General features: G+C 47.2%; 42 protein-coding genes (1 of these 42 running past the window's edge). 25 read left to right on the top strand and 17 right to left on the bottom strand.

Going from position 1 to position 57,671, the window contains the following annotated elements:
- Positions 1 to 875: the 3' portion of an oxidoreductase gene (locus tag DXN05_RS23400; RefSeq protein WP_116849739.1), read on the top strand. 40 nt of this gene lie to the left of the window's left edge; only the last 875 of its 915 coding nucleotides appear in the window; its start codon lies off the left edge, out of view; its stop codon occupies positions 873 to 875.
- An 83-nt stretch (positions 876 to 958) separates the two neighbouring features.
- A complete protein-coding gene (locus tag DXN05_RS23395; RefSeq protein WP_116849738.1) occupies positions 959 to 1,816 on the top strand; it encodes a helix-turn-helix domain-containing protein in 858 nt (285 codons plus the stop codon).
- A gap of 37 nt (positions 1,817 to 1,853) precedes the next feature.
- Here the strand turns inward: DXN05_RS23395 and DXN05_RS23390 are convergent, their stop codons facing one another.
- The gene (locus tag DXN05_RS23390) at positions 1,854 to 3,674 is read right to left on the bottom strand and encodes a sigma 54-interacting transcriptional regulator (RefSeq protein WP_245975289.1); all 1,821 of its coding nucleotides are present in this window, start codon (positions 3,672 to 3,674) and stop codon (positions 1,854 to 1,856) included.
- A 158-nt stretch (positions 3,675 to 3,832) separates the two neighbouring features.
- Here DXN05_RS23390 and DXN05_RS23385 point away from each other — a divergent pair, with 158 nt between their 5' ends.
- The 7 genes from DXN05_RS23385 (at position 3,833) to DXN05_RS23350 (ending at position 11,252) form a co-directional block, all read left to right on the top strand.
- A complete protein-coding gene (locus tag DXN05_RS23385) occupies positions 3,833 to 4,063 on the top strand; it encodes a hypothetical protein (RefSeq protein ID WP_116849736.1) in 231 nt (76 codons plus the stop codon).
- Positions 4,064 to 4,077: 14 nt separating this feature from the next.
- Positions 4,078 to 4,953, top strand: a complete 876-nt coding sequence (locus tag DXN05_RS23380; protein ID WP_116849735.1) for an oxidoreductase — start codon at positions 4,078 to 4,080, stop codon at positions 4,951 to 4,953.
- 380 nt (positions 4,954 to 5,333) lie between these two features.
- On the top strand, positions 5,334 to 6,320 hold the full coding sequence (locus DXN05_RS23370; RefSeq protein WP_158559421.1) for a helix-turn-helix transcriptional regulator: 987 nt from the start codon (positions 5,334 to 5,336) through the stop codon (positions 6,318 to 6,320).
- 33 nt (positions 6,321 to 6,353) lie between these two features.
- On the top strand, positions 6,354 to 6,770 hold the full coding sequence (locus DXN05_RS23365; RefSeq protein WP_116849733.1) for a YidH family protein: 417 nt from the start codon (positions 6,354 to 6,356) through the stop codon (positions 6,768 to 6,770).
- Positions 6,771 to 6,829: 59 nt separating this feature from the next.
- Entirely contained in the window at positions 6,830 to 8,275 is a 1,446-nt protein-coding gene (locus tag DXN05_RS23360; RefSeq protein WP_116849732.1) for a phytoene desaturase family protein, read from the top strand.
- Positions 8,276 to 8,278: 3 nt separating this feature from the next.
- The gene (locus tag DXN05_RS23355) at positions 8,279 to 9,541 is read left to right on the top strand and encodes a YeiH family protein (RefSeq protein ID WP_116849731.1); all 1,263 of its coding nucleotides are present in this window, start codon (positions 8,279 to 8,281) and stop codon (positions 9,539 to 9,541) included.
- Positions 9,542 to 9,698: 157 nt separating this feature from the next.
- Positions 9,699 to 11,252, top strand: a complete 1,554-nt coding sequence (locus tag DXN05_RS23350) for a glycoside hydrolase family 28 protein (protein ID WP_116849730.1) — start codon at positions 9,699 to 9,701, stop codon at positions 11,250 to 11,252.
- A gap of 56 nt (positions 11,253 to 11,308) precedes the next feature.
- Here DXN05_RS23350 and DXN05_RS23345 read toward each other — a convergent pair whose 3' ends face one another.
- From DXN05_RS23345 to DXN05_RS23325, 5 genes are all read right to left on the bottom strand, one after another.
- Positions 11,309 to 14,617, bottom strand: coding sequence for an efflux RND transporter permease subunit (locus tag DXN05_RS23345; RefSeq protein WP_116849729.1), 3,309 nt, complete (start codon positions 14,615 to 14,617; stop codon positions 11,309 to 11,311).
- Positions 14,614 to 17,901: an efflux RND transporter permease subunit gene (locus DXN05_RS23340; protein ID WP_116849728.1), complete on the bottom strand. Its 3,288-nt coding sequence runs from the start codon at positions 17,899 to 17,901 to the stop codon at positions 14,614 to 14,616. Before DXN05_RS23340 ends, DXN05_RS23345 begins: the two co-directional genes overlap by 4 nt.
- A 37-nt stretch (positions 17,902 to 17,938) precedes the next feature.
- A complete protein-coding gene (locus DXN05_RS23335; protein WP_116849727.1) occupies positions 17,939 to 19,180 on the bottom strand; it encodes an efflux RND transporter periplasmic adaptor subunit in 1,242 nt (413 codons plus the stop codon).
- Positions 19,181 to 19,191: 11 nt separating this feature from the next.
- On the bottom strand, positions 19,192 to 20,538 hold the full coding sequence (locus DXN05_RS23330; protein ID WP_116849726.1) for a TolC family protein: 1,347 nt from the start codon (positions 20,536 to 20,538) through the stop codon (positions 19,192 to 19,194).
- Between the two features lie 463 nt (positions 20,539 to 21,001).
- Positions 21,002 to 21,613 carry a DUF1349 domain-containing protein gene (locus DXN05_RS23325; RefSeq protein WP_245975288.1) on the bottom strand — a complete coding sequence of 204 codons (612 nt, stop codon included), beginning with the start codon at positions 21,611 to 21,613 and terminating at the stop codon, positions 21,002 to 21,004.
- 186 nt (positions 21,614 to 21,799) lie between these two features.
- On the opposite strand from DXN05_RS23325, the gene DXN05_RS23320 reads away from it, so the two are divergent.
- Both DXN05_RS23320 and DXN05_RS23315 read left to right on the top strand, forming a co-directional pair.
- Positions 21,800 to 23,320: a glycoside hydrolase family 10 protein gene (locus tag DXN05_RS23320; protein ID WP_116849725.1), complete on the top strand. Its 1,521-nt coding sequence runs from the start codon at positions 21,800 to 21,802 to the stop codon at positions 23,318 to 23,320.
- A gap of 236 nt (positions 23,321 to 23,556) precedes the next feature.
- Positions 23,557 to 24,504: a serine hydrolase gene (locus DXN05_RS23315; RefSeq protein WP_245975287.1), complete on the top strand. Its 948-nt coding sequence runs from the start codon at positions 23,557 to 23,559 to the stop codon at positions 24,502 to 24,504.
- Between the two features lie 130 nt (positions 24,505 to 24,634).
- On the opposite strand, the gene DXN05_RS23310 is transcribed toward DXN05_RS23315, so the two are convergent.
- Genes DXN05_RS23310 through DXN05_RS23300 form a run of 3 tightly spaced genes read right to left on the bottom strand, consistent with a single transcriptional unit; the run spans position 24,635 to position 28,631 of the window.
- A complete protein-coding gene (locus DXN05_RS23310) occupies positions 24,635 to 26,230 on the bottom strand; it encodes an MFS transporter (RefSeq protein ID WP_116849724.1) in 1,596 nt (531 codons plus the stop codon).
- Positions 26,227 to 27,291: an HlyD family secretion protein gene (locus tag DXN05_RS23305; protein WP_116849723.1), complete on the bottom strand. Its 1,065-nt coding sequence runs from the start codon at positions 27,289 to 27,291 to the stop codon at positions 26,227 to 26,229. The genes DXN05_RS23310 and DXN05_RS23305 overlap by 4 nt, the downstream gene beginning before the upstream one ends.
- Positions 27,292 to 27,293: 2 nt before the next feature.
- Positions 27,294 to 28,631 (bottom strand): TolC family protein, encoded by a 1,338-nt coding sequence (locus DXN05_RS23300; RefSeq protein ID WP_116849755.1) that lies wholly within the window; start codon positions 28,629 to 28,631, stop codon positions 27,294 to 27,296.
- Between the two features lie 127 nt (positions 28,632 to 28,758).
- On the opposite strand from DXN05_RS23300, the gene DXN05_RS23295 reads away from it, so the two are divergent.
- Positions 28,759 to 29,544: a helix-turn-helix domain-containing protein gene (locus DXN05_RS23295; protein ID WP_116849754.1), complete on the top strand. Its 786-nt coding sequence runs from the start codon at positions 28,759 to 28,761 to the stop codon at positions 29,542 to 29,544.
- An 83-nt stretch (positions 29,545 to 29,627) separates the two neighbouring features.
- On the opposite strand, the gene DXN05_RS23290 is transcribed toward DXN05_RS23295, so the two are convergent.
- Positions 29,628 to 31,856, bottom strand: coding sequence for a T9SS type A sorting domain-containing protein (locus tag DXN05_RS23290; protein WP_116849722.1), 2,229 nt, complete (start codon positions 31,854 to 31,856; stop codon positions 29,628 to 29,630).
- 264 nt (positions 31,857 to 32,120) lie between these two features.
- On the opposite strand from DXN05_RS23290, the gene DXN05_RS23285 reads away from it, so the two are divergent.
- Entirely contained in the window at positions 32,121 to 32,552 is a 432-nt protein-coding gene (locus tag DXN05_RS23285) for a GNAT family N-acetyltransferase (protein WP_116849721.1), read from the top strand.
- A gap of 14 nt (positions 32,553 to 32,566) precedes the next feature.
- On the opposite strand, the gene DXN05_RS23280 is transcribed toward DXN05_RS23285, so the two are convergent.
- Complete coding sequence (locus DXN05_RS23280; RefSeq protein WP_116849720.1) at positions 32,567 to 33,364, bottom strand: NIPSNAP family protein; 798 nt, start codon at positions 33,362 to 33,364, stop codon at positions 32,567 to 32,569.
- A gap of 298 nt (positions 33,365 to 33,662) precedes the next feature.
- Between DXN05_RS23280 and DXN05_RS23275 the strand changes: the two genes are divergently transcribed.
- The 9 genes from DXN05_RS23275 to DXN05_RS23235 all read left to right on the top strand — a co-directional run bounded on the left by DXN05_RS23275 (position 33,663) and on the right by DXN05_RS23235 (position 48,703).
- On the top strand, positions 33,663 to 34,613 hold the full coding sequence (locus tag DXN05_RS23275) for a family 43 glycosylhydrolase (protein ID WP_116849719.1): 951 nt from the start codon (positions 33,663 to 33,665) through the stop codon (positions 34,611 to 34,613).
- Positions 34,614 to 35,091: 478 nt separating this feature from the next.
- Positions 35,092 to 39,156 carry a DUF5977 domain-containing protein gene (locus tag DXN05_RS23270; RefSeq protein ID WP_147314070.1) on the top strand — a complete coding sequence of 1,355 codons (4,065 nt, stop codon included), beginning with the start codon at positions 35,092 to 35,094 and terminating at the stop codon, positions 39,154 to 39,156.
- Positions 39,157 to 39,204: 48 nt separating this feature from the next.
- Positions 39,205 to 43,785, top strand: coding sequence for a DUF6443 domain-containing protein (locus DXN05_RS23265; protein ID WP_211330130.1), 4,581 nt, complete (start codon positions 39,205 to 39,207; stop codon positions 43,783 to 43,785).
- Positions 43,786 to 43,797: 12 nt separating this feature from the next.
- A complete protein-coding gene (locus tag DXN05_RS23260) occupies positions 43,798 to 44,232 on the top strand; it encodes a hypothetical protein (RefSeq protein WP_116849717.1) in 435 nt (144 codons plus the stop codon).
- A 439-nt stretch (positions 44,233 to 44,671) separates the two neighbouring features.
- A complete protein-coding gene (locus tag DXN05_RS23255) occupies positions 44,672 to 45,004 on the top strand; it encodes a hypothetical protein (protein ID WP_116849716.1) in 333 nt (110 codons plus the stop codon).
- 103 nt (positions 45,005 to 45,107) lie between these two features.
- A complete protein-coding gene (locus DXN05_RS23250) occupies positions 45,108 to 46,163 on the top strand; it encodes a linear amide C-N hydrolase (RefSeq protein ID WP_116849715.1) in 1,056 nt (351 codons plus the stop codon).
- 783 nt (positions 46,164 to 46,946) lie between these two features.
- Entirely contained in the window at positions 46,947 to 47,240 is a 294-nt protein-coding gene (locus DXN05_RS23245) for a hypothetical protein (RefSeq protein ID WP_116849714.1), read from the top strand.
- 137 nt (positions 47,241 to 47,377) lie between these two features.
- Positions 47,378 to 47,611, top strand: coding sequence for a hypothetical protein (locus tag DXN05_RS23240; protein ID WP_147314068.1), 234 nt, complete (start codon positions 47,378 to 47,380; stop codon positions 47,609 to 47,611).
- Positions 47,612 to 47,686: 75 nt separating this feature from the next.
- Positions 47,687 to 48,703, top strand: coding sequence for a LacI family DNA-binding transcriptional regulator (locus tag DXN05_RS23235; protein WP_116849712.1), 1,017 nt, complete (start codon positions 47,687 to 47,689; stop codon positions 48,701 to 48,703).
- Positions 48,704 to 48,834: 131 nt separating this feature from the next.
- Here DXN05_RS23235 and DXN05_RS23230 read toward each other — a convergent pair whose 3' ends face one another.
- From DXN05_RS23230 to DXN05_RS23210, 6 genes are all read right to left on the bottom strand, one after another.
- Positions 48,835 to 49,800 (bottom strand): sulfotransferase, encoded by a 966-nt coding sequence (locus DXN05_RS23230; RefSeq protein ID WP_116849711.1) that lies wholly within the window; start codon positions 49,798 to 49,800, stop codon positions 48,835 to 48,837.
- 10 nt (positions 49,801 to 49,810) lie between these two features.
- A complete protein-coding gene (locus DXN05_RS23225; RefSeq protein ID WP_158559420.1) occupies positions 49,811 to 50,356 on the bottom strand; it encodes an aspartyl/asparaginyl beta-hydroxylase domain-containing protein in 546 nt (181 codons plus the stop codon).
- Positions 50,319 to 50,501: a hypothetical protein gene (locus DXN05_RS24795; protein WP_158559418.1), complete on the bottom strand. Its 183-nt coding sequence runs from the start codon at positions 50,499 to 50,501 to the stop codon at positions 50,319 to 50,321. The genes DXN05_RS23225 and DXN05_RS24795 overlap by 38 nt, the downstream gene beginning before the upstream one ends.
- Before the next feature lie 104 nt (positions 50,502 to 50,605).
- A complete protein-coding gene (locus tag DXN05_RS23220) occupies positions 50,606 to 51,295 on the bottom strand; it encodes a hypothetical protein (RefSeq protein WP_116849709.1) in 690 nt (229 codons plus the stop codon).
- A complete protein-coding gene (locus DXN05_RS23215; protein ID WP_116849708.1) occupies positions 51,282 to 51,806 on the bottom strand; it encodes an RNA polymerase sigma factor in 525 nt (174 codons plus the stop codon). The genes DXN05_RS23220 and DXN05_RS23215 overlap by 14 nt, the downstream gene beginning before the upstream one ends.
- A 79-nt stretch (positions 51,807 to 51,885) precedes the next feature.
- Positions 51,886 to 53,298, bottom strand: a complete 1,413-nt coding sequence (locus tag DXN05_RS23210) for a metallophosphoesterase family protein (protein WP_116849707.1) — start codon at positions 53,296 to 53,298, stop codon at positions 51,886 to 51,888.
- Positions 53,299 to 53,543: 245 nt separating this feature from the next.
- Between DXN05_RS23210 and DXN05_RS23205 the strand changes: the two genes are divergently transcribed.
- From DXN05_RS23205 to DXN05_RS23195, 3 genes are read left to right on the top strand one after another with little or no spacing between them, the layout of a single operon-like run.
- Positions 53,544 to 54,821 carry a hypothetical protein gene (locus DXN05_RS23205; RefSeq protein ID WP_116849706.1) on the top strand — a complete coding sequence of 426 codons (1,278 nt, stop codon included), beginning with the start codon at positions 53,544 to 53,546 and terminating at the stop codon, positions 54,819 to 54,821.
- Between the two features lie 9 nt (positions 54,822 to 54,830).
- Positions 54,831 to 56,252, top strand: coding sequence for a Dyp-type peroxidase (locus DXN05_RS23200; RefSeq protein ID WP_116849705.1), 1,422 nt, complete (start codon positions 54,831 to 54,833; stop codon positions 56,250 to 56,252).
- A gap of 12 nt (positions 56,253 to 56,264) precedes the next feature.
- A complete protein-coding gene (locus tag DXN05_RS23195) occupies positions 56,265 to 57,467 on the top strand; it encodes a cytochrome P450 (protein WP_116849704.1) in 1,203 nt (400 codons plus the stop codon).
- Positions 57,468 to 57,671 lie beyond the last annotated feature (204 nt).

Below are 57,671 nucleotides of genomic sequence, written 5' to 3'. Positions count from 1 at the left end.
CATTTCTGGTTACAGGTGCCAATGCCGGTATTGGTTACGAAACAGCGCTGGCGCTGTACCAAAAAGGCGGGCATGTAATTGTTGCCTGCCGCAGTAAGGAAAAGGCAGAAGAAACCATGCGCCGGATGATGGCTGACAAACAATACAGCGGCAGCCTTGAAGCAGGTGTGGTTGATTTAGCGAGTATGACAAGTGTGCGAAACTTTGCTGCTGCTGTTGTGCAGCAACATAACCGGCTGGATGTGCTGATCAATAACGCGGGTGTAATGGTGCCGCCTGCAAGTGTTACAGAAGAAGGGTTTGAACTGCAATACGGTGTTAATTTCCTGGGCCATTTTCTGCTAACGGCCAACCTGCTGCCTTTGCTGCGCAAGGCTTCTTCAGCAAGGGTAGTTACATTAACCAGTCTGGCCTACAATTACGGTACTATTGATTTTGATAACCTGCGCCTGGAAAAACCATACGAAGCCTTTGATGCTTATTGCAACAGCAAGCTGGCCTGTATGTTATTTACCACTGGCCTGCAGCAACGTTTTGCAAACGCAGGCCTGCCCATTTTATCCCTGGCTGCACACCCGGGAATAACAGCAACCAGCCTCGCACGTAACATGTCGGAAGAAGCGATTGCTGATGCTGTACAAAGACTGGGTGCCATGATGCCTGCAGCGCAGGGTGCACTGCCTGCCTTGTATGCAGCAGTAGCTGAAAATGTGCAGGGTGGCGGTTTATACGGGCCCGACCAGGATGGAGGTTTGCGTGGTTATCCTGCACAGGGCGTGATTGGTGCAAACGGTACAGACAGTGCTGTGGCAGATGCATTGTGGCAGGCTGCAGAGGCCAGCACCGGTGCGCATCCTTTTGCCTGGCCGTTTTAATGTTGCCCGCGGCACGGCGCTGCGGATGATGTATAGTTGTGTATTGCCTGCCTGTTTTACGGGCAGTTGAAAAGGGGAGTATCATGCAAGAGCGGATTACAGAAAACGGGCAGTGTTTATTCGGGTTACAAAAAATTAAAACCACCAGCCTTGGTATGCCTGTACAGTTCCCGGTATATTCAATTTTGTTTATTCCACAGGGCAGGGGATTTTACCAGGCAGATTTGACGAGGGTGCTGTTTAATGGCCCTGTTGTGTTGTTTGGTTCGCCCTTACAGGCTTTGCAAATGAGCAGTGATGCCCCGCAGGATGTTTATATGCTGCAATTCGACAGCGATTTTTACTGCATCGAAAATCACCGGGAAGAAGTTGCCTGCAACAGGTTATTGTTTAACAGTGCATACGTGCCGCCTGCAGTGCATTTATCTGCACGCGATGCGCAGGGATTTGCAGAACTGATGATGCAGATAGAAGCAGCTTTTGCTGTGGGAGAACCTGCTGATATTGTGTTAAGGGCTTACCTGCAACTGATACTTGCCAAAGCAAGTGCCATCCAGGCAACTGCCATATCAGGGGAAGAGCGGCAGGTGCAGAAAGATCACCGCATGGAGCAGTTCAGGCATTTGCTGGATAAGCATTATGTAACCCTGCATAAGCCGAATGAATATGCTCGGCTGCTGACCATGTCGCCCAATAATTTTACCCACTGCTGTAAACGTTATTTTAAGAAATCACCTACCGAGCTGATACAGGAACGGTTGATACTGGAAGCGAAGCGGCAGCTGCAGATGACCAGTAAAAGCATCAAGGAAATTGCATGGGCGCTGCAGTTCAGGGACGAGTTTTATTTCAGCCGCTTTTTCAAGAATTTCACGAATGTATCTCCTTCTGTTTTCAGGAAGATGGCAGGTGTTTCTGCAGTGGCCGGTTTGTGTGCGTAATAAGCTACGCATGCAAACAGGCTGTGCTTCTGCGCGGTTATTTACCTACCTGTATAATGTCGCGGCGGATACCCAGCTTTTTCATTTTTGAAAACAATGTACTGGAAGGGATGCCCAGTAAATCTGCTGCTCCTTTTTTACCGCCAACCCTGCCGTTGCAATATTTCAATACTTTAAAAATATGATCGCGCTCTGCATCACTGATGGTTTTTATTTCTTCAGGTGCAAAGTCTGCGCTGCCGGCTGCGACAGCCTGGGTAACGGGCAGGTAAACATTTTTCAGCATGGTGCCTTTGGTGAGTAATACGCTGCGTTCAATTAAATGCTCCAGTTCGCGGATATTGCCGGGCCAGCTATAATTGCATAAATCCTGCAGCACCTTGTTACTGAGACCGTCCATTTTTTTACCTGCTTCCCTGGCAAAACGGTTCACGAAATAAGCGGCAAGCAGGGGTATGTCTTCACTGCGTTCGCGCAGCGCCGGCAAACTGATGGGAAATATGTTGAGGCGGTAATACAAATCCCTCCTGAACCTGCCTGCTGCCACTTCTTCTTCCAGGTCGCGGTTGGTGGCTGCAATAATCCGCACGTTTACTTTAATGGTGCCTTTGCCGCCGATGCGTTCTATTTCGCGCTCCTGCAAAACGCGCAGCAGTTTTACCTGCATATCGGGTGGCATTTCACCAATTTCATCCAGAAATAACGTGCCTTCATTGGCCAGTTCAAATTTGCCTACACGCCGTTCGGTTGCGCCGGTGAAGCTGCCGCGTTCGTGCCCGAATAATTCGCTTTCAACCAGGTTTGCCGGCAGTGCGGCGCAGTTCACTTTCACCATCAGCTTGTTTTTGCGCGGTGAGTTGTTGTGAATGGCCCGTGCAATCAGTTCCTTGCCTGTACCGGTTTCGCCCAGTATCAGCACGGTGCTGTGCGAAGGGGCAACGGTTTCTATCAGGTGATAGATTCTTTTCATAGACATGCTGTCGCCCACAATTTCTGTGTAGTTATGATTGGTATCGATCTCCTGCTGCAGGTATAGCTTTTCATCTTCCAGCTGCTGTTTGTAGTTGTTGATTTCAATGAGCTGGTCGTTGATCTTATTATTGGCAACAATGTTGGATACGGCAATGGATAACTGGTTGGCTAGCCCTGCTATAAAATGCAGCGTGCTTTCGGGTATTTCCTGCTGCTGCTCAAAAAGCAACAGCCATATGCCGCATACCTGGCCGCCTTTGCAGAATTTTGCCATAACAGCCTGGCGTATGCCGGTTTCGTAATTCACACGCAGGTACAGGGGAAGCGGTATGGCTTTACTTAAAACATCCAGGTCAAACACTACGGGCATGGCTGAGGCAATAACATGTTCAATTACGCCATCTCCGGATGCATACTTAAAGGTAATGGCCTCTTTATACTCAGGGTGATTGAAGCTGCCTGTAGCGGGATCAAGCAAAAATGCGCTGATGGTATCATCATCGTTGGTGATGCCTATAACGGTATGATTGAAGCCTATAACAGTTTTGAGCATTTTGTTAATCTCGTGCAACAGTTCTTCCTGGTTGCGCACACTGCCTATGGCACTGCTGAAAGAAAGCAGCAATGAGGTCTGGTACTGCATCTGCAGCATTTCTTCACGCGCCAGGAAGACTGCTACCCGGGCATACAGCAAATACGCTGTATCGGGCGCACGCCCGTCAATGGCTATACCGTCAGGCAATGCAGCAACCGATACTGTATGTGCGCGGGTGCCGTTGGTACGTAGGGTGCTGTTGGGTACGTGCATGGCAGGTATGCCGGAACGTTTTTTTGTACATGGCATCAGCTGCCAGTCATAGTCATGATCCGGGTATCTTTTTTTCATAGAGTGATACCAGTTTTGCACCAATGTTTTTTCGTGTTCAGAAGCAGTTTTTTGGAGGAAGTGCCGGATGGCTTCAAACAATGGTTGATCAACGGACATATGCTGTTTTCGGATTGTTTGCCAATAGGTATGCCAGTTTTAATAGTTAATTGATAATCATGTTAGTATATGGTTTGTTGTGTTTTGTTTCAACCACGATATTTCCGGATATCCGGAAATATCCGGAAGGGAAAACCCACTTCGAAAAAGTCCTACGGACAAAGTTTACAAAGGAGCCCTATGCAGCAGGTTACCTTATACCTGCTGCTATCGTGCTGAGCTTTTGGGCAAACAAAAATGGAGCTTTCCAGCAAAGTGAAGAGGCTGCTGCTGTTGCGAACTTTGTGTAACAAAAACAAAGTATATGTCAAAAGTTTGGTTTGTAACAGGAAGTGCCCGCGGATTGGGCCGTAGTCTTACAGAAGCAGTACTGGCAGCAGGTGATAAAGTAGCAGCAGCAGCGCGCAATACACAGCAATTGCAATCATTGCTTAAACAATATCCCGACCAGTTATTAACGGTAGCGCTGGATGTAAATAACCAGCAGCAGATTAATGAAGCAGTAACTGCCACTATCGCACGTTTTGGCCGTATTGATGTGCTGGTAAACAATGCCGGTTTCGGTATCATTGGCGCAGCAGAAGCTTTTACCGAAGAGCAGGTGCGCAGTCAGCTGGAAACAAATTTATATGCACCCATTGCCATTACCCGTGCGGTATTGCCTTACATGCGTGAACAACGCTCCGGCAGGATATTGCAGATAAGCTCTATCGGCGGCCGCGTTGGTTTTGCTGCGCTGAGTATATACCATGCTGCAAAATTCGGCCTGAGTGGTTTTGCCGAATCCCTGGCGAAAGAAGTAGCGCCGCTCGGCATTTTTGTTACCAGTATTGAACCCGGTGGTTTTCGTACAGACTGGGCCGGCGCCTCTATGACCTATGCCCAGCAGGTAGAAGGGTATGAAACAACCGTAGATGCACGCAAGGCCTTTATGGAGAGCGGAAAATTTGTACCGGTAGGAGACCCGGAAAAAGCTGCCAAAGCCATGATAGAACTGGTAAAAGCGCCGCAGCAGCCATTACACCTGGTGCTGGGCAGTGAAGCCATCGGTATTTTAAAACAGAACAATACCAACCGTGATGCAGAAATAGCGCAGTGGGAAAAGGTTAGTCTGTCAACCGATCATAGCGAAGCAGAACCTTTTCTTACTTCTGTTGAAGGCAGGCAATACCTGAAATAAGGATCAGCAGGAAACCGCTTTCAGCAAAATTCCGGTGAATATTGCTTTGTGCTGATCGGAAGCTGCAACGCAAAGCGTGATGGCTGCATTGGGCGGCATACCTATGGGCAGGCCTGCTTATCCTGAAGAAGTTGCAGAGTTGATCGGGTTTCTTGTTTCTCCAGGGCTGCATATTTAAGCGGCACGGAATATGTAATTGATGGCGGAACCATTCCAACTATTTAAATAGCGGTGATTACAGCCGGCTGCAGGTAACGCAGCCGGTTGTTAATTCGCTGTTATACCGTTACGGGCCGCTGTGGTTTTAGTAATTTTGTATGCTTCGTATGCTTGTTCATTGAAATAGTCAGGATGGGATTAAAAATGATAGTATGGGTAATATGATAAGAGTACAAACGCTGCAGGATTTTTATTATGAGCATTTCAACGGCATTGCTGCCCCGGCTGCAGAAGTAGAACATTTCAGTGTATTTAAACGCAATGCAGAAGGTGGTCCTGTTGCCATAGATGTGGATTACAGCAGGAAAGGATTTTATAAAATCTGCTTACTGAAAGGCAAGTGCCGGATACGTTATGCCGACCAGGTGTATGATGTGGAGGGTAACACCTTGTTTTTTGTAAATCCATTGGTGCCTTACGGTCTTGAAGTGCTGGATGACGAACAGGGCGGATATTTTTGTGTTTTCTCCGATGTATTTATCAGTGGCTCCTGCCACCTGAGAACATATCCTTTGTTCAAGCCCGGTGAATATCCCGTATTCTCCCTAACCAACGAACAGGCTGCAGAAGCAAGCGCAATATTCGAACGCATGTTAACAGAAGTTGGTTCTACCTTTACCTACAAATATGATGCGTTGCGTAACATGGCGCAACAACTGATGCTGTTTGCGCTGAAGTTGTGTTTTGCTGCGTCACGGGATAATAATAATGAAGCCAGTGCCGGTGCGCGGCTCATGGTGTCTTTCAACGAGTTGCTTGAAGGGCAGTTCCCTGTGCGGTCGGTAACACACCCCATCAAATACCGGTACCCGCTGGATGTGGCCAATGCGCTGGGTGTTTCGGTGAATCACCTAAACTTCCTGGCCAAACAAATTACGGGCAATACCACTTCACAATTAATTGCCGGCCGTTTTGTGCAGGAAGCCAAAATATTACTGGCGCACACGCAATGGAGTGTATCTGATATCGGCCGCTCGCTGGGGTTTGAAGAGATGTCGCACTTTGCACGATTCTTTAAAAAATATGCAGGACTGTCGCCAAGAGATTTCCGCAATCTCGGTGCCGGTCAACACAACCTTAGCCCCCTGAATGGTGTTGCACAACAGGGCGAGCCGGCGCAACCGCAACGGGAGAAGGCCATGCTGTAACAGCCCCGCCATTTTTCAGCAAAAAAAGCGCGCATGCAAACAGAGGAAACACACAGGGAAAAGAAGGTGGCCGGGCCAACAGATTACCTGGCCAATGAACGTACTTTTCTTGCCTGGATACGAACCGGCATAGCATTAATGGGCTTTGGTTTTGTAATTGTAAAGTTTGCCCTGTTTGTGCTGCAGGTAACACTGGCGCTTACCAATGCGCCCGTAAAGGTAATGCCAGGTGTTAAAACGCATTCAGGTGCCGTGGGTATTGCAATGATTGCCATTGGTGCCGTTGTATCTATACTGGCATATGTACGTTATGTACACACCGAAAAACAACTCAAATCCGGTGAATATACCAGTTCCCGGTGGTTACCCGCATTAGTTACCGTTTGTATTATGGTAGTGGCGATACTGCTGCTGGTTTACCTGTTGCATGGTATTGCAGAAGAAAGATAGCCTTCTTTGGTTACTATTAAGTTGCTTTGGATATCTTTAGGCCAAAGCAGCACGGCTATATGAAAAACAAGGCGTTTGATGCAGTAATTGTTGGTGCAGGCCCTAATGGCTTGTCAGCCGCCATTGCATTACAGCAGGCCGGTTTAAACGTGCTGCTTGTTGAAGCCAAAAGCACTATCGGCGGCGGTTTACGCTCTGCCGCGTTAACCTTGCCTGGTTTTGTGCATGATGTGTGTTCTGCCATTCACCCCCTGGCCATGGCTTCCCCTTTTTTTAAAACATTGCCGCTGGCAGACTATGGATTGCAATACCTGCAACCGCCTGTTGCAGCAGCGCATCCGTTTGATGACGGTAGCGCAGCAGCTTTGTTTCCTTCGTTAAAAAATACCATTGATACTTTGGATGCAGCAGATGCGGGTGCTTACCGCCGTTTGCTGGAACCTGTGATAAAAGACTGGGATATGCTATTGCCCGAATTACTGGGGCCTTTACATATGCCAAAACATCCGCTTGCCATGGCGCGTTTCGGCTGGCCTGCGCTCAGGGCTGCTACTACAATTGCCAAACGTTTTAAAGAAAATAAGGCAAGGGGACTGTGGGCAGGCATGGCAGCGCACAGTATTCAGCCTTTAACCCATTTAACCACTTCTGCTGTAGGCCTGGTATTGCTGGCTGCAGGGCATACCGGCGGATGGCCTTTGCCAAAAGGCGGCTCACAGGCTATTGCGCAGGCATTGGTGCAGTATTTTATTGCACTGGGTGGAAAGGTAGAAACAGACTTCCCGGTACACTCGCTTAACCAGTTGCCTTCTTCACACGCAGTTGTATTTGATGTTACGCCCAGGCAGCTGCTGGCCATTACCGGCGATCGTTTCAGCGGCTTCTACAAACGGCAGCTGCAACATTTCCGTTATGGGCCCGGGGTGTTTAAAATTGACTGGGCTTTGCGTGAACCCATACCTTTTACCGCAGCGCATTGCCGTGCAGCCGGTACCGTACACCTGGGCAATACACTGGAAGAAATTACCGCCGGGGAGCAGCAGGTTTGGGAAGGGCGGCACCCGGATAAACCGTTTGTATTACTGGCACAGCAAAGCCTGTTTGATGCATCGCGTGTGCCACAGGGCAGGCAGGCTGCCTGGGCTTATTGTCATGTGCCGCATGGTTCGCAAAAAGATATGACTACGGCAATTGAAAACCAGGTAGAGCGGTTTGCGCCCGGTTTTAAAGATATTATCCTGGAACGGCATGTAATGCACACCACACAGCTCGAGGCGTATAACCCCAATTATATTGGCGGCGACATCAATGGCGGCATCCTGGATATACGCCAGCTGTACACGCGGCCCGCACTGCGTTTAACGCCTTATGCCACCCCGGCAAAAGGTATTTTTATCTGTTCCTCTTCCACACCGCCGGGTGGGGGCGTGCATGGCATGTGCGGGTATCATGCCGCACAGGCTGTATTAAAAGATGTATTTCACCTGTCTAAAAAATCCCTCTGACATATGACGATTGCTACCAGGAAATTTGTATTGCCCGAAGACTGGGTGGTTGTAGTGCTCGGCGCACTGATTATTGCACTGGCCGTTTCAGGATTGGTATTGCCGGTACCGGTGTTTGGCTGGCATAACACTGCTGATCTTGCTTCCCGTGTATTTACTGCTGCCAATTTCGCTGCTATTGCATGGCAGCTGTTATTCGTAACCGTGATAGCTGCTACCGGCGCCTGGTTAACGGGTAAGGCATTGCGCACTTATATTCCTGCTTTTATCATTGTGTATGTGCTTACCATTATTGCATTGATCATTGCCGGTAACAGCCAGTTAAAAAACCTGGGACTGGAAGCCGTAATCTTCAGCCTGGTAATTGGTTTGGTGATCGGCAACTTTTTTACCTTGCCCGAATGGTTTACAACAGCTTTGTCTACCGAACTGTTTGTAAAAATCGGCCTGGTATTGCTGGGCACTTCGGTAATCTTCACCGATATCCTGAAAGCCGGTTCACTGGGACTGGTACAGGCATTGGTAGTGGTGTTATCCGTATGGTATTTTGCGTTCTGGCTGTGCAAAAAACTAAAGGTAGATGATGAGCTGACGATGATGATATCAAGTGCCGTATCTATCTGCGGCGTATCGGCTGCTATTGCTACATCCGGGGCTATTAAGGGCGATGGCAAAAAGCTGTCGTACGTTATTTCGATGGTATTGATCACGGCGATACCGATGATGATTTTTATGCCGGTGATTGCGCATTATTTTCATTTCCCGGAAGAAGTAACAGGTGCCTGGCTGGGCGGCAGTATTGACACAACAGGCGCTGTAGTGGCATCCGGCACACTGGTGGGTGAAACCGCATTAAAGTTCAGCACCATTGTGAAATTCTCTCAAAACGTATTGCTGGGTGTGGCTGCATTTGCCATTTCCCTTTACTGGACATATACCAAAAATCCCGCTGCAGCAGATGCAGCAAACAAACCCACGCTGAAAGTTATCTGGGAGCGTTTCCCAAAATTTGTACTGGGTTTTATCGGCGCCTCGTTGTTGTTTTCGTTCGTGGTTTCACCTGCTACTGCCTTACAGGTGAAAGACAGCCTGAAAAACCTGCAGGGCTTGTGGTTTGCACTGGCGTTTACCAGCATTGGCCTCGAAACCCGCTTCGCTGACCTCTTTACCGCCAGCAACAAAAAGCCATTATACGCCTTCCTGCTGGCCCAAACCTTTAACATCTTTATTACATTGGGCATTGCATTTCTACTGTTCAATCATTAGTCCATCAAAACATAAAGCCGGCAAACCATAAAACCATCATCCCATCCAACCATCGATACTTATTTGCACCCCAGGCGCAAATAAGTATCATGATTCGCACGATATGTAATAGTCGTGCTGTCCGGTTGACTTTATTTTTACGGCCTCAAATTGTCGTATGTATAAGAAATGTTTCAGCCTGGCATTGGTTTGTTTCAGCTGGTTTGCGTTGCGTGCGCAAACATTCAACATCACCAGTTATGGCGCAGTAAGTGATGGCAGCACCAACAATGCGGCTGCCATACAAAAAGCAGTGGATGCATGTAATAAAAACGGCGGCGGCATGGTGTATGTGCCTGCCGGAACCTTTGTTACCGGCACGTTTCATTTAAAAAGCAATGTACAGTTGTACCTCGAAAACGGCGCTGTGTTAAAGGGCAGCAGCAAGCTGCCTGATTATGATTCCTATACCAGGGAAGGGTATGGCCTTAACTACTATGGCATGCTGTATACGGTGAATGCAGAGAACGTATCAATCACCGGTCAGGGCACCATTGATGGCAATAACCCGGCGTTTCATGACTTTCAGCATGCGAAAAAGATAGATTCAGCGGGCACCCGGTTTACCCGACAGGGCAACAACTACCGCCATGTAAGCAGTGGTATTGGTGATGGCCCGGTGGTGCCTGATAAATTGCGCCCGCACCAGATGGTGATTTTCTCCAATTGCAAAAATGTGCGCATGCAGGCTGTAACCCTGTTGAATTCACCGTTCTGGACACTGCATTTTGCAGATTGCGATGCGGTGACGGTAGATGGTATACACGTGTGGAGCGGTATACTGGTGCCCAATGCAGACGGTATCGATATTACCAGCAGCAGCAATGTAGTAGTGGCAAATTGTGATGTGCGCGCAGGTGATGATGCGCTGGTGATCGCCGGTTATGATCATCATTTTGAAATACCCGGTTTTAGCGGCATGCGTCACGTATCACAGAATATCGTGGTCACCAACTGCAACCTGCAGTCTGCCTCAAGCGGTATACGCATTGGATTTCTTGACCAGAACAGTGTGCGCAATATCCAGATCAGCAATGTAAACATTACCAATTCAACACGCGGCATCGGCATTTTTGTGCGCGACCAGGGTTCGCTGGAGAACATTCATTTCTCGAACATGTACATTGAAACAAAATTGCGTACGGGCGACTGGTGGGGCAATGGCGAACCCATCCATATTTCTGCAGTACGCGGCAATCCCGATATACGGCAACTGGGCATCGTGCGTGATGTAACTTTCAGCAATATTACCTGCAAGGGTGAAAATGGTTTGCTGCTGTGGGGATCTGACGAAAGCATTTTGCAGGATATTAAACTGGATCATGTAACCTTACAACTTGTGAACTCCCCGCTGAACGATCTGGCAGGCGGTAACATCGATCTGCGTGGTTGCCTGCGCGAGAAAGAACAGCTGTTTGCAGCAGATATACCTGCGCTGAAAGCAAACTATATCAAAGGACTTAGCGTAGCCGATTGTTCCTTTAGCTGGGCGGCAGATATGACGCAGCCTTATTTTACCAATGCCATAGAAGTAGCGCATTACGATGGGGTAGACATTCGCAGGGTGAAAGCAACTGCTTCGCCTGCGCATGCAAAAGGGCCCCTGGTTACATTAAAAGATGGTAAAAATGCCAGCACTGATTTTCCCAAAGAGCAGGTGGCGGGCAAATAACAACATGAATCAATGTGTTTGGATAGAAGGCGGTCAAAGCAATTTGACCGCCTTTTTTATTCCGCAGCAGGTGAAGCATTGCCGTTGCCATTGGCTGCCTCACGGCTTTGTTTGTTTTCATGATGCGCCTGTTCAATATCATATTCCAGCTCTGGATCAATGTTTTGTTCTTCCACTCGTTTGGCTTTCTCCATCAGTTCTTCATGATGATCCTGCAGCCACTGCAATTGCTTTTTGCCGTACGACAGGCGCGTAAACAATACATACAACACCGGCACAATAAAAATAGAAAGCGAGGAAGAAGCAATCATGCCGCCCAGCACGGCCAGCCCGATGGTATTGCGCGCTACGGCGCCTGCACCGGTGGCCAGCACCAGCGGCATTACACCCAGTATAAACGCAAGCGAGGTCATAATGATGGGGCGTAAACGCAGGCGTACGGCTTCCAGTGTGCTTTGCACCAGTTCTTCACCGCGGTCAACACGCAACTTTGCAAATTCCACAATCAGGATGGCATTCTTGGCGGAGAGACCGATTAGTGTAATCAGTCCTATTTGCGCGTACACATTGTTCGTGAGCCTGGGCACCAGCGTAAGTGCAAGGATAGCGCCGAACGCGCTGATAGGTACAGCCAGCATAACCGAGAACGGCACAGACCAGCTTTCATATAAAGCAGCAAGAAACAGGAATACAAATACAATAGAGAACAGGAAAATGTATACCGTGGTAGTGCCTGCGCGTATTTCCTCGTAGCTGAGGCCGGAGAACTCATACGTATAACCCTGCGGCAAAACTTTGGCAGCTGTTTCTTTCAGTGCTTCAATACCTTGTCCGCTGCTGTAGCCTGCGGGTGTTGAGCCATCTACTTCTGCAGAACGGAAGATATTGAAGTGCGTGATCAGCGGTGCTGTTTCTGCGGGCTGGTAACTGATGAGGGAACTAAGCGGTAACATTTGACCGGCCTGGTTGCGCACATAGTATTTGTTCATGTTGCTGATCAGTGCGCGGTACGCAGTATCTGCCTGTACCACCACATGAAAAGTGCGGTTGTACAAAGTGAAATTGTTTACAAACAGGCTGCCCATATACGCCTGCATGGTATTGAACACATCCGAGATATTCACGCCCATTTTCTGGCACACTTCGCGGTTTACTGTAAGGTTGTAACTGGGCGTATGTGCTGCGTAATAACTGAACGCGGTGGAGATCGGCGGGCTTTTATGTGCAGCCGCAATAAACTTTTTAACCACCGTCTCAAACTGGTGAATATCATCGCTGGTATTGCCCTGCTGAATCTGCATGCTGAAGCCTGCTGCCTGCCCGATGCCCCGTATAGGCGGCGGTGGTATCACTACCACGTTGGCATTTTTAATGCCTGCTTTGGCAATACGTTCGCGCATTACTTCAATTAGTCCAGGCAGTTTTTCTCCCGGGTTTTTGCGCTGCTCCCAGGGTTTCAGCATTACGAAGATGGTGCCGTTGTTGGAGTTGGAGCCGCCATTGAGAATATTAAAGCCCGATAGTGCGGCATAATGGTTTACACCAGCTGTAGCACCTACAATGTTCATCAGTTTGGTCATCAGTTCAACTGACTGTGCTACAGATGATGCTTCGGGCAACTGGTAGGTAACGTATAAACGCCCATCATCCTCCGGCGGAATAAAACCGGAGGGTTTGTTTTTAAACAGGATGAATGTGCCGATACAAATACATACCAGCAGCAATACAATATAACGTGCGCCTTTAATAGAGCGCTGTACACCGTTGGAATACCTGCCTGTTAAACGCGTAAACCAGCTGTTGAATGCGGTGAAAAAGCGATCAACAATGGTTTTCTTTTTCAGGTGTGAGGGCCGCAGCAACAAAGTGCAAAGTGCCGGTGTAAGCGATAGGGCGATAAAGGCGGAGAGTATGACCGATATGGCAATGGTAATGGCAAACTGCTGGTACAAGCGGCCCACAATGCCGGGTATAAAGCCCACCGGTACAAACACGGCGGCCAGTATGAGCGCAATGGCCACTACCGGTGCAGATATTTCTTTCATGGCATGGTAGGTAGCCTCCTTGGGTGACATGTGTTGTTCATCAATGTAATGCTGCACGGCTTCTACCACGATGATCGCGTCATCTACCACAATGCCGATGGCCAGCACAAAGCCGAACATGGTTAAGGTATTGATGGTAAAACCCAGCGGTATAAAAAAGCAGAAGGTGCCGAGAATAGACACCGGTATGGCCAGTATGGGAATAAGCGTGGAGCGCAGGTTCTGCAGGAACAGGAACACCACGATCGCTACCAGTCCCAATGCCTGCAGCAATGTCATCAGCACTTCGTGGATAGAAACGGTGATGATAGTGACAGATTCAAAGGGGACTTTGTAGTCTACATCTGGCGGGAAGAATTTTTTCAGCTTCTCGAGCTCAATGTATACGTTTTTGGCTGTCTCCAATGCGTTGCTGCCGGGGGCCTGGTACACCATGAGGTAGGATGCGCGTTTGCCGTCTACAAAGGAATTGCTGGAAAAGGTAAACTTGCCCAGTTCTACGCGGGCCACATCTTTCAGGTATACCAGTCTGGCACCTTGCTGGCTGCTGTCGGGTATGGTTTTAACAATCACGTTCTCATAATCGGATGCCTTCTGCAGCTGGCCGTTGGGTAATACGGTTAACTCGAAAGCCTGTTCGCTTTTCTGTGGCGGTGCCCCAACAGCGCCTGCTGCAACATATACGTTTTGTGCGTTAAGGGCTGCAGTAATGTCTTTCGGCATTAAACCATAAGCGGCCATTTTATCGGGATTCAGCCAAACGCGCATGCTGAACTGGTCGGTGCGTGCGCTGATATCACCCACGCCCGGTACGCGCAGCAGGGCATCTTCCACGAATATGTTGGTATAGTTATCCAGAAAGGTGATGTTGTGTGTGCCCCTGGGTGCATAAATCGCAATCATCATCAGCATGCTCGGGTTGCGGGCACGAACGGTAAGCCCCAGTTTACTTACAACCGAAGGCAGCAATGGCGTGGCAATGCCTACACGGTTCTGTACATTAAGCGTGGCGATGTGCACATTGGTGCCTACCTTGAATGTGACGCTCACATTCATATTGCCTGAATTGGTATTGGTGCTTTGCATGTACTCCATGCCCGGTGCACCATTCACTTGTTCTTCAATGGGGATGGCAACGGTTTGCTCTACGGTTTGTGCATCAGCGCCTGTGTATTGCCCGGTGATAGAGACAGAGGGAGGCGATATATTCGGGTACTGGTCAACCGCAAGATTGAAGATGCAGATCAATCCTGAAATAATGAGCACGGTCGATATAACGATGGCTGTTACGGGGCGCTTTATGAAGGTGTTCGCGATCATCCTGCAAGGGGTTGGTTTTGGCCGCCCTTCGCATCCATGCCATGAAGGTCGCGTGATTTCTGTATTTCAAATTCCAGCTCAGGGTCAATATTCTGTGCTTCTACTTTTTTTGCTTTCTCCATCAGGTCTGCATGGTGCGCCTTCAGGTAATCAAGTTTCTTTTTACCGTACGATGCGCGGGTGATTAATACAAACAATACGGGCACAATAAAAATGGCAATGGTAGAAGCGGCCAGCATGCCGCCCAGCACGGTAAGCCCGATGGTACGCCGCGCCACTGCGCCTGCGCCGGATGCAAATACAAGCGGCAGCACACCTAGTATAAAGGCCAGTGAAGTCATTACAATGGGCCGCAAGCGCAGGCTTACCGCTTCCAGCGTGGATTGAACCAGGTCTTCGCCGCGGTCTACGCGCACCTTGGCAAACTCCACGATCAGGATGGCGTTTTTTGCAGCCAGGCCAATCAGTGTGATCAGCCCTATCTGTGCGTATACATTGTTGGTTAGCCCGGGCGCCAGTACCAGTGTTAGAATAGCGCCGAATGCACCGATGGGTACGGCCAACAGTACAGAAAAGGGTACAGACCAGCTTTCGTACAGCGCAGCGAGAAACAGGAATACAAACGTGATAGAGAACAGGAAAATATATACCGTGGCAGAGCCTGCTTTTATTTCTTCATAACTGAGGCCCGAAAACTCATAGGTGTATCCCTGCGGCAGCACCTTTGCTGCCACCTCTTTCAACGCCTGCAATGCCTCGGCGCTGCTGTGCCCTGCCGCAGGCATGCCGTCGATTTCGGCAGAACGGAAGATGTTGAAATGCGAGATGAGCGGTGCTGTTTCGGTGGGCTTGTAACTGATGAGTGTGCCCAGCGGCAGCATCTGGCCATTCTGGTTACGCACATAGTATTTATCCATATCGGAGATCATGGCGCGGTAAGCCGTATCTGCCTGCACTACCACGTGAAAGGTGCGGTTGTAGGTAGTGAAATCGTTAATGTACAAGCTGCCCATAAATGCTTGTATAGTAGTAAACACATCCGATACATTCACGCCGAGCTTTTCGCATTTCCCGCGATCTACCGTTAAGCTGTAGCCCGGTGTGTGGGCTGCATAAAAACTATTGGCATTGGCAATGGCCGGGTTTTTATTGGCTTCTGTTACAAAACGCTGCACTACTTTTTCAAATGCATGCAGGTCGTCGCCGGTACTGCGTTGTTCAACCTGGAAACTAAAGCCTGCGCCTGCGCCGATGCCGGGTATGGGAGAGGGCTGTATCACTTCTACATTGGCATTGCGTATACCGGCATCGGCAATGCGGTTTTGCAATACCGTAAGTATGTTGGGTACTTTTTCATCACTGTGTTTGCGTTCGTCCCAGGGTTTTAACTGGCAGTAAATGGTGCCGCAGTTGCTGTTGGTGGCATTGGTAATTACATTGAGACCAGACAGGGCTGCATAGTGTGCCACGCCTGGTGTGGCCGCCACTACCTTCATCAGGCGCTGCATTAAAGCCACAGAAGCGCTGGTGGAAGAGGCTGGCGGCAGCTGGTAGGTGACATAAATATTGCCATCGTCTTCGGAAGGGATAAAACCCGACGACTTACTGCGGAACAGGAAGAAAGCGGCCACACATACACATACCAGCAATACCAGTATGTATTTTGCGCCTGCAATGGATTGCTTAACGCCGGCTGAATAGGAATCCGTTATCCGCTGAAACCAGTCATTGAAACGGACGAACAATTTATTGATGCCTTTGGCCTGCTCCTTCGGCCTGGATGGTTTCAGCAACAGGGTGCACAGGGCAGGCGTAAGCGAAAGCGCAATAAAGGCGGAGATGATCACGGAAATGGCAATGGTAATGGCGAATTGCTGATACAATCTGCCCACAATGCCCGGTATAAAACCTACGGGTACAAACACCGCCGCAAGTATCAGTGCAATGGCCACAACAGGAGCAGATATGTCTTTCATGGCATGATAGGTAGCCTCCTTGGGCGACATGCCTTCATTGTCTATATAATGCTGCACGGCTTCCACCACGATAATGGCATCATCTACCACAATACCGATGGCCAGTACAAAACCGAACATGGTTAGGGTATTGATGGTAAAACCGAGCGGAATAAAAAAGCAGAATGTGCCGAATATAGAAACAGGAATAGCCAGCACAGGAATCAGCGTGGAGCGCAGGTTCTGGAGAAAGATGTACACCACAATGGCGACCAGTCCCAGTGTCATCAGCAGGGTGTCGATTACATCAGACATAGACACCTTCACCACCGTTACCGATTCAAACGGCACCTTGTAAGCCACATCGGTAGGAAAGAACTGTTTCAGCTGTTCCAGTTCTTTGTAAATGCCTTCGGCAGTGCGCAGTGCATTGCTGCCGGGCGCCTGGTATATCTGCAGGTAAGAGGCCCGTGCGCCGTCAACAAAGGAATTGCTGGCGAAGGTGAATTTGCCAAGCTCTACCCTGGCTACATCTTTCAGGTAAACGAGGGCACCGGTTTCGGGAATGGTTTTAACAATGATATTTTCAAACTCTGGTACTTTGCTTAAGCGACCATTAACAAGTATACCTATCTCAAAAGTCTGCGATTTGTTTTGCGGCGGCACGCCTGCACTGCCTGCTGCTACCTGCACATTCTGTGCATTGAGGGCATTGATCACATCCTGCGGGGTAATGCTGTATGTGGCCATTTTTTCCGGGTTCATCCAAATGCGCATGGAGAAGTCATCGGTGAAACGCGTAATGGTGCCAACACCCGGTACCCGCAGCAATGCATCCTGTACAAATATATTCGCGTAATTGTCGAGAAAGGTGATGTTGTGCGTGCCCCTGGGCGCGTAAATGGCTACCATCATCAGCATGCTGGGGTTTACGGCGCGAACGGTAACGCCAAGGCGACTGGCTACTGCAGGTAATAGTGGCGTGGCAATGCTTACACGGTTCTGTACATCCAGGGCTGCCACATCAATATCGGTACCAATGTTGAAGGTTACATTCATTTGCATAAGCCCGTTGTTGGTGCTGTTGCTTTGCATGTATTCCATACCTGGCGTGCCGTTTACCTGCTGTTCTATGGGCGTGGCAACGGTTTGTTCTACGGTTTGCGCATCAGCGCCGGTGAACTGTGCATTTACCTGTACAATGGGCGGGGTGATATCCGGGTACTGGTCAACCGGCAGCACCGCGATACAAATGGCACCCGTAAGCACCAGCACAATGGAAATGACGATGGCGGTAACCGGCCGTTTAATGAATGTATTTGCAATCATAGTTATGTCGTATCTGTCGTTAACAGTGTTTGTTCAACTAACGCCCGCGCCCGCCTGCGGCTGCCGGTCCCTGCCGGTTAGCGGTGGTGATGGGCGAGCCATCATGCAATGCCTGTATGCCATCTACCACAATCTTGTCTCCGTTTTTCAAACCTGATTTAACCAGTATATTGGAGCCGATGGTGGCGCCTGTTTCTATTCTTACCTGTATGGCCAGTAACCTGGGGCCTTTGTGCTGTGCGGTGTCTGCGCTGTTGCTGCTCCTGGTGTTTTTGCCTGCATCTTCTTTAGCCTGTTTGCCGGCAGATGAATCTGTGTTGTTGCGTAACACGGTGTCTTTGGCGAGATACACAAAGTATTCACCCATCTGTTCTACCACGGCCTTCGCGGGGATCAGGATTTGCGGTGCCGATTCCAGGTTGTGTACACGTACTACCGTGCTCATGCCTGCGCGCAGTGTGAGTTTGGGATTGTTGAATACAAGGCGTACGCGTATGGTGCCTGTCTGCGGATCTACGGCGCGGTCTATCACGGCTATTTGGCCGGTTTGGTCATAAATGGTCTGGTCGGGCAGTTGTAGTGTAAACAGTGAATCAATCCTGTGTTGTTTATCGTTTTGCAATTGCTGATAATGCTTCAGCTGTGCTTCGTTTACCAGGAAGTCTGCGGCCATGGGATTATCGGTGCTTATGGTGTTGAGCAGTGTTGTACTGGCAGTAACCAGGTTACCCAGCTTTACCTGGCTGAAGCCGATGGTGCCGTCGAAGGGTGCAGTGATGGTAGAGTAGGTGAGGTTGGTGCCTGCTGTTTTCAATGCCTGCTGTGCGGCGGCAGACTGGTTCTTCGCATTTTGCAGGGCAATTACTGCATGATCGAGTGTTTGCCTGGCCACTGCGTTGTGTTGTATCAGATATTGATAGCGGTCTGCATCCTGCTGTGCCTGCGCCTGGTTGCCTTCTGCTACTTTTACATTGGCCGCGGCCTGGTCGTAGGCGGCGCGGTACAGGCGTTCATCAATCTCGTACAGGCGCTGGCCTTTGTGTACGTGTGTGCCTTCGGTAAACAGGATCGCAGTTACATAACCGGTTACCTGTGCATGCAGGTCAACCTGGCTCAATGCCTGCGTGGTAGCCGGGTAATTGTCGTAGTACAGCACCGGCTGTGTTTGCACGGTGGTAATGTTAACGGGTACAGGAGGTGTGGGTGCGGGTGGTTTTTGCCTGCAGGCACACAGGGTAACAAGGCTTGCTGAAATACACGTTATTGCCAGTCTGTTCATACTTGTAGGAATTAATGGTTAACCGTGATAATGCCCATGGATTTCTGCAGGTCAATTTTGCTCGACAGCAGCTGGAACAAGGCGTTCTGGTAGCCTATTTCAGCGGTGATGAGGTTCGATTCTGCAGTGATCACATTGAGGTATGGAACAATGCCCTGCTGGTATTGCAGTGCAACGATGTCGTAGGTTTTACGGGCAAGGGTTACGTTTTCGCGCGTAATGCCGAGGTTGTAGGTATTGCTTTTGTAGCTGGCCAGCGCTGCGGTGTATTCTGCATAAATCTGCGAACGCAGGTTCGCTTCATCCCAGTTGTACAACTGGTATTGCAGGTTGGCGCGTTTCAGGTTTTGCGTTCGGGCAAAGCCGGTGAATAAAGGCATGCTGAGCGAGAGCCCTACAAATGAATAGGGGTAGGCGTTAGAGAAGAGTTTGCCAAAGGTGTTGTTCTGAAATTCATAGTCATAATCAAAGAATGCGCCCAGCGTGGGCAGCCATGATTTGCGGTAATAGTTCACTACCTGTCCCTGCAGTTTGCGCGCGGTTTGTAAATATTGTAATTCAATGCGCCGGTCGTACTGCAGTTGTTGCGTGGTGTCAAAAGCAATGTCCTGCTGCATGCGCAGCGTGTCGTATACTACGTTGAATTGTTGTGCTGCCGGGTAACCCATTACCTGTTTCAGCAAGGCGTATTGCGGCCTGATGTTCTCCGTGGCTTGTCTTAACTGCGCCCTGGAGTTGTTGAGTGAAATGGCTGCTTCATCATAATCTGTTTCATCTACAATGCCGCCCATGTACTGGTAATAGGCATCGTTGAGGTTTTTATTCAACCGTGTCGTGTCTTCTTTCAGTACGTTGATCTGTTGCAGCGTGAGCAGCAGGCTGTAAAAGGTTTTGCTCACTGCGGCAACAATTTCAATCTTCGTGCTGTCGGTAATTTGTTCTGACTGTTTTACATACAGCGGCGCGTATTTTTCTGCGTACAGCAATGCGGGGTTGAAGATGGTTTGTGTAACCGTTAGTACCGGTATGGCTGTATTAATAACACCATTGCGTTGTTGTGTTACGGCGCCCGTACCGCTGTTTTTTACAAATACGGTAGGCAGGGTAATGTAGTGGGTAAGGTTGCCGGATACATTGGCTTGCGGATACCAGCCTGCGGTGTTAATGGCGTTCGTGGCGCGGGTAATGGCTTCGTTTACCAGTGCCTGGTTAATCAACGGCTGGTGTTTGAGTGCATAGGTAATACAATCGTCCAGATTCAGCGCGGTTGCCGTATCTGCGGTGGTTTGTGAAAAGACTGCCGGATAGTTCATCAAACAAGCGAGCGCACAAAGGCGCAATCCCGTTACTGCTTTCATTACAGGTGTATCAATTTAATGACCAATAAATAGGTATCAGCCAGGCAGGGTTGGTGTGTTAATTATGCAGTAATGGTGCAGGATGCAGCGGGGGAATATATATACGATGCCTTCGTTACATACAATGGCGCATCGTTAACCAATATTCGGGTATTTAAACCAAATGTTTTATTAAAATGCCAGGATTGCGGGTCAATGAGTTGACTTTTTCGGCGATTGGGATCGTGAAGCGTGAGCCGTGAGTGGAAAGGCATCGAGAATCGACAGTCGAGACTATCTTAGCAAGTCCGTTGTTGAGTGAGCGCAGTGAGCCGATCGGAGGTGTTTATTAATAACTCAAACGATCGCCGGAGGCGATTTGTTGCAAACAAGCTATCAGCTAGTAGCTAAAAGCTATCAGCTGTTTTGCAGCTTGTAGCTATGGGATAAACATCCCCGCTCCATCGCGGAGCGGGGGAATACGTTACTGAGGGGTTACAGTAAAATCTTCAAAGGTTACTTCAAAGCTTTTGTTGCCTGGTGCAGCCGCTACCATGCCGATCATCGCTTTTTCTTTGGGTGGAAAATAGGCGAGACGCAGCATGTCGAATTGCTTACCGTCGAAGGAGTAGCTGATCTGTACAAAATCGCCTTTGCGCAGCAGTTTCAGCCACATGGATTTGGGACTGTCATGGCGCGGTACTACCGACCAGTCAGACACTTCCCTTGTTACCACGGCGCTTACATTCTGCACGCCGTCAACATATTCAATACCGGTTTTAATCCAGTTCTTTTCGTCTTTGCGTATCATTAATCCTGCCTGGTGAAACAGTTCATTGTAGGCGCCGGTTATTTTTACACTGGCCTCAAAATCGCCTTCCTGTTCCATATAATAAAAGGGGCCGTTGTCGCGTATAAAACCGTAGTGTGTAATACGCCAGTAATCGGTTTTGGGGTCAACGGTCATGGTGAGTGTATGGGCGTCTCCTGATGACCTGGAAGGTTGATTGTACCATTTCATTGATTGGGCGGTGGTTTGCAGACTAATAAAAGCAAATGCGATCAGCACGGCGGCTGTTCTCAGTGTTTGATGCATAAATTTCCTGTTTTTTATGTTCGTAAGGATGGTCAGGCCGCAAATTTAAAATAACTCAACTTTAAACCGCTAAACGTCCAACGTGAAACGGTTATTGCAGCTTTTTGCGGTTTTGCAGGGTAAAGTAAAGCGGGTTTGTGCGTAAATCCGTATTTTTAGTGCTGTCTCCATAAAATATCCAAAACTATGCTTCGTACACTTATTCCAGCCCTGCTGTTGTGCCTGTTGTATTCGTGCGGCAGTCACAAGGCGGTACAGTCTGCAGATAACCCTGTTGCCCTGCCGGCTCTGCCGCAGGCAGAGCGGGAGTTTCGTGCTGCCTGGGTGGCAACTGTGGGTAATATTGACTGGCCCGGTAAGCCGGGCCTTACCACTGCCCAGCAACAGGCAGAAGCCATTGCACTGCTCGATTATTTGCAGGATCATCATTTCAATGCCGTTATTTTCCAGGTGCGTCCGCAGGCAGATGCACTATATAAAAGTGATTTGGAACCCTGGTCGTACTGGCTTACCGGCACACAGGGCAAAGCGCCATCACCTTATTATGATCCCCTCGAGTTTTGGGTGAAAGAAGCGCATGACCGCGGACTGGAACTGCATGTGTGGTTGAACCCATATCGTGCGCATCACAGGGAGGGAAAAGAGATCAGCGATCAGTCTGTTGTTAAAAAACATCCTGACTGGGTGGTGCATTTAAAACAGGATTACTGGTGGATGGACCCTGCCAACAAACAGGTGCAGGACTATACAGCTGCTGTGGTGAAAGACCTGGTGAAGCGATACGATATCGATGGCGTGCACATGGATGATTATTTTTATCCTTACCTCGAATACAATAACGGTGAAGACTTTCCTGACAATGATAGCTGGAGTGCTTACCAGAAAAGCGGCGGTAAATTATCGCGGGCAGACTGGCGCAGGGATAATGTGAACACCTTAATTGAGCGGTTGTATAAAGTAGTGAAGTCAGAAAAGAAAACGGTAAAGTTCGGCATCAGTCCCTTTGGTATCTGGAAGCCGGGCTATCCTGCATCTATAGAGGGATTCAGTCAATATGATCAGTTGTATGCAGATGCCAAACTGTGGCTCAACAAAGGCTGGCTCGATTATTTTACCCCGCAGTTATACTGGCCCATCAACAAAATGCCCCAAAGTTTCCCGGTATTACTGGGCTGGTGGAAAGAACAGAACACGCAGCAGCGTCATTTGTGGCCGGGCATGAGTGTGGGACGTGATACGGCGTTTAAAACCGTGAATGAAACACTGAGCCAGCTTATGATTACCCGCGGCATGCTACCGCACAGTATGGGGGCCGTGCACTGGAACCTGCAATCTGACGTGCACAATACGGCCTTGTCAAAAGCCTTGCTGGACGGGCCTTACAAAAAAAATGCACTTGTGCCTGCAAGCACCTGGCTGAGTGATGCCATACCTGCTGCGCCTAAAATACTCAATGTGATTAAACGTGACGGCGCGGTTACCATTGGCTGGGCACATCCCAATGAAGCGGCTGTGTTTCGCTGGGTAGTGTATTACAAATACGGCAGCCGCTGGAATTATACTATCTATAACCGCAATGACCGGAGTGTAACATTGCCACTGTCATCTGCCGATAAAACACCGGCTAAGCTAACACAGGTACTGGTTACAGCGGTCGACAGAACGGGTAATGAAAGTGCACGGACAAAGGTGAGTGGTCAGTGGTGAGTGGTGAGTGGTGAGTGATCTCAGCGAAGGTGGTTTAGGGGACGTGCAATGGAATAAGGGATCACTGGTGAATAGTGAATGAAGCGAATTATTTACCCGCTAAGGCCATCCCGACTGTCGATTCCCGATTCTCGGTGTTTTGTGAACCGAGCGAAGAATGGTTGCTGTTGAGAGCGCTTGGCAATGCATCAACTTTAAACTTTAAACATCAAACCTTTAAACAATAGCATTGAACAATGAAACTATTGCAACAATTGAACTATAAACCGATACTTTTATTTGCAGCGCTTATGTTCCCGCTGCCAGTGCTGCAAACAGCCAGCGCACAGTATAAAGCAGATAAAAAGCTGGAAGGGATGCTGAAGGCTGTTGCTGATTCTTTTCATGGTGTGGCGGGTATTTATGTACACAACCTGAAGACGAATAGGGAAGTAGCGATTAATGCAGATACCATTTTCCCAACTGCCAGTATTATTAAAGTGCCGATACTGGTAGGTATGTTCGACCAGATACAGCAGGGCACGTATAAATACCATACGCCATTGGTATACCGGGATTCTATGTCGAGAAAAGGATCGGGACTGATGCAGTTTTTTAAAGACAGTACCAAAACCGATGTGCGTACAGCCATTACGTTAATGATCACCCACAGCGATAATGCAGCTGCAGTATGGTGCGAGCGTATGGCCGGTGGCGGCAGTACCATCAATACCTGGCTGGATGCGCATGGATTTAAAGATACCCGCCTTAATGCCCGCACACCAGGACGTGAAACGGCGAGGCAGCAATATGGCTGGGGCCAGACTACTCCAAGGGAAATGGCGAAACTCGCAGCGATGATACGCAATGAGCAGGCAGTAAGCCCCGAAGCAAGTCAAACCATGTACCGCATTATGACGCATAGTTTCTGGGATGAATATGCCTTGTTCTCGCTGCCTCCTTATGTACAGGCTGCTTCCAAACAGGGAATGGTAGATGATTCGCGTTCTGAAATTGTAGTCGTGAATGCGCCGCACGGCGATTATGTTTTTTATGTAGCTACCAAGAACAACAAAGATCAGCGCTGGGTAGAAGACAATGAGGCCTGGCAGCTGGCGCGTAAGGTTTCGGCCATGCTGTGGAATTACTATGAACCGCATTCAGATTGGAAGGCAGAAGCGGCTGCGTCGAGGTACTGGCAATAGTGAGTGGTGAGTGGACTGTTTCGTGTTTAACGTTGCATGTTTAAAGTTTCATGTTGTATGGTTTGTTAATGAAGATCAAAAAAGTAATGCCAACGTTAAACGTCAAACTTTAAACGTCAAACCCTAACTCTCACGCCGCTATTAGCTTGCGCGACCTGATATGGGCTACTGTTCTGTTTAAATAGGGGAACAGCATAAGCAGTACCAGGATACAAATGATAAAGCAGGTCATCAGCTCGTAATAGTCCATGGCGAAGCGTAATTGTGTTTGTCCGTTCACATTGTTAACCAGCAGGCGGTTGGCGAGTTTGGCTGCCTGTGCGGGCGGCATGCCTTCGCTCACGAGGCGGCGGGTTTGTTTGGCCAGTGCCTGTTTAACAACAGGGTTGAGCCTGGTGATATTGTCGCGGAAGGTGTTGAAGTGTGCGCTTTTACCGGTAAGCTCAAAATGGTTGATAAGGCCGATGCTGGTGCAAAAACCCATAAAACGCGCGGTAAGACAAAAGCCCGCAGCAGAAGGCCCTAATGCAACAGGAACGGCAGATACGGCATATACAATGGCAGGCACCATAATGATGCCGACACCAAGTCCCTGTACAAACAGCGGTATAAAAAACGAACCGGCATTTGCCTGCGTGGCAAACAGGAAATACATGCGTGCATGAAAGCCAAGCAGGGCAATAAAACCGGGTACCCACATCAGCCGGATGTGTTTTTTTTGTATCAGCATGCAACAGGAATAAATAACACCGGTTACAATGCCTGCAATGTTCAGCAGGTTGATATAGGAAATATGCGCAGGATCGAACCGCAGTACGGTAGCAAAAAAAGTATTGGTTACATTGGAACCGAAGCGGCAGATATACATGAGAAACAGCACCAGTACGCCGATGTTAAAGTTGCGGTAGGTGAAAATGGAGGGGTTGGTATACGGGCGTTTCATGGATAACTGCCGGATAAAAAATACAGTGAGCAGCACGGTAATAGCGATCACGCTGTATAGGATGCGGTTGTCTTCCAGCCAGTAATATTCCCTGCCATACACCAGCACATAGCCGGTGAGTACAAGCACGGTGGCGTATAATACAAAACCCTGCCAGTCCAGCTGGTACAGGGGGAATTTTACATTAAAACGTACATTGTTCATGCCGGTGAGCAGCAACAGCAAACCGGGCAGGTAAGCAAAAATGGCGAGCTGGTATACCTTGTTGTAGTTAAAGGAATCAACGATATCGGCCGTGATAAAATTATTGAACGAGATGGTGCACAGCAGCAGGCCATAAAAAACCGAGAAGCTGATTTCCCTGCCACGGCCTGTTTTGGCGCGGACAGAGATGATGGTCAGCGACAGGTTAACCAGGCTGCAAAAACTCATGCCCTGTATAAAACGCAGCGGGTACAGTACTTCCAGGCGTTTGGTAGTATAACAAACACCGGCCGTAACAATCTGCAGTACAGTGAACAGGATGAAATATTCTTTTGCTGCCAGGAAGCTGAAGAAGCGGCGTTCAAGACTGTAAAAACCTGCATAGCCTGCATAGAATAAAATGGTGGCAAATTGCATGTCTGCAGGCTCTGCGCCATAATGACCTGCACCTGCATTGATGTTTGACATGGGCAGAAAGAACAAGACCAGCCCCGGCAGTATTACCAGCAGCATGGCCAGTTTCACCAGCCATTCGGGCAGCCATTGTTTAAAAACCGGCAGCAGCGGATCGTGGGTCATAGGTTATTCTTTTTAACAGCGCTTACATTTACATTCATGCCTGCTTTCAGCAAATCCAGTTCCTGCCTGTTTCCTGCAACTTTGATGCGAACGGGTATGCGTTGCACGATTTTTACATAATTGCCGGTGGCATTATCCGGTGGCAACAGTGAAAAGCTGGAGCCTGTTGCGGGTGATAAGGATATAATAGTGCCCCTGAATGTTCTTTCCGGGTAGGCATCTGCTTCAATGTTTACAGTATCACCGATACGCATGTGCGCCACCTGTGTTTCCTTGTAATTGGCCACCACCCATTTGTCTGTTTCATTGTTCACGATATAGGCCAGTACTTCACCTGCATTAATCATCTGTCCCTGCTCAATGGTTCTGCGGCCCATGCGACCGTTGTAGGGTGCCGTGATCACCGTATAGGTTACATCAAGCCGGTGCCTGCTCAGCAATGCTTTTAAGCGGGTGATCTCTGCACGTATCACCCCCTTTTCCTGTGCTGCATCCTCAATGCGCGATTGGGAGGCTGCGTAGTTATCCTGTGCAGCTTTATAATCAGACTGGTTTACTTCCAGCGCTGCCTTTTTATCTTCCAGCTGCTGGGCTGTGGCAGATTCTGCTTTGTACAGTTTTTCATACCGGTCATAGTCCAGCTGCTGTTTCCATACCTTGGCCTTAATGGCTTCTGCCTGTGAAGCACTGGCTTCCGCTGTTTTCTGTAATGTATGCATATTGCTTTCGAGTACCTGCAGCTGTGCGGTTGCTTTTTCTATGGAAGCTTTGGTTTGTTCTTCCTGCATGTTGTACTCGCGGTTATCGATCAGCAGTAAAGTATCGCCTTTTTTTACATCCTGGTTCTCTTCAAATCTTACGGCTGCAATAAAACCACCTGCCCTTGATATAACGGGGTTGATGTATTCCTGCACCTGAGCATCGTTGGTTTGTTCAAAACGGTGCAGGATGTAGCAGGTTCTGGCGCCCCATACGGCCAGCACCAGCAGGGTGATGCCTGCGATGCAGCCGGTAATGCGGGTAATGATTTTATCGGTAATCGTGTATCTTGTCCGTTTCATAATTAAAGGTTTCCGATGATGTTTTGCAGCAGGTAATATTTGTTCTGTGCCAGTATCCTGGCAGCTTCCAGCTCAAACTGCGATTGCAGCAGCTGCACATCTGCGTCGAGCAGGTCGGTGATCAGCGATACATTGTTGAAATAGGTATTCTTTACAATGCGTTCGTTTTCTGTGGCGCGTGCTACGTTTTCACGTGCAAGCTCTATCTGCACCAGTGCTTCTTTATAACGCAGGTATACTTCACGTACCTGTTGCCGCAGTTTATCTGCCGCATCTTCATGTGCATAGGTTTCTTTTTCCAGTTCCAGCTGTGCGGCTTTTACCTTATGCGCATTTTTATACAATGATGCAATAGGGAAAGAAGCGCGTACGCCCATTACGCCGATGGAATACAGGTTGGGATTGTAAGGGTACAGCAGGGTTTGCGGGTAGGCGAAATTGAAATCGCCGTATAAACCTACTTTCGGTTGCGTATTGGCTTTGGCTTCCTTTAGCTTAATCTTCGATAACTCAGTTTGCTGCGCGGCTGCATGGTAAGAGTAGGCATGTTGCAAGGCGATGGCTACATAATCATCATAACTGCCGGGCGGGTTGAGTGATGGGTCGGCAATGGCTTCAGGCTGTACCGGCTGTTCATCTTTTTCGCCGATCAGTATGTTGAGTTGCTGGTTAGCAATGCGTATATCGTTTTCTACCTGTTCCCGGGTTAACCTGCGCCGGTTTAAATCCAGTTCCACCCGCAACAGGTCGCTTTTCAGTAGCACGCCGTTTTTATAATTCTCTTTGATCTGCGCCAGCTGTTTTTCCTGGCGTTCAATATCAGTAAGAATAAGCTGTTTGAATACGGTGGCTTTCTGTAATTCAAGGTAAGCTGCAGCTGCTTTGTAGCGTACATCCGACAGGGTGAGGCGCTGCTGTGTTTCGGCTATCTGCTGCAACATTTTGTCTTCTTCAATCTTCAGGTTTAATTTATGGCCATTGTATAAGGTGAGAAAGAAGTTGGCATCCGTTTTATAATGTGTTTGTGTAATGGCATGCTGGTAGGGGCTATGCAATAATCCATTGTCATATACAGGCAGGTTGGTGGTTTTTTCAAAATTGGCTGCCAGCTCAGCATCGGGCAGTTTGTCTGCAATGGCATCGGCAGTCAATTCCCGGCGAATGGCCACCGCCTTTGCTGCTATGAGGGCTGTCTTGCTGTTGGCGGCTGCTTTCTGCCACACATCATTGAGCGTTAAGGTAAGTGTTGAATCAGCGGACTGCTGTTGTGTTGCGGCGCTTGTAAGGCATCCTGAAAACAGCAGCAGCACCAGTGTCCATAATTTCCGGTCGTATATCATTCCTTCGTTTTGGTACGCAAAATTATCCTGTGCTGCGTATTCTCTTTTTCGGTAAATGGACAATTATTTACTGATTCCGGCCAAAGCGGTATTTTTGCATTCTCTTAGTAAGTCTAAACGCTTGTTTATGGGTTTAATCGCATCATTGCCCGAGATTAACCAACGTCCGGCTTCGGTGTTTGTAATGCATGAAAAGTCGGAAAAACTGATCCCTTTGCATACGCACAACAAAGGGCAGCTGAGTTATGTGGAGGGTGGCATTGCCTACATTACCATTGCGCACAAAACCTATGTGGTACCTGCGCGTCATTACTTCTGGATACCCAAACACCTGGAGCATGTGCTGCGTATTGCCAGTTCAGCCACGGTGCTGCGTTCCCTGTATTTTTACGGGCATGATGATGACCGGCACCCGTTTTACGCCAAACTGGGTATTTACCCGGCCAGTGAATTGCTGATACAGATGATTAACCATACCGAAAAGTGGGATGGCCGGCATGTGGAAGCGAAGGATGCGAATTTTGAATTCCTGGTTGCCCTGAAAAACCTGCTGCCCGAACTCAACAACAAAGCGCTGCCGATTATATTGCCGATAACAGAGGATGAACGCATGCTGCGTATTACAAAATACCTCGACAAGAATATCGCCGAACCGTTGAACCTGCAAAATGTGAGTGAGCAATTCAATCTCAGCCAGCGTTCGTTATCACGATTGTTTCAATCCAGCCTGCAGATCTCCTTCCTGCAATACCTTAAAACGCTGCGTATGATCAAGGCTATAGAGCTGATTGTAAAAACGAGCCAGCCTATCAATGAAATTGCTTATGCCACCGGTTACAATACCATTGGCGCTTTCAGCAATGCGTTCTACGAGTTTACACAATCAAGGCCAACAGATTTCAGGAAGAAGTAAAGTGTAAAAAAATCAAACCATTGATGAATAATGAATTGGTCAATTTGTAGCAGGCGGTCACGGGCTTTGTATTGATTTACCCATTACAGCTTCAGAAACGGTATCGCAAATTTTTCCCGGCCACTGGTAAGATAAGCGAAATAAAACCCATTGTGCAGCCTGCTCACATTCACCTGCTGCCGGATAGTGCCCTTGGTTACAGGGATCAGTTCGTTTTGCAGGATACTGCCATTGAGAGAAACAATTTCAAGGCGCAATACGCCGCTGCCTGCTGCGTTTATCACCAGGTTCATAGTGCCGGTGCATACGGGATTGGGCCATATATAAGCAGTGAAGCGCGTTACCGGTGGCTGTATGTTTACACTTACGGTATCGCTGAATAACCGGTAACCATTGCTGCCGCTGATGCTGAGGCGGTAATAGTTAGTTCCGGCCAACGGTTGTGCATCTGTATAGTTGTATTGCACAGGTAAGGCGGCATTGGTTTGCGCGGCAACTATGCCAATAGAAGTAAAGTCTTTGCTGTTGCCACTGCGCTGCACATCGAATGTGGTAATATAATCCTGCGTGCCCAGTTTCCATTGCAGCAAATTGCCAGTGCCCTGGTTGGTTGCGGTGAAGCTGCTGAGCATTGCATTTGCCGGCGGCTGAACAGCTAACAACGTGTTGGCGATGGTAAAATAAAACAGGCTGTCCTGCACATAAATGTGCTCACTTACACCGGGTGCAGCCCCTTCGGGTGGGGGTGCAGGTGTCATCTGGTTAGCCAGCCACCGCGTTTGCGTGCCGGTATGCTCTGCGAAATAGAAAGCGCCGTTCTGTGTATAAATTATGTCTCCTTTGTTGTTGATAGCCTGCAATGTGCCGCGCCCTGCGAGTTTAACCGTACTGTTGTCAGGCTTCATTAACCAGATAGAACTGGTGTCTGCTTCGATTTTCTGGTAGGCTGCAAAGCCTTTGCTGGCGGCAAATGCTATATCGTTGTTAAAGGGGATGCTGATAATAGCTACAAATGTATTGGTGCCATCTGCGTTGAATCGCATCAGCGAATCGGTAAAGGTATCAGGAATGCTGCGCAGGTACCATACGGGATCATTTACACCGGTAGTAACAGGTTTAATGCCATGACCGATGGTTTGCACCCTGCTGAAATGGTATTTAAGAAGTAATGGATCAATGGTGTTGCTTTCACTCTGTGAACTGATCAGCGTGCCATCCGGAGCCAGTGCTTTGGGTACACCCACCGGGTAAGTGTATAGTGCGCTGCTGTCTGCATTGTTTAGATAACAGCCTGTATAATCACGGTCAACCCATGCCGTGTAATTCCCGCCTGCTATAGCGCTGTTTACCGAGTTGGTGATGGTATGGTATTGGCCGGTGCTGAAATTCCAGGCCGCGGTTCCCATGGAAGTGGCATAGGCGTCGTAAGGAAAATCAGGATCTGTAGCGGCCACCCGCAGGTTTGCTTCATTATAAAACAATCCTGAAGGGGACAGTTTTTTGAGCAATGGAACCGGGCTGCCGTAATCTTCCAGGTTGTGCAGATTGGTGCTGTCAGGGATGGCGGCATTGGTATGTGTGGTTAAATCATAAATCTGGTCATTGCCGTAGCTGCCGTGTAAAATTTTATGAAATCCCACGTCTGTGATTACTTGTGCTACTGCCTGGTATGTATACAGGTTAGGACTGCTTTGCACAAATACCGTGAGCGTTGGTGCGGTATAACGGATGCTGTCGCTGCCGGTATAAGCTATATGCATGGCGACAGTTTGCCCTTCATATTGTGACAGGCTGATCAACGTGTCGATGTGTGCGCCTGCAGTGAAATGTTGTTTGGTAGTACCGTATGCCAGCTCAATTGTATAAGGCGGTTTGCCCTGGAAAATGTTCATTTTTAAAGGAAGAACCGGTCTGGCCAGACTGGTAGCCGGGGTTAACAAGCTTTCCGTAGGGGCAGGCTTCGCGTAATAGAAACTTGTGCTGATAGTCGTGTCAATATGCCCGTCGAAAACAGAACGCTGTGTAACGCTTAGTGTATAAGTGCCGGTAGAAAAGGTATCCAGTGCAATGCTTCCGTTGTACTGGTTGGGGAATGGCGCTATCGCGAGATAAGTACTGCGGTTACCTACTGTAGCTTTGTACTCGGTATTCCGGTAATAATAGGGGTTTACTACAACATTGATCAGCAACGAGCCATCCTGCACGACGGCTGTAAGCGAAAAATTCCTGAGCGAATCGTTGGTTTGTGTATAAGACAATGGGCCAGTCAGCGCAAGGCATAGTCCTAGCAACATGCATTTGATCGTTTGCATTGCAATTAATTTGGTTGATAATAAAATGGGAGCAGGATGAGGATTGAAAATTGCAGCAGGTAAACCGGAATGGTACAATTAAACTACAAAAAATGCCCGGCAGATGCAATAGGTTATGGGGTTTTCATTCCTATAAAAAATAATTATATATCTTTTTTGATAAGTGAGGCACCTGTTGCCAAGAAGCGGTACAGGTGAAGCAGCTGCAGGTGAACCGGCAAACAGGCGTATCTTTGCCATCCGCTAAAAAAGTGAAGCAAGATCATGCAAACCATCCTGATAAAAAAAGTGAGTGACAAAGAGGCTTTGGAGCAGGCGAGCGCTGTACGTTACGAAGTATTTGTACATGGCCAGGGTGTGCCTGCCAGCCTGGAAACAGCCCATGATGACATGGCGGTACACTTCCTCGCACTGGCAGATGGTGTGCCCGCAGGGGCCGCCCGCTACCGGCGCATGCCGGATGGCGTAAAGCTGGAGCGCATTGCCGTATTACCAGCCCACAGGGGCAAAAAAATAGGTGATGCACTGGTAAAAGCCATGCTGCGCGATCTGCCTGCAGGCACCCCGGTATATCTCTACTCACAGGTAGCTGTGACAGATTTATACCTGAAGAATGATTTTGAAATGGTAGGTGATGAGTTTGAGGAAGCAGGCATCAAACACATCAAAATGGTGTGGAAGGGTGGTGGTGAGTGAAAGGCGCATTGTATTTAAATTTGCGAATAGTCTGCAGGTTTAAGAAAAGTGCGCACGATTTTCGAAATCAGTTTTGCATCTGAATACTCAGGTATTGCGCTTACTTTTTTCCATTCGGGATCGCCGATAAATGCTTTCCAGCGGGCATCGTGGGCAGCCATGTCATCAAAGCAGAGCATGTAGGTGAGATTGGGTCTGCGTAAGCCAACCATGGTTTCGCCAAAAAATACAGGACGGGCACCGATCTTCTTAAAAATGTCAATTTCCCCGGCATCGTTAAACATCTCTATCTTCTTTTGCCCGGCAGATTCTGTAGGGCTTTCATAACGGCGCAGTTCAAACAGCCTGTCCTTTTTCTCCGGTACTTCAAGCTGCGGCATGTGCGCGAAGGCTTTCAGCAGTGAGCTTTCAATGCGGTCGTAGGCTGCATTTGCAGGCTCGGCAGCAAGGTAGGCTTCGCCTGCTTTCAGGTAAGCGGCGTCGTGCTGCAGTTTGTCGTTAATAGCAGCGAACGCCTCTATCGATGCAAAGGGAATCAGTACATATATGCTGGCAATACCTTTGGGTTCCAGTTCTGTGAATACACCTGCCTGTTGTATGCCGGCACGGTTTAAGGCAGGCAGGTAAGCCTGTTGCAGGTAGGTGCCGGTTAACTGTTGCTGCGCTTCACTGGTAAATTCGTAAGTGCGCAGCTCGTACCATTGTTGTTTTTTGTCGTTATGCATAGTGGCAGCGGCGTTTGCTACAGAAGCAGTGGTGGTTAATACAGCGCCTGTGGTGATGGTTGATTTTACAAAATTGCGTCTGTTCATCTTGTGTGACTGTTTTTTATAAAGGTATTTTTTTTAGCCGTCAGTTACACAGATTTATGTGTAATTTCCGCCAGTAATGCTGTGGTGAATACTGAATAGTCAATAGTGAATAAAATACAGTAGTAAACAGGAGTTGAATGCGCCGCAGGCGCTTCTGCCGAACAAGCTAACAACTATAAGCTACAGGCTATGAGCTGTTCGCTGCACTTTTTTTACGTTTCAGCATCCAATTAATGCAAAATTAGCCCCTTTGTTAAGGGCTCAACTGTTTATTGCAGCTCATAAATTCCCAATGACGATGATGAGACGATTGTTTTCTTTTGCATTTGTATGGATGTGCTGTTTTACAGGACGGGCACAGAATCCTTTTATTACCAGCATGTATACGGCCGATCCCTCTGCACACGTTTGGGCCGATGGCCGTTTGTACGTGTATGCTTCGCATGATATTGCACCTGCCCGCGGCTGCGACCTGATGGATCAGTACCATGTGTTTTCTACCGATGATATGGTTCACTGGAAAGACCATGGCGAAGTACTCCGGGCCAGCCAGGTACCCTGGGGCAGACCGGAAGGCGGTTTTATGTGGGCGCCTGATTGTGCCTATAAAAACGGCACGTATTACCTGTACTTCCCGCACCCCAGCGGCAGCGAGTGGAACAAGACCTGGAAAATAGGTGTCGCCACGAGCAAACAACCAGCCGGCGGTTTTACCGTGCAGGGCTATATCAAAGGCCTCGAATCCATGATCGACCCCTGTGTTTTTGTAGACGATGATGGCCAGGCTTACCTGTATTATGGCGGTGGTGGTACCTGCAAAGGCGGCAAACTCAAAGACAATATGACCGAAATAGCCGACACCATGCAACCCATGCAGGGACTGGAAGATTTTCACGAAGCCAGCTGGGTGCACAAACGCAATGGCGTGTACTATTTGTCTTACTCAGATAACCACGATTCTGCCGGCCAGCACAACCGCATGCGTTATGCAACCAGCAATAGCCCGCTTGGTCCCTGGAAGTCACAGGGCATTTACATGGATCCTACAGACAGTTATACCAACCATGGTTCAATTGTAAGTTACAAGGGCCAGTGGTATGCTTTTTACCACACCAGCGCCTTATCGCATTTTGACTGGTTGCGTTCCATTTGCGTAGACAAGCTCTATTACAATGCTGATGGCACCATACAAAAAGTAGTACGCACCGGCGGCAACGAAGGTGTGAAAGTTCCGGATAGTAAACCCTGATAGCATACTTACCGCTGTTAGTAAAGTAAAGCCTTCCTGCGCGAGCAGGAGGTTTTTTTGTTTGAAAAATATGTGCAGTCGTATTCAAGGTCTGTATATCGTGCAGCCTCACATTTTTATTGCCCAGGTTTTAAGTATTTCTTTGTTTTGTATTTTCAGGAATATATGGTTACTTGCGGCTTTCATCCCTTTCAACCTGACAATCATGCCGCATTATTTACTTAGAGAATCCCAAATATACTCAACGTGGGCTCGTATCAATTTCTTTATACACCGCAACTTACGTATGCAGGAGTGTTCAATTCAAAATAATTACTGCTGAGCATTCAGTCTAGCAGTTTCTCCACTGACAGAACGAAAGCTAGGAATATTGTCTGCCTGCAAGCGTTATTGCTGTGTAAGGCAACTTAGGCTTGATATAATGAGGTTGGCGTTCTGGCAGGCAATTATAAAATCAAAAGAATTATAAGCGTTACTTATGAAGACAGGATTTAGGTTACTTTTTCTGTTTGTTGTTTTTTCGACGGGTGCTGCTGGGCAGACGAACAAACTGCCAATAATGCCCTCGCCAGTTACTGCTGAGTTTGAGAAATATGTTAACTATAATGTATCCCTCTATAATGGGGTGCCGGATATTAGCATTCCGCTTTATACAATTCATCTGAAGGGATTGGACGTACCCATTTCTTTATCCTATCATGCATCAGGCATTAAATATCTGCAGGAAAGCGGCGAAGTAGGGATTGGTTGGGTTTTAAATCCAGGTTCAAGGGTGTCAAGAACAGTTTATGGGCAGGCGGATGAACGTTATAGCATGCCTGCGATAGACGAGAATATTGCCAATAACTACAGTGAAGGGTTACCAAGAGATAAATATTTATCGAAATTTTTAGCGGGTATTGATGCACATGCTCCGTTGGCTGATGATGTAACAGACAAGCTGGATGGAGAATACGATATTTTTAATTACATACTTCCCACAGAAAGTGGCTCTTTTGTTATAACTGATAGAATAAATAAAATTACCCGAACACTCGGGGGCGAAAATTCTGTCATCAGCTATGCAATAGGTCGTAAAAATGTGAGTGATCCATATCCCCGCTTTATGAATTTTGATGTGAAAGATGATAAGGGGAACAACTATTCTTTTGGGCAACACTCTGCAAGCGATCAAAATGTATTTGAATCGTCAGGCTCCGACGCATTCTTACCCACAGCCTGGGCCCTGACCAATATAACCACGGCTGTGGGCGATCAGCTGAACTTTAAATATTCTGCTGCTTCGGTTTCCGGCTGGGCAACTTCCTCGCGGACGTTTCGTCTCACCCAAGCCAACCGATGTATATATGATAATGAGGATCATTGGGATTATTCAAATGACTATGGTGATGGAACAGGATATACCACATTTCTTACTGATGAAATCAGCAACAATAACGAAAAGGTTAAAATAACCCATAATTCACGGAATCTCATTACCTCTATTGAAATACTGGATGATAAGGGGCGATTGATTAAGGAAATTGATTTTGCATATAGTAATGGAAGTGGCAATTCGCACATATTCCTTGATTATATTGTGATAAAGGATAAGGCTAAAGCCAATGTGGGAACATACCGGTTTACCTATTACAACAAAGATTATAGCGCAGGAAATTTGTTCGCTGACCAATGGGGGTACTATAAAATCGGGTCTGCCGAAAATGCATCTTTTCATTCAGAGTTTAAGGATGATATTGCTTATCAGGGCATGCAGAATTTAGACCATGTTGGTACTGTACTGGCTGACGTGGCAAACAGATCGGAAGGTGACGGAGATCCATCTGTTTTTTCATTGGCTTCTATTGAGTATCCCACAGGTGGTAAAACAAATTATCTGTATGAATCCAATAAATTTCTGAATGGTTCGGGACAATTGGTGAATGGGGGAGGAATGCGTATTTCGAGAATTACCAGCATTAATGCAGATAAGGAAACGCTGATCCGTAACTATACCTATGGAGAGAATGGTTCTGGTGTCGGTATTCCGCAAGTGTATTTAAACGAAAGCTTTTTTGAGGATGAAGGCGTTTCGTTTATTCACAGGTTAAATGGTTTAATGTTGGCAAAACGAACGATTACCTATTCCAGTTATATGCAGGGCGATATCGGGGCAACCGGATTTACGCATAGTGCCTTAACATACCCGGAGGTTACAGAACATTTTTCTACATGGGATAAAACCGATGGGAATGGAAAAATTGTATACAAATTTCAGGGAGGCCTGCAATATGATGGTGGGCCATTACCAAGATTTACAACAGATATGTGTGCGATGGATTTTCAATATGCAGGCCCTTTTGTAGTGAAAGGGTATAAATATTGGGATAAGCCACTTCAAAAAGAAATTGATTATTATTCGGGAAATCAAATTGTAAAAAAGGAGACTTTTGAGTATGCTACTGACTTCGATATATTGACAGGTTTGAAAGTTAAGCCATTCGCAACTGTTGATTCCTACGCAGAATCGGATGCGCAATATTATGACTACATCACTTCTTTCTTTAAATATAATACTTACTCTATTACCTGTGGGAAAAACAAATTGATTCGTAAAACCGAAACAACTTTTGATGGAAGTAATGGTGTAGCGGTTGAAGCTTCGTTTCAATACAATAAGAAATTCCAACTTGCTTCATCTGTAATAACACAGAGTAACGGCAAAAAGAAGTTGTCTTATTTTACCTATCCAGGAGATTACATCTCAGGCAGTGGTTTTATTGACAACATGGTTAGCAGTAATGTTGTAGCTGCTCCGGTAGAAATTGTTACTGCAATACAGGATATAGCTGGCAAAACAAACATTCTGAGTGCTGTACTGAACAGGTACAAAACCGACAAGCCTTCACTCCTGGAATCTGTTAGCCAGATGGAGCTGAATAAACCGATGCTGCTTGCTGATTTCAAATTTTCCAATGCGATTAAGGGGCAATTGCCAACCGTTGGGCAGCCCGCTATATTTTCTCCTGATAGCAGATATGTTTTGCAGCAAAGTTATAATCGGTACGATGCACTTGGTAATATTTTATCAGCAACATCAAATGGTAATGTTAAGTCAGGGTACATATGGGATTATAACAACAGGTATTTAGTCGCCAGAGTAGATAATGCATTCAACGAAGAAATCGCCTATACCTCTTTTGAGGCAGATGGCTCCGGCAACTGGGTTTTAAATGGAACATTGCTCGACGGAGCCAGTGTGACAGGCACTAAATATTTCAACGGAACAGCATCTGTTACCCTGCCTAAGGGCAATTATATGGTATCACTTTGGTCGCAACAGACGGCGGTAGCGCCATCGGTTAATAACACAGGTGGTACCTTTATAACTACAAAAAATGGCTGGAATTTATACAATTGGACACTATCCAATATTAGTATTATTTCAGTGAATGGTGCAGCCATAGACGAACTTAGGGCTTACCCCAGGGGTGCATTAATGAGTACTTCTACTTATATACCTTTAATCGGTATTGACAGCAAATGTGATGCAGCAGGCAGTGCTTCGTATTTTGAATATGATAATTTCGGGCGATTGAAAATAGTCAGGGATCAGGATAAGAATATTATCAAGCGTATCTGCTATGCATATACAGGTAAAATTACCGGATGTCAGGAAGTGGTGAAATATTTTAACGCAGAGGTAAGTCAATCCTTCACCAAAAACGATTGTACTGCAGGCATGCCGCCTTCTTCCGTTTTATATACTGTTCCCGCAGGTACTTATTCTTCCACCATAGACCAGGCAGATGCCGACCGGCAGGCTGCCGGTGATATTGCTGCTAACGGGCAACAATATGCTAACACTCACGGCGTTTGTACGTTTTTAAGTGCAGCACGACATGAAGCTTTAAGCAAAAGTGATTGTGTAAACAGTATGCAGCCAAGACCTGCTTTTATTTGGTATGACATTCCCGCCGGTAAATATTCTTCAACAGTTAGCCAGGCAGATGCAGATCAACAAGCTACAAATGAACTGAACACCACCGGGCAGGCATTAGCCAATAATTCAGGGATCTGTGTTTACTACAATAAAGAAGCATCAAAATTTTTTACCAAAAGTTGTCCGGCTGGGTACAAAGCAGACCCAATGGCATATGGCGTATTGGCTGGAAAGTACTATTCAACAATAAGCCAGGCTGATGCCGATCGCCAGGCGAACGAAGAAATTGATGCGAACGGGCAGGCACAGGCTGATGCCAATTCAAAATGTGTTTTGGCTTCTTTGGCGGTTTCCTATCATAATGACAATTTGCTGTTTGGGTATCATGTGAAATTCCAGGAATTTAACGGAAGCGCTGTGTATGATTTTCAGATCCCGTATGGAAGCGGGACATTCCCTGCAATCCCTTCCGGCTGGTATGACATCTATTTTTACAATACAACAGGAGATACATCAGAACACCTGTACGAGATGAGTTGTGGTTTTTCTGCTGTTGGAGCGGATGGCTATATTCCAGCGATTCTCATTGACCAGGATTGTTCGGGCATTTCGATTTACTAAACCCTATTGAGCAATAAGCCCTACAGGCTTTTTCAAAACTGTAATTGTATGTTTTTATATAACGGTTTAAGAGTTTCATTGCTGGCATTAGGAGCTTGTTTGTTATGTGGTATGGTATATAGCCAGGTTAATACGCCGCAATCCGGGCAAACAGTTGGTACTGCCACTCGAACACCGGCAACGCTTAAAGCAGAGAATTTTTTCTCAACTGATCAGAATCTGATCCGTACCTGGCAGCCCAGGAAGCCTTTTGTGAACGATGCTGATGTAATAAGTGCAGATCGTAGCGTAAGCGAGGTAAATAAAACAACACAATATTTTGATGCCTTGGGCAGGCCACTGCAAACGGTTGGGTGGCAGAATTCTCCTCTGAAGAACGATATCGTTACGCCAGTTGTGTACGACGATTATGGCCGGGAGCAATATAAGGCGCTGCCGTATACTGATTTAAACGGAACAGACGGCGCTTTTAAAGTTCATCCTTTCGCAGATCAGGTTGGGTTTTATACAAATAGCTACAAAGATGAACAACCGGCATATAAAGGAGAGCAATTTTTTTATAGCGAAACAGAATATGAAGTATCTCCATTAAACAGGGTGTCTCGTTCATTTCAACCAGGAAATAGTTGGAATGGCAGCGAGAGGGGAATAGCTATGCAGTATCTGGTAAATACGGCCACTGATAATGTCCAGTTATGGGATATTGACTTTACAGACATATTGTATGGAAATGACAATACCAATATCAATGTGCCTTACACTACTGGGATTTATAGTAGTGGTCAGCTATACAAGAATGTAACTACAGATGAACATGGTAAACAGGTAATAGCATACAGTGATATGGAAGAACATGTCGTATTGAAACAAGTACAGGTCGATAGTGCCGGTGGGTGGTTATCTACTTATTATATATATGACGATCTGGGAAGATTGCGCTGTGTATTGCCTCCGTTGGCGGTGGAAGCTGCCAGGAAAAATAACTGGACTGTATCAGCCACTTCTTTAAAGGAGCTTTGCTTCCGGTATGAGTATGATAAGCGTGGCCGTATGCTTGCAAAAAAGGTGCCTGGTACTGCCTGGGTATATATGGTGTATAATAGACGTGACCAATTGGTATTTACTCAGGACGGTAATATGAAAAGCAAAGGGCAGTGGATGTATAGTTTTTATGATAATCTCGAGAGGCCTGTTGAATCGGGGATAATGACTAACTATAACGGAACGGTTGCTGATTTGCAGACCTACATGGATAATGTAAACCAGGCTGTTGTTACAGACATTGTTTTGAATAACTGGGATGGAACGACGACGAGCTACCAGGCAAGCAATAGTGTTGTATTAGGAGAGGGCGTATTTATTGATGGCAATGTAGCGAGTGTTACGATTGACATTGTTGACGGAGCCGGATCAGGTGCAAAGGCCGGCGGAACGCTTACAGCGCTTACTATAAATAGCTATGATGACTACAGTAATACTGCTAAAACTTTCAATAGTACCTATTCGCTAAAACCAGGGACAGGCGATAATGATAATGCCGAAGCGGCTGTTTCGGATGCGAGCAAAATGATAATGGGTAAGGCTACTATAGCGCGTTTGCGCATACTAGCAGATCCGGCTAATTTATCTGCTGGTAATTGGCTTGAAACAGTTAGTTTTTATGATGACAAAGGTAGAGTTGTACAGGTTCAAACTGATAATTACAAAGGAGGTACTGATGTTTCAAGTAACCGCTATGAATTTACAGGCAAGATTGTCAGTAATTATCTGGTGCATAACAATGTTGCAGGTGATATAGGAACTGTTACTGTGAAAACTGATTTCTTATTTGATCACATAGGCCGACTAATTAAAATTAGCAAGCAACTTAACGATGATCCCTCTACAAAAAGAGTAATAAGTAGTCTTACTTATGATGCATTGGGCCAAATGAAGGAGAAGCAGGTTGGACAACAACGGTCTAACGATGGAACGTTATTGGATATGCCGTTAGAAGACCAGAAATTTGCTTACAATATTCGGGGATGGTTAAAAGGTGTTAACTGGAAATACAATGATAACGGGAGCGTACCGGATATAGCCCAGGGCAAGAGATGGTTTGGAATGGATTTGAGTTATGACTGGGGCTTTGGCACTAACCAATACAACGGAAATATTTCCGGCATGAGGTGGAAAACAGGAGGTTCAAGCAATGAGCGCGCTTATGGGTACGCTTACGATGGGGCCAATCGGCTATTGAAAGCAGACTTTACCCAAAACAACGGTGGTTGGAATACCAGTGCCGGGCTGGATTTTAGTATGAAGCTGGGCGATGGCATTGACTGGGCAAAGGCTTATGATGTTAACGGCAACATTCTGTCGATGTCACAGAAAGGATGGATTGGTACTAGCAGTGATGATATCGATAAATTGACTTATCATTATTACCAGGATGCTAACAAGCTTTCAGGCGTTAATGACGAAAAAAGTACAGATAACAAGCTGGGAGATTTTGTAGACAATAATGCCAATGGAGATGATTATGGTTATGATATAAACGGTAACCTGATTACAGATAAAAATAAGCATATAGCCAATGTTTCAGGCACAACCGGAACAGATATACAGGCTGGTAACGGTGGTATTATATACAATCATTTAAATCTGCCCTGGCAGGTAACTGCATTAAATACTGATAACACAGTTAAAGGGGTAATAACATATATTTACGATGCTGCAGGTAATAAGCTGGAGAAACGCGTTGCAGAAAATGCTTCAGCCAGCAATCAGCAAACCGCCATTGAAACGGTTACAAGCTACATGGATGGTTTTGTTTATGAAAATAACAAGCTGCAGTTTCTAAGCCAGGAAGAAGGGCGTATCCGTGCATTGCGGGATGGCAGTGGTGTTACAACAGGCTATGCATATGATTATTTTTTGAAAGACCACCTGGGGAATGTGCGTATGGTGCTTACTGACGAAAAACAAACCAGTCAATACCCTGTCGCGACATTGGAGGCGGGCGCAGTAGCGACTGAAAAAGGCTTCTATGATATTCAGGATGCCAACATCATAGCAAAGGCAAGTGTCAGCGGCTTTGCCAACGCAGCAGGGCAGAATTATCTTAATAACAATGGAAACCCGCCTTATAATACTAATCCTCAGAGTAATGTAAATGCTGAAAGCCAAAATTTGTATAAACTGAACCTAAACGGTGCAAAAATGGGTCTCGGTATTACCCTGAAGGTAATGGCAGGTGACCAGCTAAGCATCTTTGGTAAATCGTATTATTTTCAAAATGCACCCACAAATGATGCAACGCCGCATATCAGTGCTGCTGAAATATTCGCCGGTTTAATCGGTGGCCCCAGTGGTGGCGCAACTGCTGCACATGGTGCGGTTACTGTAGAACAATTGAATACGCTTTCTGGAACGGTGAGCAGCATTGGTAGCTTTATCGGCAATAATGCCAGCCAGGATGGAGTAGGATCAACACCGCGCGCATACATTAATTATTTGCTATTTGATGAACAATTTAATTATGCAGGTGGTGGTGTTAGTAAAGTAGGCAGCAACGGTGTTATTAAAGATCATAGGGATGATCTGAGTAATATCCAGGTTTCACAAAACGGCTACATCTACGTATATTGCAGCAACGAGAGCCCGGTAGATGTGTTCTTTGACAATCTGCAAGTAGTGCATGCACATGGGCCCTTGCTGGAAGAAACACATTACTACCCGTTTGGGTTGACGATGGCGGGAATTAGTAGTAAGGCAGCTGGTAAGTTGGAGAATCGATTTAAGTATAATGGGAAAGAGTTGCAGAGTAAGGAGTTTAGTGATGACTCAGGATTGGAGCAATATGATTATGGGGCAAGATTTTATGATCAACAAATAGGTAGATGGCATGCGGTCGATCCTATGGCTGAAAAGTATGAGTTATTTACACCATATTCTTATGTGTTGAATGATCCATTGAATATGATAGATCCTGATGGAAGATATTCAACACATACCGATGCTTCAGGAAATGTTTTAGCTGTTTATAATGATGGTGACTTGGGAGTTTATAAACATGATGATGCGAATTCTAAGGCTGATATTGATGAAGCAAGGGGCGAATCTAAAACAACTGCTGGAGGTGGGACGAAAATGGGAGAGACTGAGTATTGGGATGAGTTTATTGTACCAGGTACGAATAGAGCAGAGGGTAAAATTGAGTATGGGAAGGATTGGAAAGAGACCATAGATAAGTTGCATGACGAAACTAGGGGAATGGATTTAATTCAAATTGGAGAAAACTCAAAGTTGCATGAGAAGTTTGATCTTAAGAATAAAAAAGAGTATGCTGCAAGCGGTGTTATGACTGGTAAGCTACTTAACGGTAAATATGCGACAGCAAGATCTGCTGGCAATTATTTAGCTGGATATAATGGGCGGTGGGGAACATATATGGGGCTTTATATTGGTTATTATACTTATATGAAGCTTGCGGGAGCTCTCAATCAAGGCAAGTATAATAAGGTTAATGCAGTTAAAATATTTTTTTGGGGAGTTAGTTATGGCCCAGATCCTTGGTATGGAGAAGATGAATATAGCGGACGCAGAATTAAAGAAGGCTGGTTTAGGGGAACTGATCCCAAATGGTAATAAGAATAATATATGAGTAAGAAAATTTTAGTTGCTTTTTTTTGTTTATTCTTTTTAGTGATTGTCATAGTTTTTATAATTCTACCAGATAAAGGTTCGCAGGAAATATTTGAAGTTGTTGCATTGCCTGATAGCACGAACCCTCAACTTTATCTAAAGAAGATGAGTTGGGGCTTGACTTCAGATAAGCAAATTGTAGCCATATCGACAAATGATAAGCATGCATTTGACTCAACTAGTAAAGGGGACTATATCTATCGAGGGCTTAGCTCTTTTTTCTATAGATTGAAAGGTGATTCCTTGTTTGTATATGTTCCTGAGGCCTCTAAGTTGCCTGTCGAGATCAAGTCTAGCATTAAAGTTGTTCAAGTAGAATTGGATAATGTTGCAATGATGAATTTAATACAAGGGGACAATTATAAGAAGCAGGGGTTGAAGGCTTTTTAGTTTTTCCAGGAAAATAAAACACAACGTCCCCACACCACGGGGCGTCGTATTTCTATGACCCCATGCATATATTTTAATCATGCCATCTCTTCCATATTCAAAAAAACTTGTCTAGCTTGACTAGATGAATACCAGTATAAGCTATTTACCTGAACATAAATAAAACCAGTTACGGTAGGTAACGGGTATATTGCCCGCGTAGAGACCCCGGAGAAGGTTATTTTATTTGGCAGCCATGCCACAGGCCGCTGGGTGGAGCACCGGTTTACCGAGGGCGGTATAACCTATGAGTATATCAGCGACTACAATATACTGGTGATTACAAAATCAGGAGATGCGCGTAAGGATTATGAGTTGCAAGACCTGATAGAGAACCGCTGTTTGTATAAAACACCTGTTACGGTGATTACGCATGATATAGATTTTGTAAACAAGATGCTTGTGGAAGGCAGTATTTTTTACCGGTATAGAAAAAGAAGGCATCCTGCTGTACGATGCGGGCAATACGCCACTTGCTGAGCGTAAGCCTTTAAGTGCCACAGCAGCAAAAGCGATAGCGCAGGAGTATTTTGATAAATGGTATTACAGCGCCAAAGGTTTTTTAAAAGGCGCAGGGATCAGTCATGTGCATTATCGCGCCATCAGCAAAATTGTGCGGCAGCAATGCCAGGTATTTGGCTTGCCGTATCATTATTATCCTACCATGCGATCGGCCATCTCCTCACACGTGCGCATTATGCGTATGCTGGGCAAAAAACACCATAAGGCCTGATTGTGAATAGTAACAGTCAACAGGCATGTAACGGTTACATTTTGGCCGGATTGTCTTATTTCTGGCAGTAAGCATTATTTTACAGCACCTAAAACTATCTGCCATGCGCAATATGCTCAAAGCTGCCATAATAAGTATAGCCATGCTTACAGCTGGTGCGGTATATTATTCTGTGGCCTGTACAAGGGTGGTGTATAAAGGCACCAACGGAACCATTCTTACGGCCCGCTCAATGGATTGGCAGGAAGATATCGGCACCAATCTCTGGATTTTCCCGCGCGGTATGCAGCGCGACGGCAGGGTAGGCCCCCAATCACTCAAATGGAAGTCGAAATATGGCAGTGTGATTGCTTCTGCCTATGATATTTCTACCAGTGATGGTATGAATGAGAAAGGACTTGTAGCCAACCTGCTCTGGCTGGTTGAATCGGAGTATCCAAAATGGGATCAGCAGAAGCCCGGTTTAAGCATTGCCGCCTGGACACAATATGTGCTGGATAATTTTGCTACCGTGGCAGAAGCCGTACAAGCCATGCAACAGGAAAGTTTCGTAGTGGTAAGCGATTATATGCCCGGCCATCATCGCTTTGCAACATTGCATTTATCCCTTTCAGATGCTTCGGGCGATTGCGCCATCTTTGAATATGTTGCCGGTAAACTTGTGATACACCATGATCCTTCCTATACTGTTATGACCAACTCACCCATATTCAACAAACAGCTGGCGTTGAATGAATACTGGAAGGAGATTGGCGGCACCATTATGTTGCCCGGTACCAACCGTGCATCCGATCGTTTTGTGCGCGCTTCTTTTTACAGCGAAGCCATTCCTAAAACAGACAATACGCGGCTGGCTGTAGCCAGTGTGTTTAGTGTTATCCGCAATTGTTCTGTGCCGCTCGGTATATCAACACCCAATCAGCCCAATATTTCCTCCACCAGGTGGCGTTCGGTAAGCGACCACACCAATCTCGTGTATTATTTTGAAACAACGCTTACGCCCAATACCTTCTGGGTCAACTTTCGCGATGTGGATTTTTCTGAAACAGCACCGGTAAAAAAACTAACCCTCATCAATGGTGAAACCTATGCAGGCAATGCAGTAAAATCATTTACTGAAAGCAAGCCTTTCGTGTTCCAGGGCCTGCAATTGGACTAAAAAGACAAACCGATGCCCGAAAAAGGCAAACCATTTTGCGGTTCAGGAAAAATGTAATAACTATGTTTAAACAATAAATATACCCCCCTTAACCCTAAGCCTGGTTATTTAACCAAGGCTTTTTTTGTCCCTTCCTTTCCCGGGAACCCTTGCTGCAGCTTCATTCCCGGCGGCAGGCCCATCAATGTTCTGCCGTTATTATATTGCCCTGGTGCATGCATTACCCTTCAATCACTGAAATGACAAACACTGTTGCTGTTGCAACAATATTCGCGTAGCGATAATTCTACAAGTGTTTTGTTGACAATTTGTAAATGCTGTTATATATTGAGCAGGTAATCAACTTACATACCCATATCCGTTACGCTATGACATTGCTTGTTGCCCTGTTGGCCGCCGATTGCCTCTGCATATGGCTGGCGCTTGCTACCTGCCCCTCGGAAGAAGAATTGTACCCGGGATGTGTGCCGGAATAGTTTAACTGCCATCCGTTAACTGCTTAACCTGCACAATGTATTTTACATAGTGCAGGTTTTTTTTATACAGGAACATATGTAAAGTTTAACGCTTTGCTGTTTAACCTTCACACAATCAACAGGCGAAAAATCTACAGTTTTAACAATGTCAACCTGGCACATTTCATACAAGGCTGTATATAAGTTGTTTAGGAGCAATTGTTAAAACGAGCACGGCTTTTGCAGTATGTTTAATCGTTTAAACAATTATCGTATCTTTGTACCTGATAAGCGAGGTGAAAGATAACGTGAACCAAAAATTGAAGTCATGAAACATTTTAAAAATATTGCGCGGATCGAAGATGATATGGCAGGCAATGCATTCCAGGTGGCGGGTATTAACAGTAACAACGGATACTCACTTGAAAAAATCTGGATGGCCAATACATCAGCAGGTCAAAACATGCAATTGAAATATCCTGAAACTGAATTTGTTGAACACCGGCATGCCATTATTGAAGATGATGGTATTGACCTGGTACTTATCTCCAAACATTCTGAACACAACCTGGAGATACTGGGGGAGGCCATCAGGGCCGGCAAACATGCCAGGATAGTATAAACAAAAAAACAAGTGTTAATAGCGGGCTACAGCCTGTAACACAAATCACATAAGTTAAATGGATTGCCTGCTATAAACCATAGCAGGCAATTTTTTTTAATACTAACAAACAGTATTTAGTAAACAAACAGAACAATATGAAAGCGATCACAATGACTATTACAACAGGCGTATCAGGCAAGCTGGTGCGTTTATTGGCTGCTGTAAAAGAGCAGTCGGCCAACCCATTTGGCTTAACCAGGGAAGCGCTGCGCAATGCCGTTTTTGTACCTGCAAAGCAGGGCGACAGGCACACAAAACCCGGCAAAAGCAAAAAAGCGAAAATCAATTATTTCGCCGGCCCGCACTGTGGATTTGGTGCTCATGTATAAGCGTGTTTTTTTTATCGTTTTGTTTAAACGATTAAACGACTAATTTTGCCGTACAGTTTCATTCGATTGTAACGTATGGAAAAGAAGTCGATCAAAGATGTTGCAGAAAAGGCAGGTGTATCTACCGCATTGGTGTCGTATGTGTTAAACAACCGCATGCAGGGGCGTATCAGCGAAGCTACGGCAGCGCGCATACGCAAGGCAGCAAAGGAGCTAAACTATCAACCCAACCGTATTGCACAAAGCTTAAAGCTGCAGAAAACCCGCACCATCGGGTTGATTGTGGCAGATATTACCAATACCTTTTCTTCGCAGATAGCCAGGATTGTTTCAGAAGAAGCCCGTAAAAAGGGTTACCTGGTTATCATCGGGAGCGCGGATGAAGATGCGCAGAAATGCGCTGCCTTAATTGAACTGTTTCTCAGCAGGCAGGTAGACGGCTTTATTATTGCCGCTGCAGACAATACAGAAGCCCAGCTAAAAAAACTGCTTAAGCAAAAAGTACCGCTGGTGCTGTTCGACCGCTATTTTCCTTCCCTCAAAGCAAATGCTGTTACTATTGATAATTACCGCGCATCCTGCACGGTAACCGAGCACCTTATTGCAGCAGGTAAAAAAAGAATTGGCATTATTGCATATGAAACCGGGCTGTTTCATTTGCAGGAAAGGCTGCGTGGTTATAAAGACACCCTGCAGCAACACCGGCTGGCTGCCCCTGCCTCGCTCACAGGTTTTGTAAATATTGATAACATTGAACAGGATGTGGCCCGGGCACTGGATGTAATGCTCTCATCCAGGGGGCGAGCCGATGCGATTTATTTTACCAGCAACAAACTGGCGGTGGCCGGTTTAAAAGTGCTGGTAGAACGCAATATTGCCATACCCGGAACACTGGCAGTGGTATCGTTTGACGAATCGGATTCTTTTGATTTTTTTCATGCCCCGCTTACTTATGTTAAACAGCCGCTGGCCGGTATTGGCAGCGAAGTGGTAAGTATGCTGATCAGCCAGATGGATATGCCTGCCAGTAAAATTACCAGCAAGGTGCTGGATGCCATACTTGTGGCCAGGGCTTCTTCGCAGCCTTCCTGAAACGCCGTTCATACCTGTCAGCGGACTGATGAGCTTCAGGAGCAAGATGCTGGTATTTACCAATTGGATATGGAATTATTTTACCTACGATAAAGGCAACCGTCCTGTGCTGTTGATGCAGGGAGGATTTTTTATGCCTGTATGCGCAAGCTTTCCACTGCGTGGTATAAATCTGTTGCACGTTGCAGCCAGTGTGGTATTTCGTTTACAGCGGCTTCCTGCTTAAATTCTTCGTGCTGGTATTTTGCATGAAACCCGCTGCGGGTGCGCATGGCAGCCCATGCTGCTTCACTGGCCTGTATACCGCATGCTGCCAGTGTTTTGCCGGTAAGCTGTATGGCGCCTTCGTTGTAATTCAGTAACAGGGTGTTTTTATCTGCTGCAGCGATCATTAGTATCTGTTCAAAGTATTTTTCCAGCACCCTTGCCATGTATTCATTAAGATTGCTGCCGGTGATTTCCGGTGCAGTAAACCCAAACACTTCCGGTTCAATAATACCAGGTACGGCCTGCATGCCGCGCCGTTTTTCATGCGAGCGTACCACTTCGGCCGGGTGGCGGTACAGCAAAATAAAGGGGAGTTGCGGGTATAGCTGGCGTAACTGCCGGTAATAAAGCAGGTGCCAGCTGTCTGTTTTTACAAACAGGTGCTGTTCGTTGCCGGTGCGCCGGGCGCCATAAAACTGCATGCCTGCGCGTAAAAGAGCCTCAACCGGCCACTCGTGCGGCATTTGTGGCTGTTGCGCCGGCATGCGCAGAATATGGTCAAAAAACGGCACTTCTGCCAGCACGATATTATGTGGCAATTGCGACAGCATTTGTGTAATAAGCGTAGAGCCGCAGCGCGACACATGAAAAACCAGCGCAGCAGGGGCAATGGCATTTATGGCCGCACCCCATTCCGGAAGCAGCTCCCAGCTGCTGATGCTGCGTGTACTGCGCATGGCGTGCTGTGTTCGCGCTTTTGAAATGGTTTCATCAAAAAACGGGTCGGTATAAGGAATGTTTTTAACCGGCAGCCAATGGCATTCAATACCGGCAGGTGTGGCCTGCAGTTTATAGGGTATCCAGTTGGCAAGTGCCTGTGCAATGTGCATGTGGCAACAATTAAAATATGGGTGATTGGTGCAGTTGCTGCTCCAGCTGTTGCGCCAGGGCCATGCTTGTTTCAGTGCGCTGCAAACGCAGCGCTGCAATAATTGCCAGCAGCTCGCCGGTGTTAACGGTATCGGCTACCTGGTGTGCCAGCGGCGCGGCGGCAAACCAGTTTTTCACCCAGTCGTTTACACCGCAGTCTGCCACCAGGTGAATGCGGCTGGTACTGCCATTGTTAACCACACTGTGCGTTTGGTGTACGTTTACATACCAGCATTCCCCGGCCTGCATATGCAATGGCGTGCCTGCTGCATAAAACACGACTTCGCTGTTGGTAAATACCGGGAAATGCAGGCGCACTTCGCCCTGTTCAAAACATAAATCATGGTCGCGATGGGGTTTTATATAAGCGCCGCTTTGCATGTTCATGAGGCGTACTGCGTGCAGCGGGCATTGCAGCTGTGCAAGCAACTGCTGTATGGCCGGGCATTGCCGTAGCAGCGGTGTATCGGCATACGCACTAATCTGCGGCTTCGGGCAACAGGGTATTGCTGCCACCGGGTGAGCGAAGGGCGATGGCGGTCCATTCCCCTGTATAATGTGCCGTATTAAAATGGGCATGCCATTGTGCAGGCAGGGCTTCTACTTCCTGTTGTACGGCTTTTACAGGATAAGGCAGGTGCAGCCGGGCAAAACTGATCATACCGGAAGATACTGTTTACAAATGAGCTTTCCGGCTGTTCATTGTGTGCAGGTTAATGCCTGTGATTGCGGAGCCGGGAGAACCTGCCATTCCGGTGCCTGTATTTACCCGTTCTGCAGGTGCACCTGTTCTTCCTGTTTAAACCGGTTAATTTCATCGAGGTAGTCCATGGCTTTTACTACAGTTGTCCATTCTTTCCCGCCCATGAGCAGGCGAAACCATTTTTTGTGCCTGTTTTTATAATCGATCTGTTTGTACAGCCATATGGCCAGCACGGTAAAAAACAGGGTAATGGGAAAGGTGATCAGCCAGAAACGTGCACTGCCGTAATCAATCCAGCTGGAATGCCAGAACCAGGTGCAGTAAAAGGGCATCTGCAGCCACAATATCCGGATTGCCTTAAGCGTAGATGCCTGCAGTTTGGCCAGTTGCTGCTGCGTACCGGTTACGCTTTCGCTGTAGCTGATGCGGCGTATCAGTACAATATGGTAGATGTATAATATCACGGCCAGTAAATTAAACAGCAGCAGCATGCCTACCGATATGGTGAAGTAGGGGTTTTTAAACCAGTTGCCCCATACCAGTACACCCAGGAACAGGCACCACACAATACCGAGTACCACGATACCTGTTTTAAACCTGCCGAGTGATTGTAACCTGCTTTGTGCTTTGTGCAGCTGCAGGTATTCTACGGTTTGCATATGCACAACCCAGGTTTGCATGTTCAGTATCCTGGCTTCTTCCAGCTGCCTGTTGTAGGCTTGCCATATATTTTTAAGTTCATGGTCTTCCATATGCCTTTGTTTGAGTGTTACGCATTTGTTGTTTCAATTTTTCCTTGATGCGGCTTATTTTGGTGGCTGCATTGGTTTCGGTGATGCCGATGATGTCGGCAATTTCGCGGTATGTTTTTTCTTCAAAATACAGGATGATGAGCGCCCTGTCCAGCTCGGGCAATGCTGCAATATGCCGGTGCAGCAGCGCAATGCCGCCACCCGCATCGGCCTCTGCAGGCAAATCAGGCAGGTCGATATGCATTTCTGTAAAAGGAATGGTGTTGCGTGTTTTCTTTGTGCTGCGGTAATAGGAGATGGCCACGTTCAGTGCCACCCGGTACATCCAGGTTGAGAATTTGTAGTCAGGGTTGTACGTTGAATTGGCTTTCCAGAGCGTGAAGATGATTTCCTGTGCCAGGTCTTCGCGGTCTGCTTTGCTGGTACAATAGGCATTGCATATTTTTAGCAGGATGCCTTTGTTGGCTGCCATCAGTTGTACAAAATCGTGCTGGGCTGTGCTGTTATCCATTGTTTTTACCGCTGCTTATGTATGATACGCAGGCAGGGCTGAAAAATCACACTTGTGCCCGGTTATTTTTTAAATTTAATTACAGGGCCAGTGCACCTGTCCAGAATTCAAACGGGCGGCCCCTTCGTTCATCGTTCTTAAAAAAGCCGGCCATGGTAATGGTTTTGTGACTGATAAAGCTGTTATCGGCAATGCTGCGTAAATGCACGGTGCGCCAGGTGCCTGTGTTCAGGTATATTTTCCCGTTTTTATTGTTGTTGTAACTCCCCAGCGGCACCAGTTCGGCATAATGGGTATGTCCCATCACAAAAAAACTGTAGTTGTGCCTGGCCGAAAGCTGCAGTGCGTAAGCCCGGTAAGATTCCATTTTATCCTGCCCGAATTGGGTATGGTCTACCAGCCAGCTAAGCGGGCCGATGCCGATAGCATTCACTACCCAGCGTGCTATGGTCATCTGCATTTTCAGTTTCCGGGAGGCTGCTACCAGCGGGCTTTTTACAAAGTTTTTCAGCGCAATATTGAGTGCATGCCTGGTGGCTTTATCGAGCAGGTCATTGTCAAGATCGGCAGTTTGCGCTACCTGCATTATCCAGCTGGCTGCGAGTGTATAGGGGCGCAGGTTGTCGATCTCTCGCAGGTTGCGCACAAAGTTTTTTACCTTGTCGCTGTTGCGGTCAAGCCCTGCCTGCTCTACAAGGTATTGCTCTATGCCTGCAGGTATCATGTTCAGCAGTTTAATCACCACCACATCACCTACCGATGAAGCATCGCGGTGTGGTGTCTGGTAATTGGTTTTATCAAACTCATCTCCATGTTCGGCAAACACGCTGTGGTTGTTCTGGATAGTTTCAATGGCCACGCTGTCGCTGCGGTGATAGGGAAAGGGGGTGTTGAGAGGATTGGCTAATCCCAGTGCTCGGATCACTTTATTGCGGATGGTATCCATGCGTGGGTCATCTATATAAAAAAACCAGTCATGGTTGCCGATCATATAATGAATGTTCACTTTCACGTTTACTTCACCCACGGCTTCGTGTACAATTTTTTCTGTTGCTTTTTTTGTGTCTGATGCCTGCTTCATGGCTGCAGGTATTTTGATATCGCCGTTATGGGCAATGCCTTCCAGTATGCGGAATGAGCCTGCATTGTATTGCAGTATGCCATCGACGATTGTATTTACCGTTGTAAAGAATTCATCCTGCCAGGGACTGCTCCATGGCAGCACGCTGTCCGGCGCCTGGTTCCACTGTTCAGAGCGGATCATGTCAAGAATGTCGCCGAGTAAAATAATGTCAAAGCTTTCAATGGGCTGGTATACTTTTTCACAGCCTGCATCTTCCCGGCAGGTGGTGCAATGGCTGCCTTTACAGCGCCACGATGCATCATAGGCCATATCGCTTAGCCTGCCGCGAAACAGCCTGAATGCAGCTTCGCTGATAATTTCGCCCGAACTGCCATCGGTTAAATGCAAATCGCTGATGATTACAAGCATGGGACAAGCAAAGGTTTGAATGGTTGTACAGATTCAATGGTTTGATGGTTGTATGGCTTAAGGCTGTGATTACTAAAATAAATAAATTAATCAGTATGTAATAGCTATTTGGTGAAACCCGCATGGGCACTGATTCCGGGAAATGTGATTTATCACTTGACAATTTGCCGATTAACAAGTATTTTGATTTTGCATATATCATTTTATCCTGATCTGTAGTTAAGCTGCCATACAAATTTTCCCGCATGACAACACATGGAGCCTTATCTGTTATTGCCGGTATACAACCCGGCGCGTTACCGCAATTAACTGAATTGCTTGGCAGGATAGAAGCCACTAAAGAAGCTGCAGACGGGATTATTCCCTTCACCGGCATGCCGGATGTGCACTTTGCGCGTTTTGTGCTACTGCTGAACAGAACAGATGTACAGGGGAATGTTATTCCCGATTCGCTGTCTTTTGTAACCGATTACGATGGCAGTGAAACAGCGCACCTGCAACAGCTTATCAGTATTGGCGGACAGGGTTTGTGGCAGGTGTTTTCGTACTGCGCCAATTTCCCGGCAGGTAATTATGATGCAGCAAAACTGCAGGCTTACCTGTTACAGCACAAACAAAAGAACGCAACGTTTTATGTAGGGGTTTCAGGCAGGTCGGTACAGCAAATACGCAATGAGCAATTGCTGCGCGACGAGATTGAGCAATTTGCTGATGCCAGCCAGCCACTTTTCGCCGGTAAAAATCCACTGGCCATCCGCCAGCAGATTATTGAGCATGTATTTGCCATGCCCGCATTCGGCTGGGCACACAGTCCTGAGCCAGGCATGTCGGGCGGTGCAGCCTTTGCGCATTGGGGCAAACTGGTGCTGGTAATACTGCTGGTATTGGTGTTGTTGCCCGTATGGCTGCCCCTGCTGATTATATGGGTATTGATAGTACTGGTGCAGGAGTTGCGCGACCGGCCCAGGCCCAATGTGGTTACCAAACAGCATTTGCGTGAATTGACTGAGCGTGAAACCGGCATGGTGCAGGCACAGTTTTCGGCAGTAGGCAATTTAAAGCCTGGCAGTGTGCGGTTGCATACCGTAACATTTTTGCTGGGGCTCACCAATTTCCTGGCACCTTACCTGTTCAGCAAAGGCAAGCTGTCTGGCATACCCACCGTACATTTCGCGCGCTGGCTGATTATCGACGATAACCGGCAAATGCTCTTCCTCAGCAACTACGACGGCAATTCCGAAAGTTACCTGCGTGATTTTATCAATATCGCGGCCAAGCAGTTAACGTTGCTGTTTTCACATACCATGGGGTATCCTGAAACAAGACTGATGTTGTTTGGCGGTGCTGCACATGCGCGCGAGTTTATGGACTGGGCCAGGTGTTACCAAACCGTTTCGCAGGTATGGTACAGCGCCAATAAAAATGTATCTGTTAAAAATATTTATACCAATTCAGCCATCCGCAATGGTTTATACGGCAAACCAGGTGAAGAAGAAGCATTGAAATGGCTGCGGCTTATTTAAACCTTTGTTATGGAAATTATTGAAAAGGAAGATATACAGGGCATCATTGTAAAAGGCTATGCCCACCTGCCTGCCTGCAAGTTTGTGCTGCTGGGCATGGGCAGCAAACAGGCCGCACAGCAATGGCTGCAGCTGATTGCACAGAACATTACGCGTGGCAGTGAAAAGAAACCACCTGCTGCAGTAAACCTGGCTTTTACCTATGAAGGTCTGAAGGTACTGGGACTGGATGGAAGCAGTCTCGACACATTCCCGCTTGAATTTGAAGACGGCATGACCACCCCGCACAAGCAACTGTTCCTGGGTGATTTTGGTAACAGTGCACCTGATAAATGGGAATGGGGTGGCCCGCAGCAAACACCCGTTCATGCATTGCTGATGTTGTATGCGCCGGATGAAACAAGCCTGCAGCTGCTGTACGATATGCAGCGGCAGCACTTTGCACAGTTTCAGCTGACTGAAATAAAACGGCTTGATACAGCTGTGCTGGGGCAGCGCAAAGAACATTTTGGCTTTCACGATGGTATTGCGCAGCCAACCATTAAAGGCCTGGGCAAACAGGATACACCGGAGAACACTGTTGCGGCAGGTGAATTTATACTGGGTTATAAAGATGCGTATAACCAATATCCCGATACGCCGCAGGTGCCCTTACTGCAAGGCAAGGAATCATCGTTGCCGCCGGCTGTAAAGCCCGGTATGCTTGATTTCGGGAAGAACGGCAGTTATCTCGTATTCAGGCAGATGGCGCAGGATGTACAGGTGTTCTGGCAGTATATCGAAAGCATTACCATGCAGGATGGCAAAAGTGATGAACAGGCCATGATACAACTCGCTGCTAAAATGGTGGGCCGCTGGCCCAGCGGTGCACCGGTTAGTGTTTGTCCTGACAAGGATGATACTTCTATGGAAAGCAGGGATGATTTTGGTTACCGGGCAGTGGATAGTGCAGGACTGCGTTGCCCGATTGGTTCACATATCCGCCGCACCAACCCGCGTGATGCCATGGATGCCAGCAGCAGCAAGTCGATGGAGATTGCCAACAAACACCGTATACTGCGGCGCGGCCGTTCTTACGGCAAACCTGTATGTGATAGCCTGGAGCCTGCAGAGATATTGCGTTCCAAAAACTTTGAGGGGGAACGCGGGTTGTACTTTATCTGCTTTAACGCTGCCATTAACCGGCAGTTTGAATTTATACAGAATGCCTGGGTAAATAATCCCAAGCTGTTGGGGTTAAACCACGAGCGTGACCCGCTGATTGGCAATAACGCACACCCGGATGATGCACATCAATGCGGCTTCTTCAGTGTGCCGGCGAACGGGTTGCGCAGGCATTACAGCAATATTCCTGATTTCACCACCGTAAAAGGCGGCGCTTATTTTTTTATGCCCGGGCTGCATGCATTGGCTTATCTCGCTGCCCGTTAAAACTGCTATTGTATGAGTATGTCTTCTTATTTTAAAGGATGGGCTACCAGCACCCCTGTACTGCGCACCGCTTTCTCGGTGTTACGCAATGTAGCGCCTGTTGCGCGTTTTGGTAAAACCATTGTGGTTACGCGTTACAACGATGTACAGGATGTATTGTTACGCGAAGACGCGTTTACTGTACATGAAATAGACGGGTATAAAATGGAGGTGATGGGCAATCCCTTTGTACTGGGCATGGATGCTTCGGAAGAAGCCACGCGCGACAGGGCCATGCTGCAGCAGGTGATCAAACGCGAAGATCTTGTCCTGATCAGGAATATGATACGTTCCATCGCTGCCGACCTTATACAACAGGCTGCTCCAAAGAAACAGATTGATACGGTAGATGTATATGCACGCCTTGCAGCCGTGCGCCTGGTAGCACAGTATTTTGGCGTACCTGCCGATGAAAAGAAAATGATGGAATGGCAGCGGGCCATTTTCAATGAGGCCTTTGTTAATTTAAACAATGATAAAACAGTGCACGGGCGCGGCATGGTTGCGGCTAAAGAAGTAGCTGTACATATTGCCGGTTTAATTACCCAACGCAAGCAACAACAGCAACCGCTGGAAGATAATGTACTGAACCGCCTTATTGCCAAACAGGCTGATACTGCCTGGCTGGATGATGATGCAGTACGGCGTAATATACTGTGTATCCTGGGCGTGGTAGAAAACACCAGCAAGGTGGTAACCCATGTGATTGACCAGCTGCTGCGGCGCCCTGAGGTATTGGCGCAGGCCAGGCAGGCTGCGGTGAACGGTGATATGGATACGGTGCATGATTACGCGTTTGAAGCCCTGCGCTTTAACCCGCACAACCCGGTGATACTGCGGTTTTGTAAAAATGGCGCAGTGATTGGCAGTGGCACCCCGCATGAAAAAAAGATTCCCGCAGGCAGTACCATTTACGCGGCTACTTTATCTGCCATGTTCGATCCCTCCACGGTAGCAGCGCCCAATGAATTCAGGCCGGGGCGCAAGGTAGATTGCATGCATTTCGGTTATGGTCCGCACCTGTGTACAGGCCGCTATATCAGCGAAGTAACAGTACCCGAACTGGTGGCTGGTTTATTAAAATTACCCAACCTGCGCCGGGCACCGGGCAGTGCAGGCCGCATTGTTTATGAAGACCTGGTATTCCCGAAGAGCCTCACCCTGCAATTTGATTAATGCAGGCTTCAAATATAGAGAAGAGGCCGTCTCAAAAGTATTTGGGACGGCTTTTTCAATATTGGCCGGTATACCAAGCTATATAGCGGAGACTTTGATTAAGTGAGGTAAAATTATAAGATCACAGGATTGTGTTAGTAGAAGGGCGTTTGTTTGATTGATTTAGCCTGCTTTTTTAGGCTATTTTCTTTCTTAAGTTGTGTG

Origin of the sequence: Deminuibacter soli, assembly GCF_003412455.1 — a bacterium.
In the GTDB taxonomy this organism is placed as follows: Bacteria; Bacteroidota; Bacteroidia; order Chitinophagales; family Chitinophagaceae; genus Deminuibacter; species Deminuibacter soli.
Note: the sequence above shows the minus strand (reverse complement) of the source record. Positions and strands in the feature narration are given on the sequence as shown.

Excerpts from the sequence above, each read along its gene's own strand:
- DXN05_RS23395 (WP_116849738.1), top strand. The coding sequence starts at position 959 with ATGCAAGAGCGGATTACAGAAAACGGGCAGTGTTTATTCGGGTTACAA.
- DXN05_RS23390 (WP_245975289.1), bottom strand. The coding sequence starts at position 3,674 with ATGAAAAAAAGATACCCGGATCATGACTATGACTGGCAGCTGATGCCA.
- DXN05_RS23385 (WP_116849736.1), top strand. The coding sequence starts at position 3,833 with ATGTTAGTATATGGTTTGTTGTGTTTTGTTTCAACCACGATATTTCCG.
- DXN05_RS23380 (WP_116849735.1), top strand. The coding sequence starts at position 4,078 with ATGTCAAAAGTTTGGTTTGTAACAGGAAGTGCCCGCGGATTGGGCCGT.
- DXN05_RS23370 (WP_158559421.1), top strand. The coding sequence starts at position 5,334 with ATGATAAGAGTACAAACGCTGCAGGATTTTTATTATGAGCATTTCAAC.
- DXN05_RS23365 (WP_116849733.1), top strand. The coding sequence starts at position 6,354 with ATGCAAACAGAGGAAACACACAGGGAAAAGAAGGTGGCCGGGCCAACA.
- DXN05_RS23360 (WP_116849732.1), top strand. The coding sequence starts at position 6,830 with ATGAAAAACAAGGCGTTTGATGCAGTAATTGTTGGTGCAGGCCCTAAT.
- DXN05_RS23355 (WP_116849731.1), top strand. The coding sequence starts at position 8,279 with ATGACGATTGCTACCAGGAAATTTGTATTGCCCGAAGACTGGGTGGTT.
- DXN05_RS23350 (WP_116849730.1), top strand. The coding sequence starts at position 9,699 with ATGTATAAGAAATGTTTCAGCCTGGCATTGGTTTGTTTCAGCTGGTTT.
- DXN05_RS23345 (WP_116849729.1), bottom strand. The coding sequence starts at position 14,617 with ATGATCGCGAACACCTTCATAAAGCGCCCCGTAACAGCCATCGTTATA.
- DXN05_RS23340 (WP_116849728.1), bottom strand. The coding sequence starts at position 17,901 with ATGATTGCAAATACATTCATTAAACGGCCGGTTACCGCCATCGTCATT.
- DXN05_RS23335 (WP_116849727.1), bottom strand. The coding sequence starts at position 19,180 with ATGAACAGACTGGCAATAACGTGTATTTCAGCAAGCCTTGTTACCCTG.
- DXN05_RS23330 (WP_116849726.1), bottom strand. The coding sequence starts at position 20,538 with ATGAAAGCAGTAACGGGATTGCGCCTTTGTGCGCTCGCTTGTTTGATG.
- DXN05_RS23325 (WP_245975288.1), bottom strand. The coding sequence starts at position 21,613 with ATGCATCAAACACTGAGAACAGCCGCCGTGCTGATCGCATTTGCTTTT.
- DXN05_RS23320 (WP_116849725.1), top strand. The coding sequence starts at position 21,800 with ATGCTTCGTACACTTATTCCAGCCCTGCTGTTGTGCCTGTTGTATTCG.
- DXN05_RS23315 (WP_245975287.1), top strand. The coding sequence starts at position 23,557 with ATGAAACTATTGCAACAATTGAACTATAAACCGATACTTTTATTTGCA.
- DXN05_RS23310 (WP_116849724.1), bottom strand. The coding sequence starts at position 26,230 with ATGACCCACGATCCGCTGCTGCCGGTTTTTAAACAATGGCTGCCCGAA.
- DXN05_RS23305 (WP_116849723.1), bottom strand. The coding sequence starts at position 27,291 with ATGAAACGGACAAGATACACGATTACCGATAAAATCATTACCCGCATT.
- DXN05_RS23300 (WP_116849755.1), bottom strand. The coding sequence starts at position 28,631 with ATGATATACGACCGGAAATTATGGACACTGGTGCTGCTGCTGTTTTCA.
- DXN05_RS23295 (WP_116849754.1), top strand. The coding sequence starts at position 28,759 with ATGGGTTTAATCGCATCATTGCCCGAGATTAACCAACGTCCGGCTTCG.
- DXN05_RS23290 (WP_116849722.1), bottom strand. The coding sequence starts at position 31,856 with ATGCAAACGATCAAATGCATGTTGCTAGGACTATGCCTTGCGCTGACT.
- DXN05_RS23285 (WP_116849721.1), top strand. The coding sequence starts at position 32,121 with ATGCAAACCATCCTGATAAAAAAAGTGAGTGACAAAGAGGCTTTGGAG.
- DXN05_RS23280 (WP_116849720.1), bottom strand. The coding sequence starts at position 33,364 with ATGAACAGACGCAATTTTGTAAAATCAACCATCACCACAGGCGCTGTA.
- DXN05_RS23275 (WP_116849719.1), top strand. The coding sequence starts at position 33,663 with ATGATGAGACGATTGTTTTCTTTTGCATTTGTATGGATGTGCTGTTTT.
- DXN05_RS23270 (WP_147314070.1), top strand. The coding sequence starts at position 35,092 with ATGAAGACAGGATTTAGGTTACTTTTTCTGTTTGTTGTTTTTTCGACG.
- DXN05_RS23265 (WP_211330130.1), top strand. The coding sequence starts at position 39,205 with ATGTTTTTATATAACGGTTTAAGAGTTTCATTGCTGGCATTAGGAGCT.
- DXN05_RS23260 (WP_116849717.1), top strand. The coding sequence starts at position 43,798 with ATGAGTAAGAAAATTTTAGTTGCTTTTTTTTGTTTATTCTTTTTAGTG.
- DXN05_RS23250 (WP_116849715.1), top strand. The coding sequence starts at position 45,108 with ATGCGCAATATGCTCAAAGCTGCCATAATAAGTATAGCCATGCTTACA.
- DXN05_RS23245 (WP_116849714.1), top strand. The coding sequence starts at position 46,947 with ATGAAACATTTTAAAAATATTGCGCGGATCGAAGATGATATGGCAGGC.
- DXN05_RS23240 (WP_147314068.1), top strand. The coding sequence starts at position 47,378 with ATGAAAGCGATCACAATGACTATTACAACAGGCGTATCAGGCAAGCTG.
- DXN05_RS23235 (WP_116849712.1), top strand. The coding sequence starts at position 47,687 with ATGGAAAAGAAGTCGATCAAAGATGTTGCAGAAAAGGCAGGTGTATCT.
- DXN05_RS23230 (WP_116849711.1), bottom strand. The coding sequence starts at position 49,800 with ATGCACATTGCACAGGCACTTGCCAACTGGATACCCTATAAACTGCAG.
- DXN05_RS24795 (WP_158559418.1), bottom strand. The coding sequence starts at position 50,501 with ATGATCAGTTTTGCCCGGCTGCACCTGCCTTATCCTGTAAAAGCCGTA.
- DXN05_RS23220 (WP_116849709.1), bottom strand. The coding sequence starts at position 51,295 with ATGGAAGACCATGAACTTAAAAATATATGGCAAGCCTACAACAGGCAG.
- DXN05_RS23215 (WP_116849708.1), bottom strand. The coding sequence starts at position 51,806 with ATGGATAACAGCACAGCCCAGCACGATTTTGTACAACTGATGGCAGCC.
- DXN05_RS23210 (WP_116849707.1), bottom strand. The coding sequence starts at position 53,298 with ATGCTTGTAATCATCAGCGATTTGCATTTAACCGATGGCAGTTCGGGC.
- DXN05_RS23205 (WP_116849706.1), top strand. The coding sequence starts at position 53,544 with ATGACAACACATGGAGCCTTATCTGTTATTGCCGGTATACAACCCGGC.
- DXN05_RS23200 (WP_116849705.1), top strand. The coding sequence starts at position 54,831 with ATGGAAATTATTGAAAAGGAAGATATACAGGGCATCATTGTAAAAGGC.
- DXN05_RS23195 (WP_116849704.1), top strand. The coding sequence starts at position 56,265 with ATGAGTATGTCTTCTTATTTTAAAGGATGGGCTACCAGCACCCCTGTA.